Genomic DNA, 51,716 nt, shown 5'->3' on the forward strand with positions numbered 1-51,716 from the left:
GACCACCGCGTCCTCGGGCGACTCACCTTCGCGGAGTAGACGTCCGTACTTGGCCAGACCGTCGAACTCGCCGATCAACTTGCCGTCCCAATCGAAGTCCGTCTCATACGTGCCGGACGGGCAGATGAAGCGGTGCTGCTGACGCGGCACGGGCAGGTCTGCCTCGTACATCTGTGCGCTGCTCCATGATTCGCCGACGCTCTGGGAGAGTCCGCTCGCGAGGGGGAGTGCCCGTCGAGCGTGTTGCGCGCCGCGCCGACGTCGGGAGCCCAGGATCTCCGACATCTTCGCCCGGTCGGCACCTGCTGCCAGAGCAGCCTCGAGGACGGTCATTGCCTGGGCGAAGTCGCCGCTCGACGCGATGTCGACCGCTGTGCGTTCGATCGACGTGACCCGGATGCCGTCGACCTCGGTGATCTCGTCGTCGCTGAGCGGCACCCCGTGCAGGTGGCGCAGGCTGCGAACCGATCCTCCCGATGCGCGGCCGGTGGTCATGTGCACGTGCGAGAGGTTCGGTTTGAGCATGCGTAGCCCGAGCATCGTCGCCGCAGAGACGTGGCTGAGTACGTGCGGCGTGTCGGCGCGCAACTCCGACGTGACGACCGCGATCGAGGTGAGCCGGTGCAGCGCCCGGGCACCCGTATGGCCGTCAAATTCTGTTGTGCGAGGCACGAATACGCCCGGTACGAGTCTGATCAGCCTGTCGCGGTTGACCGCGACGCAGAGCTCGTTGTCGCTGAATGCTGCTGTCTTCGCGGCGCTGCGTCGGATCAGGCCGAACTCGTCGAGCGGGTAGCCGGGGAGACCGATGGTGGAGTCCGTCATGCAGCTTCGACGCCGCGGTGGGCCGCGAGGTTCCGCTCCGCACCAATTCAGCTCGACGTCGACCTTCCCGCTCATCCATTTCCTTCCCGCTCATTGAAATCAATAAGCCGCAAGGAAAACGGTGAGCGGGAAGAAGGCCCAGGGGTCAGAGCCGCTCGGACACTCGTCGGGCGGCCAATTGCACTGCCTCCCAGACGGTTGCGAACGGTGGTGCGTATGCGAGGTCCATCTCGGCCAGATCGTCGACGGTCATCTCGCCCCACAGCGCCGCGGCGACGGTGTCGATCCGCTTACCCGACTGCGCTCCGCCGACGATCTGCGCGCCGAGGATGCGGCGGGTCGTCTTGTCTGCGGTGAGCAGCACGGTGATCGGGGTGGCCTCGGCCATGTAGCCGCTCGCGGTGTCGCTCTGGGTGATCAGCGTGAGGGCGTCGTGTCCGAATCGTGCGGCGACCTCGCTGTTCATGCCCGTCCGTGCTATCTCCAGATAGGTTGGGCCAGAGGAGAATCGGGTGATCGCCGTCGCCAACACGCCGGCGAACCGTTTGCTCTCGTCGCCGCCGAGATTGAAACCGCAGACCCGACCCTGCTTGTTGGCGTGTGTTCCGAGCGGTGCGAAGATTCGCTCCCCGGTCATCCGGTCGAGCGACTCGCAGCAGTCGCCTGCCGCCCAGATGTCGTCGGCGAGACGCTGGTGGTCGTCGGGCAGATACCCGCCGTGAACTCCGATCGGCAACCCTGCCGCGGCGCCCAGTGAGGTCGACGGCCGAACGCCCAGCGCGAGTACCACGACGTCGGCTTCGATCACGTCTCCGGAAACTGTTGTGACGGAATGTATTCTGCCGCCCTCGGCGTCGGCGCTCGCAACGACGGTGTCGGTCAGGACGGTGACCCCTGCGGCTCGCATACCCTCTTCGATGCGATCGCTCATCTCCGGGTCGAGCTTGCTCATCACCCTGGTGCGTGTGGCGATCGTGGTCTGGAATCCGCGCTCCGCCAACGCCTCCGCCATCTCCACGCCGATGTAGCCGCCGCCGATAACGACTCCTCGACGGCCGGAGCCGGCGATCAGATCGAGCCAGTACCGGGCGTCATCAAGGGTTTTCGCCGGATGAACACCGTCGATCAACGTGCCTTTCGCGTCGTGCGCCCAGTCCGGGAGCATCGCCGAGGCGCCGGTGCACAACACGAGTTGGTCGTAGGCGACTTCCGACGACTCGTCGAACTCCGACGTCACCGAGACGACCTTGCGCTCGCGATCGATTCCGGTGACCGTCATCCCCATGCGGAGGTCGACGCCGAGTTCCCGGTGCTGCGCGGCGCTGCGTGCCACGAGATCGGCGTCGGAGTCGACGAGGCCGCCGACGAGATACGGGATGCCGCATGCCGAATACGACGTATCCGACGTCTGCTCGAGCGCTATCACCTCGATGCTGCGCCCGGTGACCTCTGCTGTCCGAAGTGCCTGGTGAGCGGCACTCATGCCGGCGGCGTCCGCGCCAACGACGACGATGCGTTCCACCCGCGTCACGCTACTCGCGTTCGACGACGCGCAGCGTGCAGGAGGTCAGAGATCGGCGCTGATGACCTTGCCGATGACGACACCGATGCCCGCGACGACGAGCGGCAGCGCGACGAGCACGGAGACCAGGAGAACTATCGTCTGCATAGTCCAATGGTCCGCGCGGCTGCGCGAGTTGTCGCTGTGACCAGGCAAATCGTAGTAGGCCTCACAATTGGTACGGGTGACGCATTTTTGCTCGTCGGACGGCACGCTGAACCCATCGACGTGGGTGAGACGCGGCGTCGTATCCCGGTCGGATCAAGCCTTACCGTCTGCAGACGCGCGCTTCACGCAGTGCACCGCGGGTGGCGCCCACGTCCCGTCGAGCACTTCTGCGCGTGGGGCGTACAGCCGCATCGTGACGCCGAGCGCGGCCCGTGGCGCGGGAAGCCAGTTGTCGGTCTTCTCGCCACCGGGATTCTCGTGCTGCAGATGCAAGACGAGCGAACCGTCGTCGTCGAACCGCAGTTCGTCGCGATCGCCCAGCGCGAACCGGTTGAGTTCATTGGCGACCTGATAGCCCTCGGCGTCGTACATCGTCACCGACCAGAAGGCATCCACGGGTGGAAGGTGACCGGCGGGGAACGTGATCGTGTAATCGTTGTGCCCGTCGAGCGGCTGGCCGTCGTCGTCGACCAGGGCGACGGGATAGATCGCATCCTCGGGCGGATTGGCACCCAACCCGACCAGCGCGATCTGCGCTCGCTGAAAGTAGTCGTTGCCGTAGACGCCGACGGACCGCGAAATGATCTGCCAGCCGTTCACGCGATCACCGAGGCCGGCGAGATCGGGCAGCTTCTTCCGTGCCGACGCGATACCCGACTCGAGTGCCGCGAGTCCGGCCTCGTCGAATCGCGATGTGTCGAACTCCAGTCCAGGGACGATCCCGATTGCTGCGATACGCGCCAGCACAGACTGATCCGTGAGGTGGGGTGGAGTAGTCGTCAGTACCTCTGCTGCCAGCCTGAAGAACTCGGGAGCAGTGAGTTCTCCGACGATGCGCAGTGGTTCGGTGCCAAGGTCGATGGAAGTACTCGACTCGGGTCGAGTCGGGCCGCCCAACGGAGTGATGGTGAAGCCGTCCTGGAACTTCCCGACGGCGTCGTAGTCGCTCGGGCCGTTGGTCTGCGACCGGCCGATGGCCCAGACGTACGGTGTCGGGGCCTCGATGATGAGGGCATCGTTGGGTACGTCGCCGTCAAATCCCGGCCCTATCAACATGATTCGTCGTTCGGAGTCTCCCGTGGTGCGGGATCCGGGAACCGCGAACACGTCGGTCCACATGTCGAGTAGCGGCAGCATGTAATAGCGACCGCCGCTGTCGGGAAGGTGGATCAGGACCGGTCCGCCCGTCAGGTCGAGCCACGCGGACGAGTACAGCGTGTCGAAATTCGGACGGACGATTGCGCGAAAATCTGCAGCCGGAAACGCCCGCATGTGGTGAAAGGCGTTCGCGGCTCCGAATCCCGGTTTGCCAGAGGATTCTCGTGCTGTCTGTTGTCGACGGCTGACCTCCATGATGACGAGCGGATACGAATAGACGTAGGCCTCCGCTGCCAAGCCTGCGGTATCGCCGGTGAGGGGTTTCGATGTCGTCATGGTCTAAGACTTGACGATCGACTCGTGATTTCGGTCATTCGGATCGTATGAGCTCTCATCGTAAGTGGATGTCTCACCCGTTTCGGGTGATGTAGTCGCACTGTATCGATGCCAGTATCGGGAATATGACCGAGATCTCTGCCGATGTGCCCGTCGATGTGGAAACGGGGCCTATCGATTACCTACTCGTCGAATTTCCCGCTGATCACAATTCGGACGGGTCCGCATTGATACATCTGCTCGACCTCGTCGATCGTGGTGTGATCAGCGTGTTGGATCTCGCTGTGATCCGACGAGAGGGTGATGGCGTTGCTGCCCTTGAGATCTCGGATATCGACGTCGGTGCTGATCTGGACGCCGACATCTTCGCGGAGGCGTCGAGCGGGCTGTTGGACGATCAGGATCTCGCCGACGCGGCGTCGGCACTGGCAGACGGGTGCCTCGGCGTCCTCGTCGTCTACGAGAACGTGTGGGCGGCTCCGTTCGCCACTGACCTGCGGCGGGCCGGCGCTCAACTGGTCGCATCCGGGCGAATTCCCGTCAACGCGATTCTCGAGGCCCTCGGCACAACCGACTGACCGGTGTTGGCCGATCTCGAGGCTCCGCCCTGGTCTGGACGACATGACCGTTTCACCACAACACTCGAATGAGAAAGCGCAGGTACCAACGATGCCCGGACTACTCCGCGGGGTCGCCCGAACAGCCGTTGTCGCAGGGACGGCAACCGCTGTGTCCAACAGGGTGTCGCGTCGTCAAGGCGAGCGGTGGGCCAGACGGTCGGCGCAGACCGCACCCCAGGCATACGCTGCCGCACCGCCCGTCCAGAACCCCGAACCGCCGGCTCCCGGTGAACAAGGTGCGGCGACCGATGACCGAATTGCAGCGTTGACGAAACTCGGTGAACTCCGAAGCTCAGGGGTTCTCACCGAAACGGAATTCGAAGCAGAAAAGAGACGTATCCTCGGTCTCTGACAATCAGCCGATCCATCAGTGTTCATTGCTAACCGAATCGTTTAACAGCCACATCGAGAACAGCTACATCGATAAGGATATTTCATGACAACCTCACAACCCTCGACGAAGCAGCGTTGGGCAGGCGGACTATCCATCGTTTCCGGATGCGTCCTGCTCGTTGTCGGGATACTGGAGTTCCTCCAGGGTGTCTCCGCCGTCGCGGCCGACAACGTGTTCGTCGTAGGAACCAACTACGTCTACAAGTTCAATCTCACGACCTGGGGTTGGATTCACCTGATCATCGGCCTGGTCGTCGCGGCGACGGGTATTGCGGTGTTCTACGGGAAGACTTTTGCGCGAGTGCTCGCAATCGTGGTCTTGTCGCTCTCCGTGATTGCCAACTTTCTGTGGATCCCGTACTACCCGTGGTGGTCGATCACGCTGATCGCCCTCGCGATTGTCGGAATCTGGGCGTTGGCGGCGTGGAGTCCTGAGACCGACGAAATCTGACCCGGGCACGAGGAGACGACGATGACCGGCGTGATCGATTCCGCGGAGGCGACGATGTCCTACGGTGGCCCTGGCCGCAGGACTCGTGCCGAGAGTGTGTATCTGGGATTGCAGGCGCGGGAGCGATTGCCGCTCAGCGAAATCGGCAACCTGGGCGATGACTCCGACCGTGATCCGATCGGTCTGCTCCAGGATCAGGCGCGTACCCGAGTCCCAGAACTCGTCCCGGTCAGGTACGGGCGAATGGCCGTGTCTCCCTTCACCTTCTATCGCGGTGCGGCACTTGTGATGGCCGATGATCTGGCTCGAACCGAGAATTCAGGTCTGACAGTGCAACTGTGTGGCGACGCGCATCTGTCCAATTTCGGGTTGTACGCCACGCCCGAGCGCAAATTGGCGTTCGACGTCAACGACTTCGACGAAACCTATCCTGGGCCGTTCGAATGGGACGTGAAGCGACTGGCCGCGAGTCTCGTGGTTGCGGCACGCGGCAACGGATTCGACAGCAAGACCGCCAAGCGGATCGCAGGTGCATGTGCCCGCGAGTACAGGGAGTCCATCGCGTCGCTCGCGGGACTCAACACGTTGGACGGTTGGTATCGACGCGCCGAGCCTTCTCGAAAACTGGTCAATATTCGTGATCTCATCGATTCGTCGACCGCGAAGAACGTGCGAAAGCAGATCGACAAGGCGTGGACGCGCGACGGTCTGTCTGCGCTCAAGAAGCTGACCACAACCGTCGACGGCGAACTGCGGTTCGTCAGCCAACCTCCGCTCATCGTGCCCATCGAAGAACTGTGGGACGCTGAGGTCACAGCGCGTCTGTACGATCAGCTGGCCGATCGTGTCGACGCTCTTCGCGCGACGCTCGCTCCCCACTACCGCGTGCTGTTCGACAGATTCACCTTTGTCCGCATGGCGCGCAAGGTGGTCGGGGTCGGCAGCGTGGGAACTCAGGCGTGGGTCTTGCTGATGGTCGGACGAGACGAATCCGATGTGCTGCTTCTCCAAGCCAAGCAAGCCGAGAAGTCGGTTCTTGCAAGGTATCTCGACGGCCCGAAGTATGACAACGAGGGCAGGCGGGTGGTGGAGGGGCAGCGACTCACACAAGCTGTCAGCGACGTGTTCCTGGGGTGGTCAGGCGGTCGGGGACCGGATGGTGTTCAGCGTGATCTGTACCTCAGGCAGCTTCGGGACGCAAAGGGCTCCATCGTCGTGGAGGGTCTGGACCCCCAGGGACTCGAGGTCTACGGGCGGGCGTGCGGTCGAGTCCTCGCTTACGGTCACGGTCGGTCGGGAGATGCGGTCGCCATAGCGAACTATCTTGGCGACGAGGTCGAATTCGACAGTGCTATAAGGCGTTTCGCATCGCGCTATGCGAAGAGGAATGACGAGGATCATCGTGTGTTCGTCGACGCGATCCGGGCAGGCGCGGTTTCGGCCGTCCCCGACGAGCGGTGACGTGAATGCCCGAGAAGATGGTGATTGCGGAAGGCGAATCGGGACGTGGTCTCGACGCAGACGAACGGGCCGAACTAGAACGTCTGCGCATCGAGGTCGCCGAGATCAGATCGGGGCAACCGTCGGGTGTCGGCAAGGAGTCCAAGCGACGGCGGATCAATTGGCGAGTGGTCGGGGTCGTGGTGCTGGTCGTTCTGTGTGCGGTGCTCACGCTGCTGTCGGTCACTACGCGGTATGTCAGGAGTCAGATCCTCGACACCGATCACTACGTATCGACCGTCGCGCCACTGGCATCCAATCCCGCAGTGCAGCAACAGATCACCACGTCAATCACGAACGAGATCAATCAGCAGGTGAACGTCGAAGAGGTGACGTCGAATGCGCTCAACGAACTGACTCAACTCACACCGGCCGATCGTCCGCGGGTGGATCAGGCGATCACCGGACTCGCTCCGGTGATCAGCGCACAGGCGGAGAGCTTTATCCACAGCACGGTGGCGCAGTTCGTCGGCTCTGATCAGTTCGCTGCGTTGTGGACGACGGCCAATCGCGAAGCACACGATGCTGTTGTTGCGGCGGTGACCGGTGATACGCAGCATGGCGCGGTCAATGTCGACACGACCAACGGATCGATCAGCATCGAGCTCGGGCCGATCATCACCCAGGTGAAGCAGCGGCTGAGTGCACAGGGGTTCGCCTTCGCCGACAAGATCCCCGTGGTGAACAAGCAGTTCGTCATCTGGCAGTCCAAGGAACTCGCTCGGGCGCAGAACCTCGTGAAGTCGCTCGACAAGGTAGCCGCCGTGCTGCCGTGGCTTGCGATTCTTGTCGCACTCGCTGCGATCGGGCTCGCAGGCGTCGGTCGCCGTATTCGAACCCTGACAGCAATCGGGATCGCGGTCGTTGTCGCGATGCTGGTGTTGGCCATCGGCATCATCGTCGGTCGCACGATCTACCTGAACAACGTGCCTGCAGACGTCTTGTCTCCCGCCGCCGCGCAGGCGATCTTCGACACAGTGATCAGTCCGCTGCGAACTGCGCTTCGTGCGGTGGCGGTGCTCGGACTCGTCCTGGCATTTGTGGGCTTCTTCGCAGGAGGAACCCGCGCCGCGGCCGCCACTCGACGTGTCATCGGCGGGGGGTTCGAAACGGTCGATCGTCGTCGAAAGCAACGCTCGGCGTCGATGGTGGAGGCCCAACTGTGGCGGCTACGGTTCGTCGTGCGTCTCGGGGTTCCGATAATCGCCGCGTTCGTCCTGATGTTCTGGCACTACCCGACAGGCATGGTCGTCTTCTGGGTGGTGGTCGTCGCGTGCCTCATCCTGGCGGCGTTCGAATTTGCCATCGCTCCCGCGCGCCGCGGAGAAGTCCCAGAAGCCGTCGTCCCAGAAGCCGTCGTCCCAGAAGCTGGTGTGACCGAAACCGTCGTGACCGAAACCGTCGTGACCGAGACCGCTGTCGCCGACGACGCGGCCGGAGTCGTAGTCGATTCGACTGACACTGCCCGAGCGAACTGAACCGCATGTCGCCGGAGCGATAGCGGGTCGTACGCGCTCTCGCGACCAAGATTTCTCCGACGCATTCGTGCTGGTCGTCGTACCATGCTCTGCATGAAAGGCGCGGTACCCTCCCAACGACATGGGCAGGGCGGCGAGGGGGATCCCGACGCGATCGAGGCAGACACAACTGCGGCAGCACCGCCGATCCTGAGTCTGCGGTTTTCGTCGCCGTCGTTGCCTCCCGGGTTTGTAGCGCGTCCTCGCACCGACGAGATTCTCGACTCTGCGCGCGGCGGCGACGTGACCTTGGTGTGTGCCGCAGCAGGCTACGGAAAGACTCTTGCTGTCGCAGCGTGGGCGCAGGGGGCACACCGTCGTGATCGGATCGCGTGGCTTGCCGCGGGCGAAGGCGCTGGAGTGGCGGCATTCTGGCACGACGTGATCAGTGCTCTTCGCATGCTTCCGGTGGTGGCCGACGAAGCGCGCGTGACCGAGTTCATGCCGGGTCCGGCGTTCGGGAATTCTGACGTTGCGGGTCTGGTTGATGCCCTGTCTTTCCTGCCCGAGCCGGTGACACTGGTGATCGATGATTTCCAACGCCTCACGTCGGCCGACGTTCTGAAGTCGATCCACCTGGTCCTCGAGTGTGGTGTTCCCACTGTGCATCTGGTTCTCATCTCCCGCGTCGAACCGCGAATACCGTTGCGCCGTCTGCAGGTGATGGGAAGGCTCCGAGAGATCGACGCCGCGGTCCTGGCGTTCACGCCGGCCGAGGCAGACGAGCTGTGTGCACGCATCGGAGTGGAGGTGGACGCGAAGAGTCGGGGCCGCTTGATGGACCGGACGCAAGGCTGGCCTGCCGGAATCCGGTTGGCCTTGCTCAGTGCGACAGTCGAATACGGCGGTGATGTGCATGCGGCACTGATGGGCTTCGGTGGCAGCGGCACGTTGGTGGCGTCGTATTTGCTCGAAGAGGTATTGGCCAGGGTGGCTACCTCCGACCGTGAGTTCCTGCTCGCGACAAGCGTGCCACCGGTTGTCTGCGCCGATCTCGCGCATGAGTTGACCGGACGTGCCGACAGCTTTGCGATCCTTGAACAATTGGTGACTCGAAACGTGTTGACTGTCCGATTGCCAGGTCGCTCCGGATGGTTTCGCTACCATCCGCTTCTGCGTGAGTTTCTCCGCGATCGACTCACCATCGAACACCCACAGGAGATTTCGACGCTCCATCGGCGTACGGCGCGGTGGTATCTGGAGAACGGTGAACTCATCCCCGGGATCAGGCATCTGGTCGCGGCGGGCGACTGGCTCACGGTGGCGGAGGTGGTGGGAAAATCTGCACTCCCACTCATCCTGACGATCCACGCGGGCGAGCTGGCCGCAGCGTTGGCTCCTGCACTCGATGTCGTCGAACGCGATCCCCGGCCAGAGGTGCTCCTCGCGGCATGTGTTGTAGCGCATCATTCTCGGGACTTCGTCACCATGCGCCAGAACGCCTTGGATGCCGAGACCGCGCTGTTGGGGAGTGGCGTCGAACCACCTCGATGGGCTCAGATCATCGTCGCGCTGGCACGGATGGTCGCAGCTCGGGTCTTCATCCCCGTGGAGTTGTACGAGACTGCGAACGAAGTGCTGGCTGTCGCGACCGGGGCATCGCGCAACGAGCTGCCCGCGGTAGGTGCGTACGCGGTCATCGGCCGGACCAACGTAGCTATCAGCCTGGTTCTTCGCGGCGAATTCGACCGTGCTCGTGTGCATTTGGAAGATGTGCGGGTCGAAGCTGATCGTGCGCGGGTGGCACTCACCTCGGCTGCGGCGCATGCCTACCTGGCTCTGCTGGATGTCATCGCAGGTGATCTTCCGGAGGCGGGTCGTCGAAGCGATATGCTCGCGAGGCTGGGTGTCCGACGCGGTTGGACACAGCAACCACAGTTGCTTGCGGCCAACGCCGCCTCCGCTTTGGTGCACCTCGAGACAGACGAACTCGACGCCGCAAGCGAGTGCATCGACTCCGGCTTCGACCTCGTTCTCCACGGATCTGATCTGCCTGCGACAGTGGTCCTTCAGATCGCGGCCGTTGGCGTTGCGCTCGCGCGGCGTGAACTGCATACCGCGCGAGCGGCGGCGAGCCGCCTCAGTGCGCTGAGTGCGAGTTGCACTGGACTCCCTCTGCTTGATCACTGGGTCGCGGTCTCGCTGGCCCGCGTCGAATTACTCTGCGACGACGTCGATTCCGCTGAGAAGATCCTGACCGGTTTGCCCGCATCGACCTCTTCTTCATCAAGGGAGTTCAGTGCCGAACTCGTCGCCATCGCGCGTGCGGAAGTCCTCCTCGCGCAGCATGAACCACGCGCCGCGTTCGACCTGCTGGGTACGCCGTCCCGGTATGCGGCCCACCGGACGCTCGTCGTCGAGGCCGCGCTGTTGTCAGCGATCGCGGCGGATCGGCTCAGGTTGGACTCGATCGCACTGGAGCGGATCGGGCAGGCAATCGATGCGGCGGCCCCGATCGGAGCGCTGCGGCCCTTCGTGGCTCACAGCGAGGAGATCACGGGTCTGCTGGCGAGCTATAGACATCTGAACGCTGAACCCTCAGAACTCAATCGGGCACTTCTCGTGCGGCTGACAGCTGCCGATGGCGCCGCAACGATTCGACCTGCGACTCCATCGACCCCGCTCACCGAGCGAGAACTCGCCGTATTGCGTTACCTGCCAACGATGTACAAGTCGGCGGAGATAGCTGCGAACCTCTACGTTTCGGTGAACACCGTGAAGACACACCAGCAGTCGATCTACCGCAAGTTGGGGGTATCGACACGCCGCGCCGCCGTCGACCGTGCGCGCGAGTGGCGCCTTCTGTAGAACGCGGCTTGAGGACAGTGCCTGCGGCGAATGTGGCTGGCCATGCGCAGTGCGTGTCAGGTGCTCCCTGCCGCATCGGGGCGCGGGCCGTCGACCGGCTTCGCACGCAACTCAGGTGCATTGGCCACGACAAGCCACGCGGCCAGCGTCGCGAACAGGAGCGGTATCAACAGATCGAGTTGCGGCACAACAGCAAGTCCGAGGAAGAGGCTGATCCAGCCGTTCCGTGTTGCCGCGACGACGATTCCGACGATGCTCGCGGCCACCGTGATCGTCAATGGAAGTGACGGCCACAGCACGTGTATGCCGAATCCCGCTGCGGCACCGGCGAAGACAGACGGAAAGATGCGACCACCACGGAAACCGCCCGCGCTGGCCAACAGCATGGCACACATCTTGATGCCGGCGAACGCGAAGAACCCGATGGCTGTCGTGGTTCCGATCCGGTCGGGCAGTTCCTTCATCTGATCGAGGCCCTTGAACAGCGTGATCGTTCCGCCGAGGATTCCGAGGCCGCCGAGGATCGCTCCCACCACTGTCAACCGGATGACGGGATCTCGTAGCGAGCGATGCAGCACCCGGTGCAGCGGGTCGAACACGAAGGCCGCGACCACACCGCATGCGGCGATGACCACGGCTACCCCGACGGCGATCAAGGTATCGGTGATGCTGCCGACCTTCTCCGCCGGTAGGTCGATCGACATCGTGAGGTCGGTGAAGCGAAGGATGACGAACGAACCGGTCGCCGCCGCGACCAGGGGCAAATACAGGCGATTCCACAGGGGAATTCGCTGATCGCCGGGATTGGCCTCCGACAGCATGAGAGCCGCGGCGACCGGGGTTCCGAACAGTGCGCCGAGTGTCGCAGCAGTCGAGAGACCCATCCACTGGTTCTGGTCGACCTTCGGAACCAGGCGCACACCGACGGCCACCACGATCGCCGCATTGATGACCATGATCGGGCTCTCCGGACCGAGGCTGACGCCGCCTGCCAGCGCCAGGATCGCCACGATCGCGAGGCCAGGGGTTGCACCGACGGCGATCGGTGTGGACACCAACTCCTGCGTCGCGGGATCATCTCCGGCGTGGCCGGGAGCGAATCGGATCACCAGTCCCACCAGAACGCCCGCGATGGTCAGCACGAGCAGAATCCACCACCAGGTGCTGTCGGTGATGCCCAGCCACGACGTCACGGTGTGCCAGAGGAAGTGTTCGAGAATGCTGGCGACGGCCGAGATTCCCCACAGCAGCAGGGCACATACGACACCCACGAGTAGGGCGACGGGCGTGAGTGCGAGTAATTTCCCGACGGGTACTCGCCTCGAGTCCCGCTGCCCGGGTCCGGTGGTCGCCTCACTCATGACTTAAACTGTCGCGCATCCGAAGTCGGTTCACACGACGAAACGCAGAGGTTCACTGATCGAGGGTGGGGAATCGGTCGGCCCGCGCCTGTGCGACCCACGTGCGTCGTCGCTCGAGCTGCGTACGTTGTTCGACGGTTGCCGCGACGGTCGATACGCGAGTGAGTGCCGCGTCGAGTCGGGCGAGCATCAACGGGGATTCGAGCGAGGCCGCGATGACATCGTCGAATCCGACGACGAGCATGTCCGTCCACGACGGTCGGGGGACCACAAGCCTGAGATGACCACCGGCATCGCGCCAGTGCCGCGCGCTCTCGTCGATGGACGTCGCGGATACCAACAGGAACTCGATCTGATCGACCGCCTGTACCGCGGTCGCGGGATCGTTGATCGCAGGCGACATGGCACGGAGTGCGATATCGGCGATGAGGCGGAAAGCCAGGAGCGGATCGCCGTCGAATGTGCGTTCTGGCCCGGTATCGAGCGCAGCGAAGAAGGCCCCGGTATCGATTTCTCCGACGTCACTGTTGCCGTTGCCGAGGCTTTGTGCGGCAGGACCGTACACGTGGGCGAGCGTCGCGCCTGCGCGCAGTGTTGACCCGACCGTCTCCTCCATGACGATCACGGAGCCGGCGGATTCGGCGAGGTGAACCAGTCTCTCGACGTGTAATCGCTGCAGTACCAACGGATTGCGGGACCACAGGATGATGCGTGGTTCGGCAGGGGAGTCGACTTTCTGCGGGTCGAGGTCGTCGCTCACGGGGTACGTCGCGACAATCGATTGCTGACCGTGTTCGCAGATCGTCGTCAAGACCGGTGAGATCTGGGTTGCGGCAAGGGCATTGGCCAGTACCACACGCAACAGCACAAGCACGGCCAAGGTGCCTACGACAGCCACGAGCGGAACACTCCCCGAGATCGTGTCCCGGCTGCCCGACGCGAGGATCGCGGTGATGCAGAAAACGATGACGCTCATTGCCACGGCGGCTGTTCGCCAGACGATGGGGGCGTCTCGGAAGAGTGTCAGTCGGGGTGTGAAAGTAGTTGCCACCCATTGGACTACGAGGAACAGCAACGAAAAGATCACTGCGAGCGTACCGAACACCGCGCCGCCGAGGCCGATGAGAACGGTCGCGACCGACGACGTCGAGATCTGCGGAGCGGCTCCGATGTGCGTCAGGCCGATCGCTGCTCCGGCACCGAACAGCACGCCGATGGTTTGCGTCAGCCCAGCGCGTGCACGCCTTCCGAGTGTGTCGAGGCCGGTCATGGAGCAGGGTTTTTGGTTCGGCGTCGAACTGTCATCACACCGACCACCTTCGCGACGCTCTCCACAGCTGCCGTCTCACAAACTACAGGGTGAGACGGGTCTACAGGGTGAAACCGAACCACAGAGGGTGGAACCGAACCAGAGGGTCGGCTTCGGACACAGGCTCACGTCGGGTAAGAGTGCCGCGCAGACGGAATGGGCCGGAATCCTCCCCGACGGGGATCGCCCGTGCGGTCGAGGGTTCCGGCCCATTGCCTGACACACCGCAGCGGGGGATCACCCGCCGCAGGCGTGAGTTCTTCGGTGAGAGAAAGGTCTACGCGTATCGGATACGCGGGTCAGGCGACCTACGGCGCCCAGGTACGTGGGGCGGCATCGGTCTCCACTGGAGCCGAAGCGGTCACGCGGTAGGCGCGATTGACTGCGGACACCACGGCACGCAGGCTCGCTGTCGTGATCGACGACGCAACGCCGACGCCCCACACGGTTTCACCGTTGACCTCGGTCTCGACGTAGGCGGCAGCGCTGGCGTCGCCGCCCGCGGTGAGTGCGTGCTCGGCGTAATCCAGTACGCGGACGTCGAATCCGACGGTCGACAGCGCGTCGACAAATGCCGCGAGGGGGCCGTTGCCGCTGCCCGAGATCTCCTTCTCGACGCCATCGACCTTGACCACAGCGGTGATGTGGTCGTCGCCGCCGTCGACCTCGGAGGCGTCGACCTTCTGGCGCATCCGCTCCAGCGGGCGGATCGGATGCAGGTATTCGTCGGCGAAGACGTCCCACATCTCCTTGGGAGAGACCTCGCCGCCCTCGCCGTCGGTGATCTTCTGGATCTCGCGGCTGAACTCGATTTGCAGGCGTCGCGGCAGGTCCATGCCGTGGTCGGCCTTCATGATGTAGGCGACGCCGCCCTTACCGGACTGGCTGTTGACGCGGATGACGGCTTCGTAATTGCGGCCGACATCCTTGGGGTCGATCGGCAGATAGGGAACCTGCCACAGGATGTCGTCGACGTCGGAATCCGCGGCGTCGGCGTCGACCTTCATCGCATCGAGACCCTTGTTGATCGCGTCCTGGTGGCTGCCGGAGAACGCGGTGTAGACCAGGTCGCCGCCGTAGGGGTGACGTTCGGGTACACCGAGCTGGTTGCAGTACTCGACGGTGCGTCGGATCTCGTCGATGTCGGAGAACGAGATCTGCGGGTCGACGCCGCGGCTGAACATGTTCATGCCCAGCGTCACCAGGCAGACGTTGCCGGTGCGCTCACCGTTGCCGAACAGGCAGCCCTCGATGCGGTCGGCGCCCGCCTGATAGCCGAGTTCCGCTGCGGCGACAGCGGTTCCGCGATCGTTGTGCGGGTGCAGGCTCAGGATGATCGAGTCGCGGCGGGCGAGATTGCGGCTCATCCACTCGATGGAATCGGCGTAGACGTTCGGTGTTGCCATCTCAACGGTGGCAGGCAGATTGATGATGAGCGGCTTATCGGGTGTGGGAGCGATGATCTCGCTCACCGCGTCGCATACTTCCTTGGCGTAGCTCAGCTCCGTGCCGGTGTACGACTCAGGCGAATACTCGTAGCGCCAGTTGGTGTCTGGGTACTTCTGCTGCTCCTCGAGCACCTTGTGCGCGGCGTGCGTAGCGATCTCGGTGATCTTCGACTTGTCGGCACGGAACACGACCCGACGCTGCAGCACCGACGTCGAATTGTAAAAGTGCACAATCACATTCGACGCTCCGCGGCACGCTTCGAAGGTGCGCTCGATCAGCTCGTCGCGGCACTGCGTCAGCACCTGGATGGTGACGTCGTCGGGAATGGCCCCGTCTTCGATGATTTCGCGAACGAAGTCGTAGTCGGTCTGGCTCGCCGACGGGAAGCCGACCTCGATCTCCTTGTAGCCCATGCGCACCAGCAGCTCGAACATGCGGCGCTTGCGAGCGGGACTCATCGGGTCGATCAGGGCCTGGTTGCCGTCACGCAGATCGACCGCGCACCACATCGGTGCCGCGGTGATGACCTTGTCGGGCCAGGTGCGATCGGGGATCGAGATCTGCTCGACCTCGTCGGCGAATTGCCGGTAGCGGTGAACGGGCATCGCGGAACTGCGTTGCGGGTTCCAGGAGGGCTGTCCTGCTGGGATGGGGCCGGACGGCTCGACGATGCGGCTCGGGCCCGAGGTGAAGGTGTCTGCTGGTGCCATGATGGTCAATCTCCGAAGTAGGTCTCAGATTGGGGAGTGACCGGCGCGTGATGAGGCCCCGCGACGGAGGGCCGGTCGTGTCAGACCCCGCCGCGGCAACCGAGAAGGAGTGCACGCTGCATGCGAGTAAATGTACTCCCCGGGCTGGTCGTCGATCAAATGAGGTCAGTCGATCGGACTCTGGGTCCGCATTGTCCGAACTCGCATGTCAGGGGTCCTCGGGTGCGTGGACGAGGGTGCGGTGCATGCGCAGGGTGCTCCGGATTCCGGGCGCGATCGGGGTCGACGGATCGGTGCGGTAACACCAGTCGAGTGCTTCGTACCCCACCCGACACAGCGCGATGTGGCGCGGCCACCGCGGTGTTGCCCAGTCCGGTTCGTCGCTGGCGCTGTCGGTTGCACTCATCTCGGCCTCGAGAAGCGCCCACTGCAGGTCACGCCGGGCCGCGAGCATGTGCGGTGAACCGATCGGTGAGAGCGCGGCGTCGTCGAGGAGATGGTCGACGTAGTCGAGGACGTCGGTGTCGGCGCGTGCCCACGTGCGTCGGTGCGCGTGCGGAAACAGCCACAACAGTGCCGCGACGGCCAACGTGACGCCGAGCAGCGTTTCGAGGAATCGATCTCGCACGGGGATGGTGATGTCGGAGTCGGGGTTGCCCATGAGCATGGCGAGTGGAGTGATGAACGAGACCGCGACGCCGTAGTTGCCGACGATGGTCAGCTCGATCAAAACGTTGAGCAGCGCGATCACCACGATGAGCCATAGCGTGGTGAGACCGAGCTGGTGGAGTCCGACGAAGAACACCAGGCCGACGATGGTTCCGGCGAGCCGGTGTGTGGCACGGATGACGCCCCGGATGCGGTCGGGGCCCAACTGCAACACCAAGACGGTGCCGAGGATTGCCCAGTCGGGGCGCGAGAGGCCGATCGCGAGCGATGCCACGCCCGCGACCAGCGCGGTGAGTGCGACGCGGGCAGTGGTGACGCGTGCATGGCTGTAGCTGCGGAGTGCTGTGGACAGGCGATGTCGCACCGATGGTCGACGCAGCGGCGGCGACAGCGGACCCGGCGGTGCCACGTGGAACTGATGCAACGACGTCCAGAGTCGTTGTGCGAGCGGAGTGTCGGTGGCAGCGGCGTCGTGCAGGACCGTCCACGCGTTGAGCGTCGACATCGCCACGCCGTGTCGATGCGCGGGATCGGTGGACTGATTGTCGGCGAGGTAGGCGTCGATCGTCGCGATTGCGGCGAGCGTCGCCGCCCTCTGGGGGCCTTCCGGACGCCACAGCGCTGGAGCCATTCCGACGACGAGTGAACTCAATCCACCCGCGCACGTCGCGATGACCAGCGCGGGAACGTCGACGCCGTGCCGGGTCACCACCGAGGAGATGCAGGCGGTGAGCACGAAGAAGAATGGCCCGGGCGGACCGAGGCGCATGGCGTTGACGGTGAACACCGTCGCCGACGCCCACGCCACGAGCGCGACGACCACCCCCAACGCGACCACCGTGCTCGGGTGGGGACCGGCGAGGTGGCCGAGGAGTCCGAACAGCCCGGCCGCGCCGATCAACACCACGGCTGCGAGCACGATCACCCGCCACCGCACTCGGTAGGGCCGCTTCTCGCCGTAGAGCACTGCGAAGGCGCCGAGTGCGGCCAGTAAGGAGTCGCGCTCGAATCCGAGGGCGAGCAGGATGCCTGCGGGTACCGCGAACGCGAGGCCCGCTCGGAGTGCTGCGGGCCAGCGCCCGCGAACGTCGGGTATTGCGAAGAGTGCACGCCTGACGTGCAGGCGAGGGGGAGGCTGTGGGCGCAGCGGTTCAGATGGTGTTGGCGAGTCAGAGCCGGGCACCGGTCAACCCTACGGCCGGTTCGGTCAGGGGGTGTAGCGCAGCCAGTCGACTTTCATCGTCGCCGGGTTGGGCGTCGAAGAGTTCGTCGGACCAGGCCACACACCGCCGACGGCAAGGTTCAGGATCGGGTACATCGGCTTGTCGAAGACCCACCGCTGGCCGGCGCTGAGGTCGGCGCGATTGACGGTGTACACCGAGCGTCCGTCGAAGAGGAACGTGATCGAGGTGGCTGTCTTTCGGACGCCGTAGGTGTGGAAGTCGGTGGGGTCGATGCCCAGGATGTCGGAGCCGCGCTGGTACTTGCCGTTGGCGCCGTCGGGAAGGGGGATGGCGTCGGGAAGGATGTCGCGCAGCGACCCGGCGTCGGCCGAACCGAAGCCGCCGGAACCCGTCGGACCGTGGACGCCGATGTGCACGAAGTCGGAGTTGTTGATGTGTTCGGCGATGTCGATCTCGCCTGCCTTGGGGAATCCGACTTCCCAGATGTCGGCTCCGAGTAGCCAGAATCCGCTGTGCAGGCCTGCGCCACCGGGTAGCGACAGCCGCGCGGAGATGGTGCCGTAGGTGAATTCGCGCTTGCCCTTGGTGTTCAGTCGGGCCGACGTCCACCCGCCGCCGGAGTTCTTGGCCTCGATGACGAGGTGTCCGCTGCCGTCGAGGCGTGAGTTCTCGCGGCTCGACGTGTAGGTCTGCTTTTCGTCGTTACCCCAGCCGCCCCCTCCTGTTTCGTAGTTCCAGAGGGCACTGTTGGGGGCCGATCCGGCCGCACCGACGAACTCGTCGGAGAACGCCGTGTCTGCCGCATGGGCGGTGGGTCCGGCTGTGGCCATGGCGGCGCCGATGCTGCCGACGGTCAGGGCTGTCACGATCGCACGACGGAGGAAGTACACAGGCAAGGCTTACCATAGTTCTTTGCCTGTCGCATGAGGGCGTTCTGTCGGATTGGCGACGAATAAGGGTACTTTGGCGTTGACTGAAAGTCCCTTTGCCTGAGCATTACTGGGCGTTCGCACTGCGAATTCTCAGGCGGCACTTAGCTTTTGCGGGTTTGCTTCGAGTGGCCGCCGAAAGGCTGGTCGCGACACTCAACCGTGAGTGTGTGCCGAGAAAGGGAAAGACATGTCACGTTTGTTCACCGGAGCGACGTCGCGCCGCATCACCCTCGCGTTGGCCGGTGTCGGCGTCGCGAGCGCGATCGCGACGGGTGGGGTGGCGCAAGCCGCTCCGGTCCCTCATTCGCCGGCGAAGCCCGCACCTGCTCAGACCACCCCGGTGCCCGGCACCAAGTGCACGCTGGCCGGAGTCGAGAAGGTGTTGGCCAAAGAAGATCCCGCGCTCTGGAAAGAGATCCAGTCTCATCCGCGCGCCAAGCAGCATTTCGAGAACACGATCGTGCTGACGCCTGCTCAGCGCAAGCAGCAGCGTGAAGAGATGCACAAGAAGCACCCCGAGCGCGCTGAGATCAAGAACTTCTTGCGCGACCACGGTCTTGCCAAGAAGGACCACAGCGCGCACCGCGCCGCGATCAAGAAGGCGCTCGAGACCTGTAGCGGGTAGGGGTTTGGGCGAGGTGGTTTCGTCTCGGCTGCTCGCTTCGCTCGCGGCCGGCTCAACCGGCGGGAGGGCCGGCTCAACCGGCGGGAGGGCCGGCGCGGAACGGCTCGCCCCAGTGGCCGCTGAATGCGACCTCGTCGAGGGGTAGCCGTTCGCGCGGCTCGGCGTCGCGGTCGCGGATCTTTTCGGACAGTGTCGAGGGGTCGGCGAGATGTCCGACGGCGAGCATCGCGAGCGGCTTCTTATCGGCGGGTATGCCGAAAGCTGTTCTGGCGGAATCCTTGTCGAATCCGGCGAGTGGATGTCCGTTGAGACCGAGTGCGCCACACTGCAGGATCATCTGCGCCAACGCCAGCCCGAGGTCGACGCCGCCGTAGAGGTCGGGCTTGGGGTCGGACGGATCGTCGGTGGTGCACAACAGGATCAGCGCACCCGCGGCGGGCGCCCACGTCGTGTTGCCTCGGTTGAGAGTGGCGGTCAGGGCGTCGAACGTCTCGTCGCCGCGTAGACCGACCACGAACCTCACCGGTTGCATGCGTCCCCACGTGGGCGCCCACCGCCCGGCGTCGAGGATCTCGGTGACCTCGTCGACCGAGACGGTGGCCTCGGCGTCGTAGCCGCGAGCGCTCCAGCGCTGACTGATCAGTTCATGCACCGCGCCAACGGTACTGGAGTCCAACGGGACTGGAGCAGCGTGCGGGACCGAGCGGGCTTCCGCGACGGGGCTAACTGTCCTGCGCGGCAGGCAGTTCGGCATCAACCGACTGCTCGACGCCGTGAGGTGTGCGCATCACGATGGCGAGAATCATGCCGAGCACACCGAGAGCGATCACCGAGGCGAGCGACGCCGCGTGGATGCCGTTGACGAACGCCTCCTTGGCCGCGTCGGCGAGTTCGACACCCGCGGGTCCCATGTCGTGGGAGCGGTGCAGCGTCTCGCCGAGTGTGTCGCCGAACGCCCAGCCGTCGCCGTGTTCACGGAACATCAGCGTCGCGAGCGAGCCGAGCAGTGCCAGGCCGAGTGCGGTTCCCAGCTCGAAGCTGGTCTCCGAGATGCCCGACGCCGCTCCGGATCGCTCCGCGGGCACCGAGCCGACGACGACGTCGTACACCAGCGAGAACTGGATGCCGTAGCCGATACCGGCGATCGAGGTGAACACGAGGTAGACCCACAGCGGGCTGGACGTCGTGAGCCACAGCAGTCCCAGGTTGCCCGCGGCGGCGAGTGCGACCGACCCGACGAACGCGGTCCGCATGCCGACACGTGAGGCGATGCGCGTCGCACCGATGGAGAACACCGCGACGGCGATCGCCATCGGCAGGCCGGCAAGCGCGGCGTCGAGGACGTCGAAGTCGCGCACCGACTGCAGGTAGACGCCCGTCAGGTACGACATTCCACCGAGCGCCATCATGCCGAACAGTGCGACCGTCACGGCAGCGCTGAACTGGACGTTGCGGAACAGTTTCAGGTCGAGCAGTGGCGCTGGGGTCCGACGCTGGTGCATCAGGAAGAACATGAACATCACGACACCGACCACGCCGACTGCTGCGACCGGGAGGGCGGCACCTTCCGAGGCCATCGTCTTGATCGAGTAGACGATCGGCAGGATGGCGAGCAGGGAGAGTCCGACGCCGATGAAGTCGAACGGTTCACCCGTACCCGCGCGATACTCGGGAATCAGCTTGGGTGCGAGCAGGAACAGCACGGCGAGTACCGGCACGTTGATCAGGAAGACGACACCCCACCAATAGTGGTGCAGCAGAACGCCCCCGACGACGGGTCCGATGGCCGAACCGCCCGCGAATGCGGCGGTCCACACGCCAATCGCCCTGCCACGTGCCTTCGCGTCGGGAAACATGTTGGCGATCAACGACAGGCTCGACGGCATCAGCGTCGCACCACCGATACCCATCAACGCGCGAGCCGCGATCAGGATGCCCGCGGTAGGAGCGAACGCTGCGATGACCGAGGCGATGCCGAACAGTGCGGCACCCAACAGCAAGATGCGTCGACGGCCGACGCGGTCTCCGACGTTGCCCATCGTGATGAGCAACCCTGCGATGAGGAAGCCGTAGATGTCGAGAATCCACAGCTGCTGCGCGGCGCTGGGATCGAGCGCGTCAGTGATAGCCGGGATCGCGAGGTAGAGGACGGAGAAGTCCATCGACACCAGGAGCACCGGAAGTGTCAGTACGGCCAGTCCCCACCACGCGCGTCGATCTGCGCCCGGATTTTCGCGGGTGCGCTTCTCGGACGGACGGATGCGGACGGACATGACTGACGGACGGATGCGGACGGACATGACTACTGCTCTCCTTCGATAGGGCTGGATGCGTCGACGTCATCGGTGTGCCCTCGGGCATGCGCGTACGCCGTACGCATCGACGGTACGGTGATGAGTACGCTGTACGCAAACAATTTATTCCCGCAATGTGAGGAGAGTCGGTGGCCGACGAGCGTGCGCCCAAGCTCACCACCGCGGTCATTGTCGACACCGCGATCGACGTGGCCGACCGGGACGGGCTGCCCGCGCTGTCGATGCGACGCATCGCCGATGAACTCGGCGTCGGCGCGATGTCGCTCTACCGGCACATCGCAGACAAGGACGCGCTGCTCGAGGCGATGGCCGAGGAGATCGGTCGTCGATTTCCCTATCCCGTCGACGACCCCGGCCCGTGGTCGTGGCGTGAACGCGTGGCGATCGCCGTCGACGTCGATTGGCAGCTCTATCGCAGGCACCCATGGGTGGTTGCTGGCCTACTCGGCGCCGCGCTACAGCTTCGGTGTCGACGCACTCGAGGGGCTCGACTGGCTCGCGGCGGGTTTCACCGACCTCGGCGTCGACATCACCACGGCTACCGAGATGGCACTCGCGGTGTGGAACTACGTCAACGGCGTCGCGCTCGCACAGGTCAGTGAACAGTTGCTCGACGCATCGCCCGGTGAACGTCCGAGCGGACTCGCCGATCTCATCGCCGGTCGGGTCACCTCGCGGTTGCCGCACCTGTCCACGCTGTCCGACGCCGCAGAGGCCGCACGGTTGAATGATCCGCGCGCGTTGCTCGACGCCGGCGTCGACTATCTGTGTGCTGGGTTCGAGGCGAAAGCGGCGTCGTCGACGTCGTAGGTGACATCGACGACGCCGCGTCGGATCAATCGAGTGCTGTCTCGACCGGGCGCGGGCGTGCCTCGCCCTGGGTGAGTGCCATCAGCACCCCGCCCGCTGTCAGCAGGATGGCTGCACACAATACGGTGACTGTCATGCCGTGGGCGAATGTGATTGTCGACGTGGGCATTCCGCGTGTTGCTGCCCCGAAGACGGCGACCATGATCGCCAAGCCGACTGTGCCGCCGAGCTGTTGAGCGGTGTTGACCAAGCCCGACGCCGCGCCGGCATCCTGAGGGTCGACGCCGCGCAGTGACGCCGTGGTCAGCGACAGGAAGGCCATACCGCCGCCCGCGCCGACGAGGATGAACGGCCCGAGTAGTGACAGGTACGGTGTATGAGCGTCGAGAGTGCTCAGCCAGTATAGGCCGGCTGCCGCCGCGCCGAAGGCGATGAGCAGAAGCGTGCGAGTACTCAAGCGTGGCACCAGAACTCGCGCACTCAACTGTGATGCGCCGAACGTCGCCGCCGTCATCGGCAGGTACGCCAATCCGGTCTCGAGTGGGCCGTAGTGGAGCACTTCCTGCATGTACTGGGTGAGGAAGAACATCATGCCCATGAACCCCGCGACCATCACCAGTCGACCGGCGAATGCAGCGCTTCGCGGGGTCGAGGCGAAGAGCCGCAGCGGTGTGATCGGTTGGTGTGCACGGTCTTCGGCGTAGACGAACGCGCCGAGAAGTGCGGCACCTGCGACGAGGGCAATGACGGTGATCGTGCTGCTCCATCCGTGCTCCGCAGCATTGACGAGGCCGTACACGATGAGACCGATTCCTGCGGTGGACAATACGGCACCAGGTAGATCAAAGGAGCCGCGCTCGCGTGTGGTGCGAGGCAGCGACAGCGCACCCGCGACGATCACCACGAGTCCGATCGGCACATTGACGAAGAAGACCCAGCGCCAGTCGAGCCACTGCACGAGCGCTCCGCCGGAGACGAGACCAAGCGAGAATCCGCCGATGGACACGGCTGTGAAGAGCGCCAGTGCGCGAGTGCGCTGGTGGCCGTCGGAGAATCTGGTCATCAGCAGTGCCAGTGCCGCCGGCGCGGCGATTGCGGCACCGACGCCCTGCAGGGCGCGGGCGACGAGGAGCATCGTCGAATCGGTTGCGAGGCCACCGAATGCCGATGCCGCGACGAACAGTCCGAGGCCGTCGAGGAAGGTGCGGCGTCGACCGAGAATGTCGCCGAGGCGTGCGCCGAGTAGTAGGAGCCCACCGAAGGTGAGCGTGTAGGCGTTGAGCACCCAGGAGAGATTCGACGTCGAAAAGCCAAGGGAGCGTTGAATATCGGGTAGTGCGACGTTGACGATGGTCGCGTCGACCACCACCATCAACTGGCATCCGAGCACTGCGACCAGCACCAGGGCGTCGGTGTTGATGCGCGAGCGTAGGCCTGAGCCCGAAGGTGTCGAATCTGCCGTGCGATCAATGGAGGAAAGGGACATGTGGCCGCTCTTTTCGAAAGATTGGATCGGCGGAACAGTGCACTGGATTCGGCGTGAGTCTGATCGGGCTCACCCACGCCGGTGTGGAGTACACTCGCTGGAGAAACGGAAGCTTCCTCCGATTAATATACGGAGGGTTCCTCCGCTTTGCAACTGTTTTGTTCGCTGCGCCGCTGTGCTCGATCTGTGTGCGCGGCGTCGTCGGTGTTGTTCGTGTCGGAAGGTAGGAGTCGACGTGGCTGGGGAGTCAGTGGCCAGGGAGTCGGGGGCCAGGGAGTCGGGGGCCAGGGAGTCGGGGGCCGCAGAGTCGGTGGCCGGGGTCGATGGGGCCGCGAGCGAGAACGGTCCGCGGCGAACCCTGTCACGACGACCCGCCCGCGCCGATGCCGCCCGCAACTACGACAAGCTGATTGCCGCGGCCGCCGACCTCTTCCATGCCGAGGGTGTCGACGTCGCGCTCGACAAGGTCGCCGCCGAGGCCGGGGTGGGCATCGGGACGCTGTACCGGCACTTTCCCAATCGTGCGGCGCTCATCGAGGCGACGTTTAGGAGTTACTCGGACTCGATCATCGCCGACGGTTGGCGCCTGCTCGAGTCAGGGCCTGCCGACGTCGCGCTGGCCGGGGTCTTCGAGGCGTACATGTCCACCGCGAGCACCAAGCGCGGCATGAAGGAGGCGATCCTCGCGGCCGTCGGCGACGAGGCTCCGGTCTTCAGCGAGGCCCGCGACCAGTCACGCGAACTGATGGCCGCGACGCTCGAGAAGGGCCAGCGCGAGGGCGTGTTCCGCGAAGACATCGAGCCGTCGGACATATCCCGCCTGGTGGGCGGACTGTCGATGACGTGCGTCGCCGAGGACACACCCGAGACGCGCCGACGCATGGTCGGCCTCGTGCTCGACGGCCTCCGCCCGCGCGGCTGAGCGTCGACCGGGTGCACGGCCGGTGCTGGCGCCCGCCCGCTGGAACTAGGGGAAGGATTCTTTCCGTGAGTTCCTTCGCTTTCGGCCGGAAGTGTCGCGGGGAAGGGTGCAAAACCCGAGGAAGAGCCGCGCGGCCGGGCTGGAAGTAGGGGAAGAGTGGCCCGGGCCGGCGCCCGCCCGCTGGAACTAGGGGAAAGATTCTTTCCGCGACTTCCTTCGCTTTCGGCGAGAAGTGTCGCGGGGAAACGCGCAGAACCCGAGGAAGAGCCGCGGCCGGGCTGGAAGTAGGGGAAGAGTGGCCCGGGCCGGCGCTGGCCCGCTGGAACTAGGGGAAGGATTCTTTCCGCGACTTCCTTCGCTTTCGGCGAGAAGTGTCGCGGGGAAACGCACAAACCTCGAGGAAGAGTCGCGCGGCCGGGCAGTAACCCGGGGAAGACCCTCCGACCTCACATCGCGTGCGGGTAGACGGTCAGCATGTGCGCGCCGAACCAGGCGCTGCCGATGACCATCGGGACGACGACGGCCACGGCGACCGACGTCCGTTGTTTGGCAAGCGCGATCGCGAGCGGCAAGAGTAGGACAAACGCCGGAAGCAGCAGACGGGGGCGGCTGATCATCAGTCCGCTCGAGAGCACGATCGACGCCACGACGAGCGTCCCGTAGACGACGACCGGCCACGGCAGGCGAGCCCAGAACGCGACGACGACCATGAGCAACGTCGCGAGGATGATCCACGCGGTGGCGACGGAGGCGACCTCGCCGGAGTTCACCAGTGCGTCGTTGACGAAATTGAAAGTGACGACTCCGCCGTCGATCCGGGTGTCCCAGCCCTCGGTCTGGACGCGGAACCAGCCGGTCGGCGAGCCGGTGTGCGCCCAGACGACTGCCAGGTAGCCGAGGTATCCGAGTGGACTCAGCACGATCGCCAGCCACAGGTAGGCGCCACTGCCGCGTCGTGATCGCCACGATCGTGCCTCTGGATCACGCACCAGGGTCAGTGCCGCAGCCAGCATCACGACGCCGATGATGACGACGGCGGTCGGTCGCACTGTCCCCGCGAGGCAGGCCGCAACGCCTGCGAGGACCCAGTTGCGTTCGATCACCCCGACGAGCGCCCACACGGTCAGCGCGCAGAACAATGCCTCGGTGTAGGCCATGTTGAGCACGACCGACATCGGCGTCGCGGCCAAGATCGCGACCAGGTAGAGCCCGACGCGTTCGGGGTTGACCGACCCCCCGCGGGTCAGTGGCGAGCGGTTGCCCATCGCACGCACGCAGTCGGCGCCGAGTCGAGCGGCACCGACGGCGGTCAGGCAACCGAGGACGACGTTGAGCGAGATCGCCGCACCGAACGGCGTGACGAACGGGAGCTTGGCGATCCATCCGACCAGGTACGGATAGCCGGGGAAGAAGGCGTACGCGGTGTCGGCGGTGTGCAGGCCGCGGGCGTCGGTGAGCGAGTACGGCACGTCGCCATAACCGTGCTCGGCAATGGCGAGCATCCACTTGCCATCCCACGCCGACAGTGCGTTTCCGACGCTGGTGTCGCGCAACTGCGCGAACCGACCGAGCACCAACAATCCGACGATCCGGATCGCGATGAACACCCCGATCGCCGACACCCAGTAGGGCAGCGAGTCGTCGTCGACGGCCGCGCGTGGGGCCGCGTCGACCTCCTCACGCCCGTCGCCGGCTCCCGGCCGCTCGACCTGGCGGATTCGACGCTGCTCCGTCCCAGACCGCTTCGCCCCGGACCGCCCCGCGGCCGATGCCCCAGACCGCCCCGCGGCCGATGCCCCGCGCCGCCCTCCAGATGTCTCGGCCCGCCCGGCCTCGGATGCACCGACCCGACCCGCGGCAGATTCGTCGGCTCGATCAGCGGACATCGCGCCGGGTGCGGCGCTGGTTTTCCGGGAGCGGCGTTGTCGGCTCGCCTTCCCGACCTCGGTCTCGCTGGTCACCTCAGCGATGTTAGGGGACGCGTGTGGTCTGCAGCACGTGGAAGCCGTCCCGCCACCACCACGACGTGGAGCCCGCGGGCATCGTCGGTAAGGTTGTCTCGGCAGTCAAGCGGAAAACCCGACGTCGAGCCCTGCCGGGAGGTTATCTACGTGGCACTCGTGGTGCAGAAATACGGTGGATCATCGGTTGCGACAGCTGAGCGCATCCGCCGGGTCGCCGAGCGCATCGTGGAGACCAAGAAGCAGGGGAACGACGTCGTGGTGGTCGTGTCCGCGATGGGCGACACCACCGACGAACTCCTCGACCTCGCACAACAGGTCAACCCGGCCCCGCCGGCCCGTGAGATGGACATGCTGCTCACCTCGGGCGAGCGCATCTCCAATGCTCTCGTCGCGATGGCCATCAGCTCTCTCGGCGCGCAGGCGCAGTCCTTCACCGGCTCGCAGGCGGGTGTGATCACCACCAGCAGCCACGGCAAGGCCAAGATCATCGACGTCACGCCCGGTCGGGTGCGCAGCGCGCTAGACGAGGGCAAGATCGTGCTGGTCGCAGGTTTCCAGGGAGTCTCGCAGGACACCAAGGACATCACGACGCTCGGCCGTGGCGGATCGGATACGACGGCCGTCGCGCTGGCCGCGGCTCTCGAAGCCGACGTGTGCGAGATCTACACCGACGTCGACGGTGTCTACACCGCCGACCCGCGCATCGTTCCCGACGCCCGACGCCTCGAGACCGTCTCCTTCGAGGAGATGCTCGAAATGGCCGCGTGCGGCGCGAAGGTCCTGATGCTGCGATGTGTGGAATACGCCCGCCGATACAACGTTCCCGTACACGTGCGCTCGTCGTACTCGACCAAACCCGGCACGCTGGTTGCCGGCTCGATGGAGGACATTCCCGTGGAAGAAGCGATTCTCACCGGTGTCGCACACGATCGCAGCGAGGCCAAGATCACCGTCGTCGGCCTCGACGATCAGCCCGGCTACGCCGCGAAGGTGTTCCGTGCTGTCGCCGACGCCGAGATCAACATCGACATGGTGCTGCAGAACATCTCGAAGGTCGAGACGGGCAAGACCGACATCACCTTCACACTCCCGCGTGAACTCGGGCCGCTCGGCGTCGAGAAGCTCACCAAGCTACAGGAGGAGATCGGCTTCACCGAGGTCCTCTACGATGACCACATCGGCAAGGTCTCGCTGGTGGGCGCAGGCATGAAGAGCCATCCTGGCGTCACGGCGACGTTCTGTGAGGCACTGAGCAACGTCGGCATCAACATCGAGTTGATCTCGACGTCGGAGATCCGTATCTCGGTGCTGTGCCGCGACACCGAACTCGACGACGCCGTGCGCGCACTGCACGAGGCCTTCGACCTCGGCGGAGAAGAAGAAGCCGTTGTCTACGCAGGAACGGGGCGCTGAGCAATGGGCGTACGTATCGGAGTTGTCGGAGCCACCGGACAGGTCGGTGGCGTCATGCGAACCCTGTTGGCGCAGCGCAACTTTCCCGCAGACGAGGTGCGATTCTTCGCCTCGCCGAGGTCGGCGGGTAAGAAGCTGCCCTGGGGTGACGGCGAGATCGTCGTCGAGGATGCGGCGACCGCAGACCCGAGCGGCCTCGACATCGCGCTGTTCTCGGCGGGTGCCACCATGTCGCGTGAGCAGGCACCCCGGTTTGCCGCCGCGGGCGTGACCGTCATCGACAACTCGTCGGCATGGCGCAAGGATCCCGATGTGCCGCTGGTGGTTTCGGAGGTCAACGGAGAGCTGGCGCAGAACCCGCCCAAGGGCATCGTCGCGAATCCGAACTGCACCACGATGGCCGCGATGCCGGTCCTCAAGCCGCTACACGATGCGGCAGGGCTACAACGACTGATCGTGTCGTCGTATCAGGCGGTGTCGGGCAGTGGGCTTGCAGGCGTCGACGAGCTCGCCACCGAGTCGCGGGCGGCGATCGACGACCTCGAGAAGCTTGTCTACGACGGCTCGGCGATCGATTTCCCCGCGCCGGTCAAGTACGTCGCACCCATCGCGTTCAACGTGCTGCCGCTTGCCGGATCGCTTGTCGACGACGGGTCGGGTGAGACCGACGAAGATCAGAAGCTGCGCAACGAGTCTCGCAAGATCCTCGGACTTCCGGATCTGCTCGTCAGCGGAACCTGTGTGCGCGTGCCGGTGTTCACCGGGCACTCGCTGTCGATCAATGCCGAGTTCGCGCAACCGCTATCTCCCGCCCAGGCCAACGAGATCCTCTCCGGCGCAGCGGGAGTGGAGTTGACCGACGTTCCGACTCCGCTCGCCGCGGCGGGCAAGGACAACTCGCTCGTCGGTCGTATCCGACAAGATCCCGGCGTGCCGGACGGTCGAGGACTGGCGCTGTTCGTCTCGGGTGACAACCTGCGAAAGGGTGCGGCTCTCAACACGATTCAGATCGCGGAGCTGCTCGTCGGGTAACCGCCCGGCCTTCTACGTCCCGCACCATCACACCTGATCCGAACCGACAACCGCCGATTGGTGAATCACGATGTCAACTCCCACAGATGCCCCGGCGGTTGCCGACAGACTCGGCCACTACTACAAGATCGATGAGCCCTATCTGGTCGGTCGCGAGAAGGTGCGCGAGTATGCGCGCGCGGTCCAGGACCACAACGTGGCACACCGCGACGAAGAGGCTGCGCATGCACTCGGCTACTCGGGACTTGTTGCGCCACTGACGTTCACGGCCATCCCGGCGATGGGCGCCAACCGAGCTCTGTTCGAGTCGGTCGTGGTCGGTTACGAGACCTACGTGCAGACCGAGCAGGTCTTCGAGCAACATCGACCGATCGTCGCCGGTGACGAACTGACGACCGACGTCGAGCTGTCGTCGATTCGACGCATCGCCGGTCGCGACCTGATCACCGTCACCAACACGTTTACCGACGCCGCCGGCGAGGTGGTGCACACCATGCACACCACGGTCGTCGGCGTGACGTCCGACGACGTCGACCCGGGCATCAACGACGCGGTCCGCAGCATCATGGTGCACGACGTGAACGTCATGTCGTCCGACGATTCGGATGCCGCGTACGTGAAGACGGTGCGACCCGAAGGCGCGCAGGTCATTTCGAGTGCAGGTGCCCAGCGGGCTCCGGGCAGCCTCGACTTCGACTCGTTGACGGTCGGCGACGCGCTGCCGGTGCGGCACGCCCGCCTCTCGCGCGGAGATCTGGTCAACTACGCAGGCGTCTCCGGAGACGGCAATCCGATCCACTGGGACGAGTCGATCGCCAAGCTCGCCGGCCTTCCCGACGTGATCGCTCACGGAATGCTGACGATGGGACTCGGCGCGGGCTTCGTCTCGGCGTGGTCGGGCGATCCGGGCGCCGTGACGCGGTACGCGGTGCGCCTGTCGCAGGTGGCGGTCGTATCTGCTGCGGAGGGCGGCGACATCGAGTTCAGCGGCAAGATCAAGTCGCTCGATCCCGAGACCCGCAGCGGCGTCGTGATCATCGTGGCGAAGTCGGCTGGTCGCAAGATCTTCGGCCTCGCAACAATGAATGTGCGCTTTGCGTAATTTGCGGTGACGCGCTTGCGCCCTCGCTCACACCCGTGACTTACTGTGCGGTAGGTTACGTTCATGACACGAATTCGGGGATTCATCTCAGGTAGGCGGATTGGTCGTGTGACACGACGGTCCACGGTTGCGCTCACGACGGGTGCGTTGGCGCTTGGTGCCGCGACGGCGGCGGTCGGACCGGCCCACGCGGCCGATTTTTACACCCCGCCGGCGCAGTTCTCGGCGTCTCCGGGGTCGATCATCCGCAGTGAGCCCAGTCCGCTGTTGCTGCAGATCCCCGGCATCAAGAACCAGTGGCCGGGCACTGCGACCCGAATCATGTACACGTCTCGCTACCAGGATGGAACGCCTGCGGCGGTCACCGGGACCGTCGTCGAACCCACCGCGCCGTGGCGGGGCAAGGGCCCCCGACCGACAGTCGTCCTCGGCCCGGGAACCATCGGTCAGGGTGATCAGTGCGCGGGTTCGAAGCTGATGAGCCTGCCCGTCGCGATCGACCCGAGCAAGCCGAGCCTCGCGCTGAACTACACCGCACTCGAACTGAACCTGTTGCTGATCAACGGCGTGCGAGTGGCGATCACCGACTACATCGGCATGGGCACCCCGGGCATTCACACCTACGTCAACAGGGTCGAGTCCGGCCAGGCGATGCTCGACGCCGCGCGTGCGGCGCTGAAGGTCGAGAAGGCGCCTGCCAACGCGCCGGTCGGCTTCTCCGGCTACTCACAGGGTGGTGGGGCGTCGGCGTCGGCGGCCGAACTGGCGTCGAGCTACGCTCCCGAGCTGAACGTGAAGGCGTCGTATGCAGGTGCACCGCCCGCCGATCTGTCGAAGGTGATCGACCAGATCGACGGCACGTTCATCGTCGGCGGAATCGGTTATGCCATCAACGGTCTCGAGGCCCGCTACCCCGAACTGAAGACCGTCGTCGACAAGGAGACGACGCCGCGCGGACGTCAAGTGCTCAAGCAACTGTCGACGCAGTGCATCGCCGACACCGGGTTGAGTTTCGGCTTCCAGCGCACGAATTCGTGGACACGCGACGGAAAGTCGTTGTCGTCAGTGATCAATCGCTACCCGGACGTCAAGAAGATCGTCGACGAGCAGCGCATCGGCAGGCTCAAGCCCAACGCGCCGGTGCTGCTCGAGGGTGGCATCAACGACGACGTCATTCCGTACGGTCAGGTGGCCACTCTCGACCGCGACTGGCGTGCACAGGGAGCCGACGTCCAGATGATCACCAACACGATCCCGCCGATCTTCCCGGGCCTCGTGGTCAACCACGCGCTACCGATGGTGTTCACGCTGCTGCCTGCGACCAACTTCTTGCTCTCGCACTTCGACGGCTGAGTGGTCGACCGGAATCAATTCCACAGAATGAACTACGGCCCTCGCAGTGACGCGGGGGCCGTAGTTGTCTGTGCGACAGGTTGATTCATGGAGCGGACGGTGCAGGTAGCTCCGAGCCGCTCCGATCCGGCTCCGCTGTGGCCGGGGTCCGAAGCCGTCGGACGCCGACGAACGAATCGATCGTGAGCAACACCGAGGCCACGTAGGCGGTGATCGCATACGGAAGCGGTCCGATTCGCCCGCCATTGGGCGCCACGCCGTCGACAGCGTCGAAGTAGTCGGGGAGCGCGCTGATCCAGAGCACTGCCGCAACGATCAGGTACACCGCGGAGCAGATCACCGGGAACCATTCCCGCGCAAGCGGTTCCGGGAGGAAGGAAGGGTCGGTGCGGCGTGCCCGATAGACGCCCCAGAACGCCACGACGGTGACGATCGCCAAGAGTGCCACGTAGGTCCACGCCGAGACGGCTCGCCCGACCAGCAGCGAACCGCCCAGCAGGTCGAGGATGGTGGGGGGTATCGATCCGACGAAGAGGACGGGCCAGACGAGCACACTCGTCATGACGACATCGCGGACGATGTACCAACCGCCGCGGTGTGGGACCGTGCACAACCAGCGCGTCACCAAAGCGATACCGAACGGCAGCATGACGCTGAACGCACTCATGTTCAGCAGCGGGATACCGCTGAATGACGGGTGTGCCGTGGAGACTTCCTGGTTCCACACCCACCACTTCAGCTGTGGCCCAAGGCCGTCGACAACCTGGTACAGACAGTGAAAGACGAACGCCACGCAGGCTGCGGACACGAAGACGTTGTAGCGCTTGAAGATTCCCGTCCGCTGGACGAGCGTGTACGCCACGTACAGGTAGACCGGATACATCGCGATGATGTAGAGCGGTAGGCGGTCGTAGAGGAACTGCACCGTAAACATGTTGTGCGCGAAGGTCAGTCCGAGTTCATCCTCGATACCGAACCACTGCGGAAAGTAGGCGATCGGTTCGACCAGCAGCAAAGCCAGTATCCCGCTGCACCACACCACGAGATTCGACGCGTCGCGCGCGGTGCGATACCACCGGATGGCGTGGACCAGGCACGCCACGAGTCCGATGACGAGCGTCGTCTCGATCACGGGCAGGGTCCAGTTCGCAAGGTTCGCCGGATTGGTGAACGTGACGAACGCATTGCCGTCGCATCGAACGCCCGTCAGCGTCTCCGACAGGCGGATGTACTCGGCGGTACAGGTCTGCATTGGTGCACCTCAGGCTGGGTGGATGGCGTGGCCGACGTACTCGATCATACAAATAGTCATTCTGTGTATGACCGAATTCGAGATACCCGCGTGCGACGATTGATCGATGAGAACCCGAGGTTGGGGTGGCGACCTGCCACGCACCGAAGACGAAGCACGCGAACGCATCGTGGCAGCCGCGATGCGCTGCATCGATCGTTCGGGCCCGGGCAGGGCGACTCTCGCCGACGTCGCGGCGGAACTCCAGGTCACCAGGCAGACCGTCTATCGCGTCTTCCCGACGACCGCCGATTTGCTGACCGCGGTTGGTGAAGCAGGTGCCACGCAGTTCCTCGACCGCCTCACCGATCACGTCGCCGATATCACCGATCCGCGCGATGCCCTTGCCGAGGCCATCGTCTACACGTTGGGGCGGCTGCCCGACGAACCGTACATCGGACTTCTCGTTCAGGTGGGCGAGAACGAGCTCTTCAGCCGTGGCGCAACATCCTCTCGTGCAATGGAATTCGGCGCGTCGGTCTTGCGACGCTTCCCGATCGACTGGACCGAGGCGGGAATCGACGACGAAAAGCTCGAGGGTCTCGCCGAATTCATGCTGCGTGTCCTGATGTCATTTCTGCAGTACCCCTCGGACCCGCCGCGTACGCCGGAGCAGTTGCGTGTCTATCTTCGACGCTGGCTCGGGCCTGCGCTCGATATCGCGGGCGCAGCCGATATGTGATGTCACACGGCGAATCGTCCGGCGAATGCCCTCAGCGGTAGGTCGTTGCTCGTGATGATGCCAGGCCTCGCCTCGACGACCGAGCGGATCGAGTTGAGTGCGGGCAGGCCGGTCACGGTCATACCGATCGAGGCGAAGTTCTCGGGCTTCGACAGATCCATTCCGGCCTTCGGGAAGATCATGTGCTTGCTATAGATACTCGGATCGCCTGTGATCTGGGTGATGTAGCAGGCCTTGATATCCCACGCGGGATCGGTGTGTGGTGTCATCTGCCACTCGAGATGTGTCTCGATCCGCGATACGCCGTCGACCATGCCCTGATACTTGATGTAGTTGGCGCCCAATGATCCCTTGGGTAGGAAGTACCAGCCGAGATCGACGTCCTTGGTGCATGCGCCGAGCTCGTAGGAGTACTTGACCTCGTCGAGCTCGAGTCCGAATGCGTCGGCCATGAGGTAGACGGAGTCGGCGAAGACCGCGGTGTACTTGTGGAGTGACTCCGGAATCGACGGATCATCAACCGGCAGACCGTATCCGACGGCCTTCCAGGTGTCGACGGAGTGATGGCATGAGACGTCGACCGATTCGGTGACGGTGACGTTCTCGATCTCGGCGACGTCGGCGCTGTGGACGATGCCGAGAATCTGACACAGCCCCGGGTTCATGCCAGTGCCATAGAACGACGCCCCTCCCCGCTGACAGGCGGCCTCGATGATCTCGCTGACCTTGCGTCCGGAAGGGTGCTGCCAGTTGGTGTCTCGGTGATATCCGGTGATCCAGTCGGCGGTGGTCACGACGTTGATGCCTGCGTCGAGCACCTTTTCGTAGAGGTCGTCGTCGGGGAATACGCCGTGGAATGTCACGACGTCCGGCCGTGCTGCGATGATCTCCTCGACCGAACCGGTGGCCTTGATCCCCATGGCGTCGATGCCCACGATCTCGCCGACGTCGCGTCCGATTTTGTCGGGCGTATAGCAGTGCAGACCGACGAGTTCGAGGTCGGGATGGGAGGTGATTCGGCCGATCATCTCGGTGCCGAGATTGCCTGTGGCAACCTGGAATACGCGAATCGTGCGGGAACTGTTCATGGACTGACCTTTCGTGTGGACGTTGCTCGCGAAGCTGGTGTGCTCAGGCTGTTGCGGCGGTGGCCGACGGGTGTAGCGGCACGATGGCGCCGCTTTCCGGGCGGGTCGGATCTCGTCCGTAGGTCGAGTCGCCCTCCGGGTAGAACTGGATTGCCCAGTTGCGTAATGCGGTGAAGCCCTTGAACTCTCGCTGAGACAGTGCCGGCGGATCGGAATAGCGTTGATGCGACCAGATCTCGACGTCCCGGTCGAACTGCTCGATGACCAGGTCGCTCATCACCTTGCCGTACTTGGTCAACTCGGTGGCGTCCTCTTCACCCGGCTTCTTTCCGATCCAGACCGTGAACCGCACGTCGCACGTCGATTCGTCGACCGGTGTGACCGCAGGCATCGTGCGGTTCTCGACCATCCCCCAGGACTTGGTCACGGAGCATCCGAGCCCCGCGTTCACGGAATAGACCCCGCTCGAGGCGGATTCGAGGGTGGCTCCCTCCTCGAACGCGATGGTGAAGTCGACGTAGGAGACCGGGCCTTCGAAATCGTGCCGGGTGAACTCCGGCATGAACGGCGTCTCGTGGACGAACTTGAAGTGCGCGAAATCGACGCCGTTCTCCATGATGTACTGCGGATGTAGCTCGAGTCGCTCGTGGAACAGCGTGCCGCCGGGAATGGGTGCGTAGTAATTGTCGGCGTTGGATGGGTCGTCTCCGAATGCGGTGAACATGTCGGGTACCTCGAAATACGGTGGGCGAGAGGCTGTATCGAACCAGATCCACACCGCATGGTTGCGCTCGACTGCAGGGTAACTGCGAATGCGCCTGCCCCTGTTGGGTCTCTTCTCGTACGGGATGCAGACGTTGCGACCCTGCTCGTTCCACTTCCACCCATGGAATGGGCAGACCAGGTTCTCGCCCTCGACGCGACCGCCATACCCGAGATGTGCGCCGAGGTGCTCGCAGTAGGCGTCGAACACCGAGATCTTTCCCGACGCCGAGCGCCAGGCGACCATGTCGCGGGAGAAGTAGGTCATGCGATGGACGTAGCCGACCGCGATCTCGTGCGACCAGGCGACCTGGAACCAGCCGGTCGGTTCCATCGACAGCGGGGTCTGTGCCATGCAAAGAACCGTAGAACCCTCTGTGAAATAGTGCAAGAGGGTTCTGTGAAAATCTTGAAAGGTGGCTAGACTCGATCATCATGAGCGAGGCGACGACCACCCCCCGGCGCGCGAACAAACGTGGTCAGGCCACGCGGGACAGCATGATCCGTGCGGCAATCGCCGCGTTGGCGACGGGTGACCCGACAGCGGTCTCGGGTAATCGGATCGCGCGGGAGATCGGGGCGACGTGGGGTGTGGTCAAGTACCAGTTCGGCGACATCGACGGTCTGTGGGCAGCGGTCCTGCGTCACACCGCGGACCAACGGGGCGACCTTCCGGCCAACGTCAAACCCGACGGGACGCTGCGAGAGCGGGTGTCCGCTCTGATCGGCGCGATGTTCTACGGACTCACGACGCCGGAGGCGCGGGCCATCGAGACGCTCCGCGCGGCGCTTCCGCGCGAACACGTCGAATTGGAACGCGAATTTCCCCTCACCGCAGCCGAATTGGCTTCGTGGAAGCCGAACTGGGACGCGGCGTTCCAGCGTGCCTTTGCCGACCTCGACCTCGACCCGGGGAAGGTTCGCCAGATGGCTGCGCTCATTCCGGGGGCGATGCGTGGGCTGATCTCCGAGCACACATTGGGTACCTACGGCAACCTTGATGACGCTCGTGAGGGAATGTCAGGCGCAATCGTCGCCTACCTGTCAGAGTGACGCGGTGTCATCGCTACGCTCGACGTTTCGTGCTGCCCTCATCCGTCTGCTCGCTACATCGACAGTCGTCTTCGCGATACTCGCGGGTGCAATCGTCGGGGGATCTGCGTCCGCAGCTCCACCGACATACGGTTCGACGACTCCCGCGCCAGGCCCCGCGACCGGACTCGGCCCGGTAGGAACGTCACTGATGCACGGCGACCTCTGGTCGTCGGACTCGACTCCGTTCGCAGGACCGGGTCGGACGGCGCATCTCGCGGCGTCGTCGATTCCAGGTGGCGCGTGCGCCGCAACGTTTGTGGGGCACGACGGCATGCCGGTATCGCTGTGCACCCAGTTCGTCGGGATCGCGCCGCTGCAGGTCGCGGTGGCGACGGTGACGCTCTTCGACCCGACGACCGCCGCGCCCATCGCGCGCAAGCAGTTGACCAAGGGCGGACTGCTCGGTGGTGTGTACGGATACCTCGACGACCGCGACCGCGTGGTCGTCGCCGACGGGTCCGGTGCGATTCTGCGTGTGGCACATCGGCATTCGACGCAGGGATGGCAACTCTATATCGATGACCGTGTTGACCTGAAAGGTCATATCCCCGCAGGCGACGCCGTCACCGCACTCGCTCCCGACTTCGCGGGCCGCGTCTGGTTCGTGACTACGCACGGCGTCGTCGGCACGGTCGACGCCGCTCGCCGTGTGCGGTCGACGCATCTGCCCGCGGGTGAAGACCTCGGTAACGGCCTCTCCGTGCGAGCGTCGGGTGTATCGGTCATCTCGACGCACGCACTCTACGAGATGCGCGCAGGCGTCGACGGGACACCGGAGGTGGTGTGGCGTCGCGCCTACGACCGAGGAGCCGCACGTCGCCCCGGCCAGTTGACCTGGGGATCGGGCACCACGCCCACCTACTTCGGCCCCGGGGGCGACGGATGGGTTGCCATCGTCGACAACGCCTCCCGACCGCAGTTGATCGTCTACGACAGCAACACCGGCTCGACGGTGTGCCGCATGCCCGCGTTCGGCAGCTCAGGACAGGGCACCGAGAACTCGCCGATGGCCTGGGGTAACTCGCTCATCATCCCCAGCACCTACGGCTACCAGTACCCGCCCATGGCGGTCAGCGGTCCGAGCGTGCCTGCCAACGCGCCCTTCGTCGGCGGATCGACACGCATCGACGTGTCGTCAGGGGAGTGCCACCGGGTGTGGGAGAACGGCGACCGCCTCGCATCGCTGCCCCGACTCTCCCGCGGTCGACGGACTCATCCACGGACTCGGGTACGGGCCCTATCGACCGGTATCGATCCAGCAGGTCGGGCCGATCGACTACATCGCCACCGATTTCGCGACGGGCGCCCGAGTGCGCACGCTGCATGTCGGCGACGGACCCGTCGACGAGCCACTCGAACTGACCGGCACCATCGCGCCCGACGGCTCGCTCTGGCAGGCGACGGTGAGTCGGATGCTCAAGATCGCGAGGCGTTGAGAACCCGACGGCCCGTCGTCGCGTCCCGGATGCTCGAGATCGCCCGGCGGTGACAGTGCGACAATCGTCACCATGACCGACCCCGATGAGTCCGACCGCATCCCAACGCAGGCCGAGCTCGATGCCGAGGACCTGGCGGCGATCGAGCGTCGGTCGAAGGACAAGGACGAGGCGGTGCTCTACCCATCGCGGCCGACCGATCCGGGTCCTGCGCCGCGCGCGCTGACCGTCCACGCGCGCGTGGCGTTCTGGGGTGCGGCGGCCGCTGGGCTGGTCGCGGTCGTCTACGGCTTCGTCAACCTCGGGACGATCAGAGGACTGCTGAGAGACCGCCTGCGCGAGGGACTCGCGACCGATCCGCGCAACGCGGCACCGGCCGATCGCATCGACCCGATGGCGAACTTCTTTCCGCCGTTCATGCTGATCACGATCGTCGTCTTCCTCGCGATCGAGTACGCGCTGCTGGTCGCCGCGGCCACGCATCACAGTCGCAACTGTCGCAACTTCTACCTCGCGGCGGTCGTCGTCAACCTGCTCTGTATCCCGATCGGGATCGACCTACTGTTCCGCTACCCGGAGGTGTGGTCGGCTCTGCCGGTCATCGGGTGGATTCAGTTCGCACTCCTGGCGATCTCCGCGCTGTGCACGATGCAGAAGTCGGTGAACCGCTGGCTCCCGCAGTCGACGCGGATGCGTCCGATGCGGATGGTGAAGGGGCGCTAGTACTGCGCGAGTCTCCATGAACCGACCCAGAGTGGTGTGCACCGCCTGCGGACTCGACGGTCGGCGCAGGCGGCACACGGGCGCAGCACTGTGACGTGCTTCCACTCTCGAGCCGTTATGCGAAGAACAGCGAACCGAAGGTGATGGTTGTGCTCGTCGCGAGAAGCGTGAGTATGACGATCCCGGATCTGGCTGCCGCGATCAGCGGGGCCGGCTCGTCGGTTTCGCTCGCGGTGGCAGTGGCGGGGACATGGTCTGGATCGGCAGTCGTCGTGCTCTGCGACATGAGTCTCTCCTCACTCGAATGTCGTCACGAACCCGGTGCCGCGATGAACTGCTGCTGACGCTACGGACCGCTTTGGTTCGGTGACCAGGGCCGCGGCGGTACTGACACCGCACAGCAACCCGTGGTCACGAGAAGATCACGGCGGGTGTGTCGGGGCTGGCGGCGACGACGACTTTCGCCTATTACGTAAATGAATGGTTAGCTAAGAAGATGACGCGCCTTTCTCGACGATCCACCTACCACTCGTCGGTGTTGGCTGCCGACGATCTGTCGATGGAGGTGGTGATGCAGTTCGCGCCGGTTCGCCGTCTGTCGGACGGTGCGCTCGCTGCTGTCGAATTGCAGGTTCGACGTCTGGCCGGAAGCGCGATGGGCACAGCGGAGGCACTGCGCAGAGCCGCACGCCTGATGGAGCAGAAGGCGCCCCTCGACAAGCAGAAGATGGTGTTCGCCGGCTCCCCGCAGTCCGCGGAACTCGCCGAGATCCTCCCGGTGCTCGTCACCGTCGACATGGACTCCATCCCGCAGCACGAACTCGACGCGTTGCCGACACCGGCAGCTCTGCAGCGCCTGGTCTTCTCGGTATCGCCCGCGCAACTGCTGCACCGCCCGCACGAGACACTGGGAGCCGTGCGAGAGGCACGCAGCCGTGGACGGGTGATCTGCGTCGACGGCATAGGTGTTGACCCGCATGCGATTTCGATGCTCCCGCTCATCGAGCCCGACGTGATCATCATCGGACCGGAGCTGCTGTCGGTTGCCACCGAACCCGACATGGCCGAGGTCGCACATGCGCTCGCCGCGCACGTCGAACGCAGCAATGCCGTCGTCGTCGCAGAGGGAATCCACGACGAGCGCTCGCGCTCGGCAGCGAGGACCATCGGTGCGACCTACGGGACCGGACGGCTCTACCCGGCTGTCGCCAACCCGTCGGAGCTCCCGGCCGACGAGGTGGTGCCCTTCCCCGAGGCGCCGGTGTGGTCGAGCCCCGCGCCGTCGGCCGGCACCCCGTATGCGCTGGCGTCCGTCATGCAGGAGCCGCGCCGCGGGACCAAGCGACTGCTCGTCGAGATGAGTAAAGCGCTCGAAGCTCAGGCCGCTGCCGCGGGACAGGCGATGATCGTCGTCGGCACGTTCCAGCATGCGCAGCACTTCACCGACACCACGTCACAGCGATGGCGCGATCTCGCAGACGTCACGGGCTTTGCCGGTGTCTACGGCGTCGGACTGTCGCACATGGTCGACGGCAACGTCAGGCATGCACCGCTCGACGCCGACGACGATCTCGTCAACGAGTGGACGGTCGCGATACTCGGACCTCACTTCGCCGCGTTGCTCTCGGCACGCGATCAGCACGACGACGGTCCCGACCTCGAGCGCACCTTCGACTTCGTGCAGTCATTCGACCGGCTCACCGTGACGCAGGCGGTCCACAGCGTGCTGTCTCGCTTCAGCTGACCTTCGGCGAGTTGTGTGGGATCCAGAGGTGCATTTTTGCACCCCCAGGTCCCACACAACGTGGAGCCCTCGCGTCCTATGGCAGGGACACAAGCTATGACAGGGACGCAACCTGTTTGGTGAACTCCGCCTCGTCGATGCGCGTGCTCCGACCGTCTGCGATCACCACGTCGCCGTCGACCATCACGACGTCGACGATCGAGCGTGACCCGGTGGTCAGGAGCGACGCTCCGGGATCGCGGACCGGCAACGTCGCGTAGTCGCGGTCGAACCGGACCAGGGTGAGGTCGGCGGGTGCGCCAACGCTCACGCCGCCGATCACCTCGGGCAGACCGAGCGCCACATTCGCTCCGCCACAAGCGATGTCGAGCATCGTCTCGAAACCCATGAGATCGGCGCGCTTGTGTGCCGCGCGTTGCAGATACGCTCCGATACGGAACGTCTCGAGCATGTCCTGCGTGTCATTGCTCGCCGCGCCGTCGACACCGAGTCCGACGCCGACGCCGCGGTCGAGCATTGCGGGGATCGGCGCGATGCCGCTACCGAGCCGCATATTCGACAACGGGTTGTGCGACACCGCAACTCCGCGTTCGGCGAGGATCGACTGTCCGACGTCGTCGAGTTCGACGCAGTGCACCGCGAGCAGCCTGTTCCACAAGAAGCCGTTGGAGTCGAGGTACTCGACCGCGCCCAGTCCCGCGTGCTCGAGACACATCACATCGTCGGTCGGTGTTTCGAGTAGGTGGATCATCACCGACATGTCGCGTTCCTGAGCGAACTCGCGCAGTGTGACCATTCCCGACTCGGTGACCGATCGCGGGTTCGGAATGGCAAGTGCCACAGTGATCGTCGAGTCCGCTGTCTGCTCGCGTAGGTGCTCGACATGATCGAGTACCTCGTCGAGCGGCTGCATCAGTCGCGGCTCGAATCCCCACTTGCGCGTGGCGTCGGGCCGATCGGCGACGCCGCGGCCGAGAACCGCGCGAATCCCGGTGTCGCGCAACGCCTGGATCACCGCGCCGTGGACCTCGGTGGACGGGTGAGGCCACATGTGCTCGACGACGGTCGTGGTGCCCGACCGCAGCATTTCCAGACTTGCCGCAACGGCCGCCGTGTACGCACGCTCGGGTGTGATGGCGACCGACTCCTCGCCGACCGCAAGCAACCACTCCAGCAGTGGCGTGCACTCGGCGATGCCGCGCATCAGTGACTGCTGCAGATGGGTGTGCGTGTTGACGAAACCGGGGATCAGATAGCCGCCGGTCGAAATCGATTCAGCCGCAGCAGTTGTCGACGACGCGTGGGGCGAGATCGATTCGACGACCCCGCCGACCACGCGAACATCCTGATGCTCGAGCCAGATGCCGCCTGTATACACGGCGACGTCGGAAAACACAGAGCTCGACTGTTCTCCCGTTGCCACAGTGTCGCTCATTTGGCGAAGTTCGCGGCGATGCGCTGAGCGATGTAGTCGCCACCGGTGATCGCCGGGTACTTGCCCGCGGTGCTCTCGATCAGGGCATCGGTGTTGGCCTGCGCGAAGTAGGCGATGGTGTACCGCGGGCCGGTGTACTCGCCACGACGCGGTGCGCGCACACGGTGGAAGTTCGACGGGAGCTTGTCGTCGGACCAGCGCATCAGCATGTCGCCGATATTGCAGGTGATCGCCTCGTCGGATGGTTCGACGGGAGTCCACGCCTGTGTGGAGGCCTCGGCACCCGGAAGCACCTGGAGGCCGCCCTGGCCCGCGCGCTGGAACAGCAGCGTCAAGGCGTCGAAGTCGGTGTGCGCGCCTGCGCGCCAGACCTTCGGCTCGTCGAGCATGGCGTCGGGGAAGGCGTAGTAGTGCAGCAGGCGAAGTGTGCTCTGGTAGGTCTCGGTGCTGGGATCGTGTGCGCGAGTGAAGAACTCACGGTCGAATCCGAGCTTCTCCGCGAAGCAGCCGAGGATGTCCATCGCGAGTTTCCAGCACTTGTGCTCGAAGTCGAGGAGCGTTGCCCGGAATCCGGCGAGCTCCTCTTCGGTGGGCCACAGACCGTCCATGCGGGGGAGGGTGAGCTGGTAGGACTCCTTCTGATCCGGCGTGCCGACCGACGGGCGGACCTGGCTGGAGAACTCCCACCCGGCGTTCTGGCCCTTCTTGAGGGGGAACTGCTCCTTGACCTCGCGGGGTAGCTCGAAGAACTTGGCCGACATCTCGAAGGCGTGGTTGACCTCTGCCATGTCGATGCCGTGATCGACGATCTGGAAGAAGCCGATATCGGTTGCGGCGGACCAGAGTTCGTCGGCGATCTGGGCGCGACGCTGCTCGAAGTCGGCAAGGCTGATGCGGCGGACCTCACGGTCGGTGGTCTCGGTGCCCATGCCACCCATCTGAGCTTCGCGATTGAGTTCGGTCATCGCGTACGAGTCAGCGGAGGCGGTAGCCGGAGTGGTGGTGTTGCTCATGGGTGTGTTCTCTCTTCACGAATGAGATCGCGTGCGCTTTTCGACGCGGGACCCGAGAGAAGGGCCGTCACGGACGCGAACATCGGGACTCTTCCCCGTTGCTACACGTGATCTCGTGCGAGCAACGATACGACAGCCGCGGAGAGGGCGCCACTCGAGAACGTGGCGGGTCTCGTGGTGTCGTGCCGCCTCAGACGACCGGTAGTTGGAGAGTCTGATGTGCCCCGGCGTCGATCGACACCGGAATCGGGCGCATCCCGCCGCGGTAGTTCGTCGATCCGCCCGAGACGACGAGGCGTAGTCGGTGGCCCGTCTTGAAGCGGTGCACGAATGCAGGCAGAGTGATCGTCACCGGTGCGCGAGGGTCCGATATCCGCACCGGCGCAACGAGATTGCCGACGGTCGTCGCGGATCCGGTGGCATCGACGTCGACGATTCGGGCGAAAAGGACGAGTTGGTCGGCCAGCGGCGCGCCGACTCCGCGGGGCGCGGACACGCGCAGGCGTAGTGTCGGCGTTCCGACGACATCGAGTGCCGATCGCAGCGGCGCGGTATCCCACTGGGCGTACGTGCCCGCGACGTCGCGTTCGGGCAGGCTGACGAGTCCGAGTGCGTCGGGTGTGTCGTGGGTGGTGGGCAACCCCGCCGGTGGCGTGCGCAAGCGTGCGGTACCCGGTCCGGGCGTCGTGGCCGACGGCACCATGCCGTTCGCGCCGGAGAGAGTGAACTGTGTCGGGCTGCCGACATCGACGCTGTCTGCCGTCGCATAGGCCGGCGTGGCGATGCCGCGATAGCCGATCCAGTCGCGGTAGTAGGCGAACCTCGGACCGGTACCAGGGCCGGTGCCCTTCAGGTAGTGGTCGAGCCATCCCAGGGCTCGCTGTGTGACGTATTGGATGGCGGGGTCGGGTGCGGTGGAGGAGAGGTCACCCTCGGAGGGTTCGCCGGAGTGTCCGCCGGAGAACCAGATCATCCCCGCCGGGACACCTCTGGCCGTGAGGCCACGGTAGGTGGCCAGCGCCTCTTGGATATTGAACAGAGTGTCCTTCTCGCCCTGCACCAACAGGGTCGGAATGGTGACGCGGTCGAGGAAGGACGCGACCGATCCACGCCGGAACCCGTCGAGGATCGACCGATCGACGCCGCTGTGCCATCGGGCGTCGGGCTGTCGAACGTGATCCGACAACTCGATCCACCGAATCCGAGGCCGGAATAGGCGAGCACGACGTAGCCGCGCGAGGCGTACAGACGCGCCAGCGGGGCCTGGGCGTCTTTGCTGCCGCCGAAGCCGTTGGTCGTCAGCACGGCCGGTGCACGCTTGCTTGGTGAAACACCCTGCGGAACATAGAGATCGCCGACGACGTCGCAGCGTGGTCCCGAGTTGTGAGCGACGTCGAAGTGCAGTGTGGTGACGGTGAAGGCATCGGCGGCATGTGCCTGCGGCGCGACGACGATCCCGACCGCCACGATGAGCAGTGCGAGCGTGCTGACGACGAGCGTGCGCATGAATCCCCCCAAAACACTGGACAACACGGGACACCGGACAACACGGGACACCGGACAACCCTGCGAGCATGACATTCGGGGCCTGCGTGCGGATCGGTTTCGCCGATCCTGAATCCATGTACCGGCACCGTCGGTGCGGATTATCTGGAATCTATCCAAAGAATGGACTTATTCCAGAAATGTGACTATGGTTGGAGTCATGCAGGACCGACAGGCGCTCGTGCAGCAACTGGGTGAGGCAGGTATGCGGGTCACCGCTCCGCGCCTCGCGGTGCTCGAGGTCTTGGCTGAGCACCCGCACTCGACGGCCGACGTCGTCGCGCGTGGTGTGCGAGAGCAACTCGGCGCGGTGTCGACGCAAACCGTCTACGACGTACTGCGCTCGTGCACCGAGAACGGATTGCTCCGAAGCATTGAACCTGCAGGATCTGCGGTGCGCTACGAGACGCGCACCGCAGACAATCACCACCATCTCGTCTGTCGTACATGTGGCGAGATCGTCGACATCGATTGCGTCGTCGGACAGGCTCCCTGTCTGGTTCCCGACGATGACCACGGCTACACGATCGACGAGGCCGAGGTGACGTTCTGGGGGCAGTGCCCGCGCTGTCGTGCAGCCGCGTCGAACTCGAATCCGTCGAACGTGAAGCCGTCGACTCCGAAACCTGTTTAATTCCAACCTTTTACGAAAGCGTTTTCAGCCGCCGTGGCCCGCCCGCCGCGGCGGAAGCAGCGAGCGAGACGATGGCGTCGTCGCTCGCGAACCGACCTCAGAAGCGAACAGCCCCGACAACGAAGGAGATTCGCAGATGACACCACGCACCACCACGAACACCGGGATTCCGGTCGCAAGCGACGACGAGTCGTTGACGGCGGGAACGCAGGGTCCGATCCTGCTCCACGACCACTACCTGATCGAGAAGCTTGCGCAGTTCAACCGCGAGCGCGTACCCGAGCGGATCGTGCACGCCAAGGGCGGCGGGGCGTTCGGCGAACTCGTGATCACGGGTGACGTGTCGCGCTACACCAAGGCCAAGCTGTTCGCGCCGGGCGCGAAAACCGAATCGCTCGTACGCTTTTCGACGGTCGCGGGCGAGCAGGGTAGCCCCGATACCTGGCGCGATCCCCGCGGATTCGCGATCAAGTTCTACACCGAGGACGGCAACTACGATCTGGTCGGCAACAACACGCCGGTCTTCTTCATCAAGGATCCGATCAAGTTCCCCGACTTCATCCGTTCGCAGAAGCGACTTCCCGGTTCGGGACTTCGCGATCACAACATGCAGTGGGACTTCTGGACGCTGCGGCCCGAAACCGCGCATCAGGTCACCTGGTTGATGGGCGATCGCGGCATTCCGAAGTCGTGGCGGCACATGGACGGATTCGGCTCGCACACCTACCAGTGGGTCAATGCCGACGGTGAGCGCTTCTGGGTCAAGTACCACTTCAAGACCGACCAGGGCATCGAGTTCCTCACGCAGGCAGAGGCCGACACGTTGGCAGGCAGTGATCCCGACTATCACCGCCAGGATCTGTACGAGGCGATCGAGAACGGCGAGTTCCCGAGCTGGACGCTCAAGGTCCAAATCATGCCGGTCGACGAGGCGGAGGAGTACCGCTTCAATCCGTTCGACCTCACCAAGGTCTGGTCGCAGCAGGACTACTCGCTCATCGAGGTCGGCACCTGGACGCTGAACCGCAACCCGCAGAACTTCTTCTCCGAGATCGAACTGGCATCGTTCGAGCCGTCGAATGTGGTTCCCGGAGTGGGCTTCTCGCCCGACAAGATGTTGCTCGGCAGGGTCTTTGCCTATGCGGACGCGCATCGCTATCGCATCGGGACGAATTACGCTCAGCTGCCGGTCAATTCGGCGAAACGTGCAGAGGTCAATACCTACTCCAAGGAGGGCGCGATGGCATACAACTTCTCCGCCCCCGACGTTCCGGTATACGCGCCCAATTCATTTGGTGGACCGCACGCCGATCCGGGTGCCGCGGGCGACGAAGGGCACTGGTCCTTCGACGGCGCGGCGGTGCGTGCCGGCTACATCGAGCACGCCGAGGACAGCGATTGGGCGCAGGCGGGCACGATGGTGCGCGACGTGCTCGACGATGCCGCACGCGAACGCCTCGTCGACAACATCGTCGGACACGTGCTCGGCGGTGTCAGCGAGCCGGTGCTGTCGCGAGTGTTCGAGTACTGGCGAAACGTCGACGAGGATCTGGGCAAGAAGGTCGAATCGGGCGTCCGAGCAGGACTCTGAGACTGAAATCTTGCTGAACATCTGCGATATCGGAACAGCACGATCGTGAGAGCTGTTGTAAGACAAAGAAGTACCACATCTCAGGCAGTGTCCATCTAGACAGCAGTGTCCATTTGTACAGCAGTGTCCATTCACAGAGGAGAACACACATGGCCATCGAACCCGCTTACACCATTTCGTCCACGGCGACCGGCGGCGGCCGCGACGGCGAGGTCGTATCCGCCAGCGGACAGATCGATCTGGACCTGCGCCCACCGAAGGAACTCGGTGGCAGCGGAGAAGGCAGCAACCCCGAGGAACTCTTCTCGGCGGGGTACGCGGCCTGTTTCCTCGGCGCACTGCGTGCGACCTCCAAGAACGCGGGCTCGCCGATTCCCGACGACTCGACGGTCACCGTCACCATCGGCATCGGCAAGGACCCGGCTGACGGCGGGTTCGGACTCGTCGCCGACATCGAGACCTACATTCCCGGCGTCGACGAAGCCAAGGCAAAGGAACTCGCCGAGGGCGCACATGCCTTCTGCCCCTACTCCAAGGCGACAAAGGGCAACATCGCCCACAACCTGACGGTTCGCGTCTGACACCGACGCGACCGTTGCGAGCCCGGCGCCACAGCCCGGCGCCGGGTACAACCACAAGTCCGCCCACCCGGCGGCAGCATTCAAGTCCGCCTACCGGCGGCAGCGAGAGAGAAGGAGTCACACAATGACGAACACTCCGATCACGAGCACCCTGACCGATGAGCAGAAGACGGTCACCGGTAACGCGCTACAGCAGACCCTTGTCGATCTGATCGATCTGTCCCTGGTCGCCAAGCAGGCCCACTGGAATGTGGTCGGACGGAACTTCCGTTCGGTCCACCTCGAGCTCGACGAGCTGGTCACGGTGAGTCGCGAGTTCACCGACCAGGCCGCTGAGCGTGCAACCGCGATCGGCGTCTCGCCCGACGGTCGGGCCGAGACCGTCGCCAAGACGGCGGGCACCACCGGATTCGGTGACGGTTGGACGTCCGACACCGAGGTCATCGCGTCGATCGTCGAGAACCTCAAGGCTGTGATCGCCGGTCTGCGTACGCGGATCGACGAGACGGAAGAGGCCGACCCGGTCACCCAGGATCTGCTGATCTCGTTCGCCGCCAAACTGGAACAACTCCACTGGATGTGGCAAGCACAGATTGCATGAGACGCCCGCGCTGTAGCGTCTAGTGCGTGAATGATCTGGGGGTCATGGTCGGCCTTGGGCTCGTTGCAGCCACGGTCGCGACCATCGCATATGTCCGAACCCGCGAGCGCGAAGCCGATCGACTGGCTCGCGCCGCGGGTTTGGCGCGTGAACTGCGTGAGCTCGCCGACGGTGATCCGGTCCGTCTCGCGGCCGTCGAGGAGTACGAGGTCACGCTGTATCAGCGGCTGTTCTACTCATCGATCGTGACGCCGCGTCTACGCGGCGCGGCATGGGCCCTTCTCGCTGCTGTGCTCAGCGCGGTCGGAGCCGTCGCATCGCGCGGAGGCGGAGTGGTGCTCGGCGCGGTACACATCGGCGCTGTGGTGCTGGCGGCGCTCTTCGGTATCGCCGCGATCGTCTACGGCGTACTCGCGCTGGTCCACGTCGCCACGACCCCGCGCGTCTCCTTCAGCGAGTCATACGACGACGCGCCGACAGTTGACGACCCGGTTGTCACCGAGACTGCCTCGATAACTCTTGAAAAGGCATCGACTCGTGAAAAGGCATCGACTCCCGAAAAGACGTCAACTACTGACACGGCGTCGAAGAACGACGCCTAGCTAGCCGGCCTGTTGGGCGGCGAAGCGTCGACGGTAGGTCGCGGGCGAGACGCCGACCGCTGACGCGAAGTGGTGACGCAGGAGCGTCGCCGACCCGAATCCCGCCTGCGTGGCGATCTGTTCCATCGGCAGCGACGTGGTCTCCAGTAGCCGACGCGCGTGCGCAACGCGCTGTTCGGTGAGCCATTTGTGCGGGGATACGCCCACTTCGTCGCCGAAGCGCCTGGCAAAGGTCCGCGGCGACATGTGCATGCGGGCGGCCATCTCGTCGACCCGGACCTCGCGGTCGAGGTTCTCGACGAGCCAGTCGAGCATCTCGGCGAAGCCCTTTGAGCCGCACTCGGGGATCGGGGTGTCGACGAACTGTCGTTGACCGCCGTCGCGATGCGGCGGAACCACCATGCGTCGCGCGATCAGATTGGCTGCCTCGTGCCCGATTTCTTCGCGGACGAGATGCAGCGCGGCGTCGATGCCCGCCGCGGTGCCGGCGCTGGTGGTGACCGGGCCGTCGTCGACGAACAGTACGTCGGTGTCGACGCGGGCCGCCGGATACATGCGCGCGAGCTTCTCGCCGTAGGCCCAGTGGGTGGTGCAGCGTCGGCCGTCGAGTAGTCCGGCGGCCGCCGCGACGAATGCGCCCGAGCACACTGTCAGGACCCGCCCGCCGTTGTCGACGACCGCGCGCACGGTGTCGAGGACCTCCTCGGGGTACTCGCCACTCGTGCTGCCGCCCGGGATGGCGACGAGGTCGACGTCGCGCGCGGCGTCGAGTCCATGCGTTGCGACGATGCTCGCGCCGTTGCCGATACTGAGCGGCTGGGAGGGGTCTGGTGCGCAGATGCGGAAGTCGAATGGCGGGCCGCCGTAACCCGTGCGATCGAGGCCGAACACCTCGTTGAGCACGCCGAATTCAAAGAGTGCGACGTTGCCTTGCAGGATCGCTGCCACCTTGTTGAGCACGTACCTAGTATGGCAGAAAATTGTCGAACGTTGGCTTTAGTGCCACTGGTGGCGGAATTTGAGCGGACAGATAATTTCTGACATGACATTCTCAGACGCTCTCCTCCTGGTCTTTCTCGTCCTGGTCTTCGTGGTTCCGGTCGTCTACGCCGTCATCCGCGTGCACTGGGACCGCGAGCTGCCTGCCATACCGTTCGGCTTCGATCGCTCCAGCGGACACGGCGACTGGGCGCGCGGCTCGGTGACACCGTCGGCCGACGCTGACGCGCAACGTATCGCCGACGAGCTGTCTGTGCTGCGGCTGCACCGCCGCGACTCCGCGTGACGAACCGGATGCGGTCCGGGCGGGCACGGGGTTGTTACGTTGGTAAGGCACGTCGGCACGGGTCGTAGGCAATCGCGAGGGGAGTGACGCATCGGTGGTCTCACGCGGACGAGCCGTCGCTCTCCTGGCGGCACTCGTCGTGATTGCGCTCCTGACCACCGCGTCGACGCTCCCACGCATACCCGACGTCGCGGTCTTCGCCACCCCGGCGATCGGGCCGCAGGTTGTCGATGTGCCGAGCACTCCCGCAATTTCATTGAGCAGCAATCTATTTCGCAGTTCGAGTGACGCCATCGTGGTCACCGACTCCGCGACCGGCGAGGACTGGAAACAGATTTCCGAGACCGCAGCGACAAAGCATGTCCCGGTCTTCGCGGCGCGCCCAGAGACAAGCGCAGGCGTCGAAGCCGAGTTGCGTCGACTCGGCACACGGTCGGTGTGGGTCGTCGGCGCCGGCGACACCGGCCTTCACTCCACAGCGCAATTCTCGACAGCGCACGCCGACGAACTCACCCGGTTGCGTGGCAACCCGGCCCCCGGTGGTCCGAGGCCGGTCGTCTTTGCAGCGGGGCCGCTCGACCCCGACCTGGCCGCCACCGCAGCGGCAGGCGGAACACGACTCGTCGACGTCGCAGTGCCGGACCCGCGCGCGAGTGGCGAGTCGGTGCGGGCACTGCGCGAAGCACGCGGCACGGTTCCCGTGATCGCTCTGGGACGGGCGTTCGGCGACACACCGACGTTTGCCCGCAACGTCGAAGAGGCGGTCACCGTGCCGGAGATCCCGGGCGGCGGGCAGCTCGTGGCATCCGGAAGACGCATGGTTGCGCTATACGGTTCTCCCGGCGCGCCGTCGCTCGGACCGCTCGGCCGCCAGGACCTTGCCGCGACGATCGCGCAGGTCAAGGGCATCGCCGCGCAATACCAACGGGTGAGCCGCGAACTGGTGGTGCCCGCCTTCGAGATCATCGTGACCGTCGCGTCGGCGTCGCCGGGCGACGGCGGCGCGTACACCTCGATGATCGATCCCGCGCAGATTCGACCGTGGGTGGAGGCCGCGGGTAGGGCAGGCGTCTATGTCACGTTGGACCTGCAGCCCGGACGGATGAACTTCTTGACGCAGGCCAAGCGTTACGCAGATCTACTGGCGATGCCGCATGTCGGACTCGCGCTCGACCCCGAATGGCGGCTCAAACCCGACCAGGTGCACCTCACCCAGATCGGTTCGGTCGGGGCCGCAGAGGTCAACGCGACGTCGGACTGGCTCGCCGGGCTGACGCGTAAGCATGGGTTGCCGCAGAAGTTGTTCGTGCTGCACGAGTTCGACACCGACATGCTCGCGAACCGTCAGCAGATCGTGACGACGCGACCGGAGCTGCAGACCGTTATCCATGCCGACGGACACGGGATTCCCTCGGTCAAGATGGACACATGGCGTCGGATTCTGGTCGACTTGCCGCCGAACACTGTGTTGGGGTGGAAGAACTTCTATACCGAGGACACCCCGATGCTAACGCCGTCGCAGACGATGAATGTCACGCCGCGTCCATTCTTCGTCTCGTTCCAGTAGGTCGCAGAATCCGCGACCGTCGCTTTCGTGACGCGATGGCTCACTTTTTGTGTCGGGATCGCGGAGTTTCGATCTACTCGAACCTGAGTGGGTTACGTTAAACGTGAAAGTGATCAGTGGAGATTTAG

43 protein-coding genes and 2 pseudogenes are annotated in these 51,716 nt (G+C 64.7%); 25 read left to right on the plus strand and 20 right to left on the minus strand.

The features are described from left to right. The 3 genes from GOSPT_RS22505 to GOSPT_RS22520 form a co-directional block, all read right to left on the minus strand. Window positions 1–825: type IV toxin-antitoxin system AbiEi family antitoxin (locus GOSPT_RS22505; protein WP_005209485.1), on the minus strand; the 825-nt coding region annotated here is incomplete at its 3' end. 145 nt (window positions 826–970) lie between these two features. Next, window positions 971–2,347, minus strand: coding sequence for an FAD-dependent oxidoreductase (locus tag GOSPT_RS22510; protein WP_245548781.1), 1,377 nt, complete (start codon window positions 2,345–2,347; stop codon window positions 971–973). 300 nt (window positions 2,348–2,647) lie between these two features. Further along, complete coding sequence (locus tag GOSPT_RS22520; protein WP_005209491.1) at window positions 2,648–3,988, minus strand: DUF1254 domain-containing protein; 1,341 nt, start codon at window positions 3,986–3,988, stop codon at window positions 2,648–2,650. Between the two features lie 125 nt (window positions 3,989–4,113). Between GOSPT_RS22520 and GOSPT_RS22525 the strand changes: the two genes are divergently transcribed. The 6 genes from GOSPT_RS22525 (at window position 4,114) to GOSPT_RS24575 (ending at window position 11,277) form a co-directional block, all read left to right on the plus strand. Further along, a complete protein-coding gene (locus tag GOSPT_RS22525; protein WP_005209493.1) occupies window positions 4,114–4,566 on the plus strand; it encodes a DUF6325 family protein in 453 nt (150 codons plus the stop codon). Window positions 4,567–4,657: 91 nt separating this feature from the next. After that, complete coding sequence (locus tag GOSPT_RS22530; RefSeq protein WP_039857110.1) at window positions 4,658–4,960, plus strand: SHOCT domain-containing protein; 303 nt, start codon at window positions 4,658–4,660, stop codon at window positions 4,958–4,960. 84 nt (window positions 4,961–5,044) lie between these two features. Continuing rightward, on the plus strand, window positions 5,045–5,452 hold the full coding sequence (locus GOSPT_RS22535) for a DUF7144 family membrane protein (RefSeq protein WP_005209495.1): 408 nt from the start codon (window positions 5,045–5,047) through the stop codon (window positions 5,450–5,452). Window positions 5,453–5,473: 21 nt separating this feature from the next. Continuing rightward, on the plus strand, window positions 5,474–6,913 hold the full coding sequence (locus GOSPT_RS22540; RefSeq protein WP_005209497.1) for a DUF2252 domain-containing protein: 1,440 nt from the start codon (window positions 5,474–5,476) through the stop codon (window positions 6,911–6,913). 5 nt (window positions 6,914–6,918) lie between these two features. Continuing rightward, on the plus strand, window positions 6,919–8,430 hold the full coding sequence (locus tag GOSPT_RS22545) for a hypothetical protein (protein ID WP_005209498.1): 1,512 nt from the start codon (window positions 6,919–6,921) through the stop codon (window positions 8,428–8,430). Window positions 8,431–8,523: 93 nt separating this feature from the next. Next, the gene (locus tag GOSPT_RS24575) at window positions 8,524–11,277 is read left to right on the plus strand and encodes a winged helix-turn-helix domain-containing protein (RefSeq protein ID WP_039857112.1); all 2,754 of its coding nucleotides are present in this window, start codon (window positions 8,524–8,526) and stop codon (window positions 11,275–11,277) included. 56 nt (window positions 11,278–11,333) lie between these two features. Here the strand turns inward: GOSPT_RS24575 and GOSPT_RS22555 are convergent, their stop codons facing one another. From GOSPT_RS22555 to GOSPT_RS22575, 5 genes are all read right to left on the minus strand, one after another. Further along, window positions 11,334–12,638, minus strand: a complete 1,305-nt coding sequence (locus GOSPT_RS22555) for an ion channel protein (RefSeq protein ID WP_005209500.1) — start codon at window positions 12,636–12,638, stop codon at window positions 11,334–11,336. Window positions 12,639–12,690: 52 nt separating this feature from the next. Continuing rightward, window positions 12,691–13,908 (minus strand): DUF2254 family protein, encoded by a 1,218-nt coding sequence (locus GOSPT_RS22560; RefSeq protein WP_005209501.1) that lies wholly within the window; start codon window positions 13,906–13,908, stop codon window positions 12,691–12,693. Window positions 13,909–14,255: 347 nt separating this feature from the next. Further along, the gene (gene leuA / locus GOSPT_RS22565; RefSeq protein WP_005209502.1) at window positions 14,256–16,106 is read right to left on the minus strand and encodes a 2-isopropylmalate synthase; all 1,851 of its coding nucleotides are present in this window, start codon (window positions 16,104–16,106) and stop codon (window positions 14,256–14,258) included. Between the two features lie 208 nt (window positions 16,107–16,314). Then, window positions 16,315–17,958: an FUSC family protein gene (locus tag GOSPT_RS22570; protein ID WP_005209504.1), complete on the minus strand. Its 1,644-nt coding sequence runs from the start codon at window positions 17,956–17,958 to the stop codon at window positions 16,315–16,317. A 24-nt stretch (window positions 17,959–17,982) separates the two neighbouring features. Then, on the minus strand, window positions 17,983–18,789 hold the full coding sequence (locus GOSPT_RS22575; protein WP_141630985.1) for a glycoside hydrolase family 16 protein: 807 nt from the start codon (window positions 18,787–18,789) through the stop codon (window positions 17,983–17,985). Window positions 18,790–19,078: 289 nt separating this feature from the next. Between GOSPT_RS22575 and GOSPT_RS22580 the strand changes: the two genes are divergently transcribed. After that, the gene (locus GOSPT_RS22580) at window positions 19,079–19,516 is read left to right on the plus strand and encodes a hypothetical protein (RefSeq protein ID WP_039857113.1); all 438 of its coding nucleotides are present in this window, start codon (window positions 19,079–19,081) and stop codon (window positions 19,514–19,516) included. Window positions 19,517–19,589: 73 nt separating this feature from the next. Here the strand turns inward: GOSPT_RS22580 and GOSPT_RS22585 are convergent, their stop codons facing one another. Continuing rightward, window positions 19,590–20,168 (minus strand): nitroreductase family protein, encoded by a 579-nt coding sequence (locus GOSPT_RS22585; RefSeq protein ID WP_005209510.1) that lies wholly within the window; start codon window positions 20,166–20,168, stop codon window positions 19,590–19,592. A 70-nt stretch (window positions 20,169–20,238) separates the two neighbouring features. After that, the gene (locus GOSPT_RS22590; RefSeq protein ID WP_039857138.1) at window positions 20,239–21,789 is read right to left on the minus strand and encodes an MFS transporter; all 1,551 of its coding nucleotides are present in this window, start codon (window positions 21,787–21,789) and stop codon (window positions 20,239–20,241) included. Between the two features lie 170 nt (window positions 21,790–21,959). On the opposite strand from GOSPT_RS22590, the pseudogene GOSPT_RS22595 reads away from it, so the two are divergent. Beyond that, window positions 21,960–22,641 (plus strand): annotated as a pseudogene (locus GOSPT_RS22595) (TetR/AcrR family transcriptional regulator). Window positions 22,642–22,666: 25 nt separating this feature from the next. Here GOSPT_RS22595 and GOSPT_RS22600 read toward each other — a convergent pair. After that, complete coding sequence (locus tag GOSPT_RS22600) at window positions 22,667–24,127, minus strand: MFS transporter (RefSeq protein WP_005209518.1); 1,461 nt, start codon at window positions 24,125–24,127, stop codon at window positions 22,667–22,669. 235 nt (window positions 24,128–24,362) lie between these two features. Here GOSPT_RS22600 and GOSPT_RS22960 point away from each other — a divergent pair, with 235 nt between their 5' ends. Next, the gene (locus GOSPT_RS22960; protein WP_005209519.1) at window positions 24,363–25,049 is read left to right on the plus strand and encodes a TetR/AcrR family transcriptional regulator; all 687 of its coding nucleotides are present in this window, start codon (window positions 24,363–24,365) and stop codon (window positions 25,047–25,049) included. Between the two features lie 446 nt (window positions 25,050–25,495). Here GOSPT_RS22960 and GOSPT_RS22610 read toward each other — a convergent pair whose 3' ends face one another. Then, a complete protein-coding gene (locus GOSPT_RS22610) occupies window positions 25,496–26,935 on the minus strand; it encodes a putative hexosyltransferase (protein ID WP_005209521.1) in 1,440 nt (479 codons plus the stop codon). 225 nt (window positions 26,936–27,160) lie between these two features. Between GOSPT_RS22610 and GOSPT_RS22615 the strand changes: the two genes are divergently transcribed. From GOSPT_RS22615 to GOSPT_RS22630, 4 genes are all read left to right on the plus strand, one after another. Continuing rightward, window positions 27,161–28,426 (plus strand): aspartate kinase, encoded by a 1,266-nt coding sequence (locus GOSPT_RS22615; RefSeq protein ID WP_005209522.1) that lies wholly within the window; start codon window positions 27,161–27,163, stop codon window positions 28,424–28,426. Window positions 28,427–28,429: 3 nt separating this feature from the next. Beyond that, window positions 28,430–29,458 carry an aspartate-semialdehyde dehydrogenase gene (locus GOSPT_RS22620; protein ID WP_005209524.1) on the plus strand — a complete coding sequence of 343 codons (1,029 nt, stop codon included), beginning with the start codon at window positions 28,430–28,432 and terminating at the stop codon, window positions 29,456–29,458. 70 nt (window positions 29,459–29,528) lie between these two features. Next, on the plus strand, window positions 29,529–30,560 hold the full coding sequence (locus tag GOSPT_RS22625) for a fused (3R)-hydroxyacyl-ACP dehydratase subunits HadA/HadB (RefSeq protein ID WP_005209526.1): 1,032 nt from the start codon (window positions 29,529–29,531) through the stop codon (window positions 30,558–30,560). A gap of 63 nt (window positions 30,561–30,623) precedes the next feature. Then, the gene (locus GOSPT_RS22630) at window positions 30,624–31,913 is read left to right on the plus strand and encodes a lipase family protein (RefSeq protein WP_174273087.1); all 1,290 of its coding nucleotides are present in this window, start codon (window positions 30,624–30,626) and stop codon (window positions 31,911–31,913) included. An 85-nt stretch (window positions 31,914–31,998) separates the two neighbouring features. Here the strand turns inward: GOSPT_RS22630 and GOSPT_RS22635 are convergent, their stop codons facing one another. After that, window positions 31,999–33,165 (minus strand): hypothetical protein, encoded by a 1,167-nt coding sequence (locus tag GOSPT_RS22635; protein WP_005209530.1) that lies wholly within the window; start codon window positions 33,163–33,165, stop codon window positions 31,999–32,001. Window positions 33,166–33,271: 106 nt separating this feature from the next. Between GOSPT_RS22635 and GOSPT_RS22640 the strand changes: the two genes are divergently transcribed. After that, window positions 33,272–33,886, plus strand: a complete 615-nt coding sequence (locus GOSPT_RS22640) for a TetR/AcrR family transcriptional regulator (RefSeq protein WP_005209531.1) — start codon at window positions 33,272–33,274, stop codon at window positions 33,884–33,886. Window positions 33,887–33,888: 2 nt separating this feature from the next. On the opposite strand, the gene GOSPT_RS22645 is transcribed toward GOSPT_RS22640, so the two are convergent. Together GOSPT_RS22645 and GOSPT_RS22650 are read right to left on the minus strand one after the other, a co-directional pair. After that, window positions 33,889–34,974 (minus strand): NAD(P)H-dependent amine dehydrogenase family protein, encoded by a 1,086-nt coding sequence (locus tag GOSPT_RS22645; protein ID WP_005209533.1) that lies wholly within the window; start codon window positions 34,972–34,974, stop codon window positions 33,889–33,891. 43 nt (window positions 34,975–35,017) lie between these two features. Then, window positions 35,018–36,091: a Rieske 2Fe-2S domain-containing protein gene (locus GOSPT_RS22650; RefSeq protein ID WP_005209534.1), complete on the minus strand. Its 1,074-nt coding sequence runs from the start codon at window positions 36,089–36,091 to the stop codon at window positions 35,018–35,020. 80 nt (window positions 36,092–36,171) lie between these two features. Here GOSPT_RS22650 and GOSPT_RS22655 point away from each other — a divergent pair, with 80 nt between their 5' ends. From GOSPT_RS22655 to GOSPT_RS22665, 3 genes and pseudogenes are all read left to right on the plus strand, one after another. Beyond that, window positions 36,172–36,789, plus strand: coding sequence for a TetR/AcrR family transcriptional regulator (locus GOSPT_RS22655; protein ID WP_005209536.1), 618 nt, complete (start codon window positions 36,172–36,174; stop codon window positions 36,787–36,789). Between the two features lie 91 nt (window positions 36,790–36,880). Further along, a pseudogene (locus GOSPT_RS22660) lies at window positions 36,881–38,267 on the plus strand (hypothetical protein). 72 nt (window positions 38,268–38,339) lie between these two features. Next, on the plus strand, window positions 38,340–38,990 hold the full coding sequence (locus GOSPT_RS22665; RefSeq protein WP_005209540.1) for a hypothetical protein: 651 nt from the start codon (window positions 38,340–38,342) through the stop codon (window positions 38,988–38,990). A gap of 115 nt (window positions 38,991–39,105) precedes the next feature. Here the strand turns inward: GOSPT_RS22665 and GOSPT_RS24020 are convergent, their stop codons facing one another. Beyond that, window positions 39,106–39,276 carry a hypothetical protein gene (locus GOSPT_RS24020; RefSeq protein WP_005209542.1) on the minus strand — a complete coding sequence of 57 codons (171 nt, stop codon included), beginning with the start codon at window positions 39,274–39,276 and terminating at the stop codon, window positions 39,106–39,108. Window positions 39,277–39,561: 285 nt separating this feature from the next. Here GOSPT_RS24020 and GOSPT_RS22670 point away from each other — a divergent pair, with 285 nt between their 5' ends. After that, a complete protein-coding gene (locus tag GOSPT_RS22670; RefSeq protein WP_083837518.1) occupies window positions 39,562–40,734 on the plus strand; it encodes an EAL domain-containing protein in 1,173 nt (390 codons plus the stop codon). A 94-nt stretch (window positions 40,735–40,828) separates the two neighbouring features. Here GOSPT_RS22670 and GOSPT_RS22675 read toward each other — a convergent pair whose 3' ends face one another. The 3 genes from GOSPT_RS22675 to GOSPT_RS22685 form a co-directional block, all read right to left on the minus strand. Next, the gene (locus GOSPT_RS22675; protein ID WP_039857120.1) at window positions 40,829–42,169 is read right to left on the minus strand and encodes an amidohydrolase family protein; all 1,341 of its coding nucleotides are present in this window, start codon (window positions 42,167–42,169) and stop codon (window positions 40,829–40,831) included. Further along, window positions 42,166–43,182 carry an isopenicillin N synthase family dioxygenase gene (locus GOSPT_RS22680; RefSeq protein WP_005209546.1) on the minus strand — a complete coding sequence of 339 codons (1,017 nt, stop codon included), beginning with the start codon at window positions 43,180–43,182 and terminating at the stop codon, window positions 42,166–42,168. Before GOSPT_RS22680 ends, GOSPT_RS22675 begins: the two co-directional genes overlap by 4 nt. A 190-nt stretch (window positions 43,183–43,372) precedes the next feature. Continuing rightward, window positions 43,373–44,368: a CocE/NonD family hydrolase C-terminal non-catalytic domain-containing protein gene (locus GOSPT_RS22685; protein WP_005209547.1), complete on the minus strand. Its 996-nt coding sequence runs from the start codon at window positions 44,366–44,368 to the stop codon at window positions 43,373–43,375. A gap of 519 nt (window positions 44,369–44,887) precedes the next feature. On the opposite strand from GOSPT_RS22685, the gene GOSPT_RS22695 reads away from it, so the two are divergent. The 5 genes from GOSPT_RS22695 (at window position 44,888) to GOSPT_RS22715 (ending at window position 48,736) form a co-directional block, all read left to right on the plus strand. Further along, entirely contained in the window at window positions 44,888–45,361 is a 474-nt protein-coding gene (locus tag GOSPT_RS22695) for a Fur family transcriptional regulator (RefSeq protein WP_005209548.1), read from the plus strand. A gap of 136 nt (window positions 45,362–45,497) precedes the next feature. Further along, entirely contained in the window at window positions 45,498–46,952 is a 1,455-nt protein-coding gene (locus GOSPT_RS22700) for a catalase (RefSeq protein WP_005209549.1), read from the plus strand. A 149-nt stretch (window positions 46,953–47,101) separates the two neighbouring features. Continuing rightward, window positions 47,102–47,533, plus strand: a complete 432-nt coding sequence (locus GOSPT_RS22705; RefSeq protein ID WP_005209550.1) for an organic hydroperoxide resistance protein — start codon at window positions 47,102–47,104, stop codon at window positions 47,531–47,533. Window positions 47,534–47,657: 124 nt separating this feature from the next. After that, window positions 47,658–48,134: a Dps family protein gene (locus tag GOSPT_RS22710; protein ID WP_005209551.1), complete on the plus strand. Its 477-nt coding sequence runs from the start codon at window positions 47,658–47,660 to the stop codon at window positions 48,132–48,134. A gap of 44 nt (window positions 48,135–48,178) precedes the next feature. Further along, complete coding sequence (locus GOSPT_RS22715) at window positions 48,179–48,736, plus strand: hypothetical protein (RefSeq protein ID WP_005209559.1); 558 nt, start codon at window positions 48,179–48,181, stop codon at window positions 48,734–48,736. On the opposite strand, the gene GOSPT_RS22720 is transcribed toward GOSPT_RS22715, so the two are convergent. Further along, window positions 48,737–49,696 carry a GlxA family transcriptional regulator gene (locus GOSPT_RS22720; protein WP_005209561.1) on the minus strand — a complete coding sequence of 320 codons (960 nt, stop codon included), beginning with the start codon at window positions 49,694–49,696 and terminating at the stop codon, window positions 48,737–48,739. A gap of 82 nt (window positions 49,697–49,778) precedes the next feature. Between GOSPT_RS22720 and GOSPT_RS22725 the strand changes: the two genes are divergently transcribed. Further along, entirely contained in the window at window positions 49,779–50,021 is a 243-nt protein-coding gene (locus GOSPT_RS22725; RefSeq protein ID WP_005209563.1) for a hypothetical protein, read from the plus strand. Between the two features lie 94 nt (window positions 50,022–50,115). After that, window positions 50,116–51,588 (plus strand): hypothetical protein, encoded by a 1,473-nt coding sequence (locus tag GOSPT_RS22730; RefSeq protein WP_005209565.1) that lies wholly within the window; start codon window positions 50,116–50,118, stop codon window positions 51,586–51,588. The last annotated feature ends 128 nt before the right edge of the window (window positions 51,589–51,716 follow it).

It is taken from the genome of Gordonia sputi NBRC 100414, from assembly GCF_000248055.1.
GTDB lineage: Bacteria > Actinomycetota > Actinomycetes > Mycobacteriales > Mycobacteriaceae > Gordonia > Gordonia sputi.

Bases quoted from the DNA above. Each gene is read 5' to 3' on its own strand.
- GOSPT_RS22655 (WP_005209536.1), top strand. From the start codon at position 36,172: ATGAGCGAGGCGACGACCACCCCCCGGCGCGCGAACAAACGTGGTCAG.
- GOSPT_RS22530 (WP_039857110.1), top strand. From the start codon at position 4,658: ATGCCCGGACTACTCCGCGGGGTCGCCCGAACAGCCGTTGTCGCAGGG.
- GOSPT_RS22545 (WP_005209498.1), top strand. From the start codon at position 6,919: ATGCCCGAGAAGATGGTGATTGCGGAAGGCGAATCGGGACGTGGTCTC.
- GOSPT_RS22640 (WP_005209531.1), top strand. From the start codon at position 33,272: ATGAGAACCCGAGGTTGGGGTGGCGACCTGCCACGCACCGAAGACGAA.
- GOSPT_RS22725 (WP_005209563.1), top strand. From the start codon at position 49,779: ATGACATTCTCAGACGCTCTCCTCCTGGTCTTTCTCGTCCTGGTCTTC.
- GOSPT_RS22575 (WP_141630985.1), bottom strand. From the start codon at position 18,789: ATGGCCACAGCCGGACCCACCGCCCATGCGGCAGACACGGCGTTCTCC.
- GOSPT_RS22695 (WP_005209548.1), top strand. From the start codon at position 44,888: ATGCAGGACCGACAGGCGCTCGTGCAGCAACTGGGTGAGGCAGGTATG.
- GOSPT_RS22525 (WP_005209493.1), top strand. From the start codon at position 4,114: ATGACCGAGATCTCTGCCGATGTGCCCGTCGATGTGGAAACGGGGCCT.
- GOSPT_RS22580 (WP_039857113.1), top strand. From the start codon at position 19,079: ATGTCACGTTTGTTCACCGGAGCGACGTCGCGCCGCATCACCCTCGCG.
- GOSPT_RS22535 (WP_005209495.1), top strand. From the start codon at position 5,045: ATGACAACCTCACAACCCTCGACGAAGCAGCGTTGGGCAGGCGGACTA.
- GOSPT_RS22670 (WP_083837518.1), top strand. From the start codon at position 39,562: ATGCAGTTCGCGCCGGTTCGCCGTCTGTCGGACGGTGCGCTCGCTGCT.
- GOSPT_RS22590 (WP_039857138.1), bottom strand. From the start codon at position 21,789: ATGTCCGTCCGCATCCGTCCGTCCGAGAAGCGCACCCGCGAAAATCCG.
- GOSPT_RS22645 (WP_005209533.1), bottom strand. From the start codon at position 34,974: ATGAACAGTTCCCGCACGATTCGCGTATTCCAGGTTGCCACAGGCAAT.
- GOSPT_RS22635 (WP_005209530.1), bottom strand. From the start codon at position 33,165: ATGCAGACCTGTACCGCCGAGTACATCCGCCTGTCGGAGACGCTGACG.
- GOSPT_RS22620 (WP_005209524.1), top strand. From the start codon at position 28,430: ATGGGCGTACGTATCGGAGTTGTCGGAGCCACCGGACAGGTCGGTGGC.
- leuA (WP_005209502.1), bottom strand. From the start codon at position 16,106: ATGGCACCAGCAGACACCTTCACCTCGGGCCCGAGCCGCATCGTCGAG.
- GOSPT_RS24575 (WP_039857112.1), top strand. From the start codon at position 8,524: ATGAAAGGCGCGGTACCCTCCCAACGACATGGGCAGGGCGGCGAGGGG.
- GOSPT_RS22715 (WP_005209559.1), top strand. From the start codon at position 48,179: ATGGTCGGCCTTGGGCTCGTTGCAGCCACGGTCGCGACCATCGCATAT.
- GOSPT_RS22710 (WP_005209551.1), top strand. From the start codon at position 47,658: ATGACGAACACTCCGATCACGAGCACCCTGACCGATGAGCAGAAGACG.
- GOSPT_RS22540 (WP_005209497.1), top strand. From the start codon at position 5,474: ATGACCGGCGTGATCGATTCCGCGGAGGCGACGATGTCCTACGGTGGC.
- GOSPT_RS22555 (WP_005209500.1), bottom strand. From the start codon at position 12,638: ATGAGTGAGGCGACCACCGGACCCGGGCAGCGGGACTCGAGGCGAGTA.
- GOSPT_RS22625 (WP_005209526.1), top strand. From the start codon at position 29,529: ATGTCAACTCCCACAGATGCCCCGGCGGTTGCCGACAGACTCGGCCAC.
- GOSPT_RS22610 (WP_005209521.1), bottom strand. From the start codon at position 26,935: ATGTCCGCTGATCGAGCCGACGAATCTGCCGCGGGTCGGGTCGGTGCA.
- GOSPT_RS22560 (WP_005209501.1), bottom strand. From the start codon at position 13,908: ATGACCGGCCTCGACACACTCGGAAGGCGTGCACGCGCTGGGCTGACG.
- GOSPT_RS22705 (WP_005209550.1), top strand. From the start codon at position 47,102: ATGGCCATCGAACCCGCTTACACCATTTCGTCCACGGCGACCGGCGGC.
- GOSPT_RS22675 (WP_039857120.1), bottom strand. From the start codon at position 42,169: ATGAGCGACACTGTGGCAACGGGAGAACAGTCGAGCTCTGTGTTTTCC.
- GOSPT_RS22665 (WP_005209540.1), top strand. From the start codon at position 38,340: ATGACCGACCCCGATGAGTCCGACCGCATCCCAACGCAGGCCGAGCTC.
- GOSPT_RS22700 (WP_005209549.1), top strand. From the start codon at position 45,498: ATGACACCACGCACCACCACGAACACCGGGATTCCGGTCGCAAGCGAC.
- GOSPT_RS22630 (WP_174273087.1), top strand. From the start codon at position 30,624: ATGACACGAATTCGGGGATTCATCTCAGGTAGGCGGATTGGTCGTGTG.
- GOSPT_RS22650 (WP_005209534.1), bottom strand. From the start codon at position 36,091: ATGGCACAGACCCCGCTGTCGATGGAACCGACCGGCTGGTTCCAGGTC.
- GOSPT_RS24020 (WP_005209542.1), bottom strand. From the start codon at position 39,276: ATGTCGCAGAGCACGACGACTGCCGATCCAGACCATGTCCCCGCCACT.
- GOSPT_RS22520 (WP_005209491.1), bottom strand. From the start codon at position 3,988: ATGACGACATCGAAACCCCTCACCGGCGATACCGCAGGCTTGGCAGCG.
- GOSPT_RS22600 (WP_005209518.1), bottom strand. From the start codon at position 24,127: ATGTCCCTTTCCTCCATTGATCGCACGGCAGATTCGACACCTTCGGGC.
- GOSPT_RS22680 (WP_005209546.1), bottom strand. From the start codon at position 43,182: ATGAGCAACACCACCACTCCGGCTACCGCCTCCGCTGACTCGTACGCG.